This is a genomic window from Flavobacterium sp. UBA7663, from assembly GCF_002483315.1.
GTDB lineage: Bacteria > Bacteroidota > Bacteroidia > Flavobacteriales > Flavobacteriaceae > Flavobacterium.
This window is the reverse complement of sequence record NZ_DLHR01000012.1, coordinates 119,303-160,274: the sequence shown is the minus strand read 5'-3', so window position 1 is coordinate 160,274 and position 40,972 is coordinate 119,303. Positions and strand designations below refer to the sequence as shown.

The 40,972-nt window shown below is 32.1% G+C and carries 42 protein-coding genes and 1 tRNA gene (1 of these 43 only partly in view); 19 read left to right on the top strand and 24 right to left on the bottom strand.

Going from position 1 to position 40,972, the window contains the following annotated elements; genetic code table 11:
- Nucleotides 1–6 precede the first annotated feature (6 nt).
- Nucleotides 7–204, bottom strand: a complete 198-nt coding sequence (locus B2741_RS03395; protein WP_291135461.1) for a hypothetical protein — start codon at nt 202–204, stop codon at nt 7–9.
- Nucleotides 205–262: 58 nt separating this feature from the next.
- Here B2741_RS03395 and B2741_RS03390 point away from each other — a divergent pair, with 58 nt between their 5' ends.
- The 4 genes from B2741_RS03390 to B2741_RS03375 all read left to right on the top strand — a co-directional run bounded on the left by B2741_RS03390 (nt 263) and on the right by B2741_RS03375 (nt 6,131).
- Complete coding sequence (locus tag B2741_RS03390; protein ID WP_291135459.1) at nt 263–1,240, top strand: gliding motility-associated C-terminal domain-containing protein; 978 nt, start codon at nt 263–265, stop codon at nt 1,238–1,240.
- 29 nt (nt 1,241–1,269) lie between these two features.
- Nucleotides 1,270–2,175 (top strand): PorP/SprF family type IX secretion system membrane protein, encoded by a 906-nt coding sequence (locus B2741_RS03385; RefSeq protein WP_291135457.1) that lies wholly within the window; start codon nt 1,270–1,272, stop codon nt 2,173–2,175.
- An 11-nt stretch (nt 2,176–2,186) separates the two neighbouring features.
- Entirely contained in the window at nt 2,187–4,094 is a 1,908-nt protein-coding gene (locus tag B2741_RS03380) for an OmpA family protein (RefSeq protein WP_291135455.1), read from the top strand.
- A gap of 129 nt (nt 4,095–4,223) precedes the next feature.
- Complete coding sequence (locus B2741_RS03375; protein WP_291135453.1) at nt 4,224–6,131, top strand: ATP-binding protein; 1,908 nt, start codon at nt 4,224–4,226, stop codon at nt 6,129–6,131.
- Nucleotides 6,132–6,222: 91 nt separating this feature from the next.
- Here the strand turns inward: B2741_RS03375 and B2741_RS03370 are convergent, their stop codons facing one another.
- The gene (locus tag B2741_RS03370; RefSeq protein WP_291135451.1) at nt 6,223–6,714 is read right to left on the bottom strand and encodes a CAP domain-containing protein; all 492 of its coding nucleotides are present in this window, start codon (nt 6,712–6,714) and stop codon (nt 6,223–6,225) included.
- A gap of 235 nt (nt 6,715–6,949) precedes the next feature.
- Nucleotides 6,950–7,594 carry a pyridoxamine 5'-phosphate oxidase gene (pdxH, locus tag B2741_RS03365; protein ID WP_291135449.1) on the bottom strand — a complete coding sequence of 215 codons (645 nt, stop codon included), beginning with the start codon at nt 7,592–7,594 and terminating at the stop codon, nt 6,950–6,952.
- 115 nt (nt 7,595–7,709) lie between these two features.
- Between pdxH and B2741_RS03360 the strand changes: the two genes are divergently transcribed.
- The 3 genes from B2741_RS03360 to B2741_RS03350 are packed head-to-tail and all read left to right on the top strand — an operon-like array spanning nt 7,710 to nt 9,167.
- Nucleotides 7,710–8,252 carry an RNA polymerase sigma factor gene (locus tag B2741_RS03360; protein ID WP_291135446.1) on the top strand — a complete coding sequence of 181 codons (543 nt, stop codon included), beginning with the start codon at nt 7,710–7,712 and terminating at the stop codon, nt 8,250–8,252.
- A 30-nt stretch (nt 8,253–8,282) separates the two neighbouring features.
- Nucleotides 8,283–8,705: a hypothetical protein gene (locus tag B2741_RS03355; RefSeq protein ID WP_291135444.1), complete on the top strand. Its 423-nt coding sequence runs from the start codon at nt 8,283–8,285 to the stop codon at nt 8,703–8,705.
- A 12-nt stretch (nt 8,706–8,717) separates the two neighbouring features.
- Entirely contained in the window at nt 8,718–9,167 is a 450-nt protein-coding gene (locus B2741_RS03350; protein WP_291135442.1) for a sensor of ECF-type sigma factor, read from the top strand.
- A gap of 43 nt (nt 9,168–9,210) precedes the next feature.
- Here B2741_RS03350 and B2741_RS03345 read toward each other — a convergent pair whose 3' ends face one another.
- On the bottom strand, nt 9,211–10,233 hold the full coding sequence (locus B2741_RS03345) for a WD40/YVTN/BNR-like repeat-containing protein (RefSeq protein ID WP_291135440.1): 1,023 nt from the start codon (nt 10,231–10,233) through the stop codon (nt 9,211–9,213).
- A gap of 156 nt (nt 10,234–10,389) precedes the next feature.
- Here B2741_RS03345 and B2741_RS03340 point away from each other — a divergent pair, with 156 nt between their 5' ends.
- From B2741_RS03340 to B2741_RS03330, 3 genes are all read left to right on the top strand, one after another.
- Nucleotides 10,390–11,541 (top strand): hypothetical protein, encoded by a 1,152-nt coding sequence (locus B2741_RS03340; RefSeq protein ID WP_291135438.1) that lies wholly within the window; start codon nt 10,390–10,392, stop codon nt 11,539–11,541.
- Nucleotides 11,542–11,614: 73 nt separating this feature from the next.
- Complete coding sequence (locus B2741_RS03335; protein WP_291135436.1) at nt 11,615–12,832, top strand: RsmB/NOP family class I SAM-dependent RNA methyltransferase; 1,218 nt, start codon at nt 11,615–11,617, stop codon at nt 12,830–12,832.
- A gap of 3 nt (nt 12,833–12,835) precedes the next feature.
- Nucleotides 12,836–13,987: an endonuclease gene (locus B2741_RS03330; protein ID WP_291135434.1), complete on the top strand. Its 1,152-nt coding sequence runs from the start codon at nt 12,836–12,838 to the stop codon at nt 13,985–13,987.
- A 116-nt stretch (nt 13,988–14,103) separates the two neighbouring features.
- Here the strand turns inward: B2741_RS03330 and B2741_RS03325 are convergent, their stop codons facing one another.
- The 8 genes from B2741_RS03325 to B2741_RS03290 all read right to left on the bottom strand — a co-directional run bounded on the left by B2741_RS03325 (nt 14,104) and on the right by B2741_RS03290 (nt 22,857).
- Nucleotides 14,104–14,805 carry a sulfite exporter TauE/SafE family protein gene (locus tag B2741_RS03325; RefSeq protein ID WP_291135432.1) on the bottom strand — a complete coding sequence of 234 codons (702 nt, stop codon included), beginning with the start codon at nt 14,803–14,805 and terminating at the stop codon, nt 14,104–14,106.
- Between the two features lie 50 nt (nt 14,806–14,855).
- Nucleotides 14,856–15,305, bottom strand: a complete 450-nt coding sequence (locus B2741_RS03320; RefSeq protein WP_291135430.1) for a FixH family protein — start codon at nt 15,303–15,305, stop codon at nt 14,856–14,858.
- Nucleotides 15,306–15,322: 17 nt separating this feature from the next.
- Nucleotides 15,323–16,741, bottom strand: coding sequence for a cytochrome c oxidase accessory protein CcoG (ccoG, locus tag B2741_RS03315; RefSeq protein WP_291135428.1), 1,419 nt, complete (start codon nt 16,739–16,741; stop codon nt 15,323–15,325).
- A 65-nt stretch (nt 16,742–16,806) separates the two neighbouring features.
- A complete protein-coding gene (locus B2741_RS03310; protein WP_291135426.1) occupies nt 16,807–17,751 on the bottom strand; it encodes a cbb3-type cytochrome c oxidase N-terminal domain-containing protein in 945 nt (314 codons plus the stop codon).
- 94 nt (nt 17,752–17,845) lie between these two features.
- Nucleotides 17,846–18,016 (bottom strand): CcoQ/FixQ family Cbb3-type cytochrome c oxidase assembly chaperone, encoded by a 171-nt coding sequence (locus B2741_RS03305; RefSeq protein WP_133607121.1) that lies wholly within the window; start codon nt 18,014–18,016, stop codon nt 17,846–17,848.
- Between the two features lie 5 nt (nt 18,017–18,021).
- Nucleotides 18,022–20,193, bottom strand: coding sequence for a cytochrome-c oxidase, cbb3-type subunit I (ccoN, locus tag B2741_RS03300; protein WP_291135424.1), 2,172 nt, complete (start codon nt 20,191–20,193; stop codon nt 18,022–18,024).
- A gap of 3 nt (nt 20,194–20,196) precedes the next feature.
- Complete coding sequence (gene ccoS / locus B2741_RS03295) at nt 20,197–20,391, bottom strand: cbb3-type cytochrome oxidase assembly protein CcoS (protein ID WP_291135422.1); 195 nt, start codon at nt 20,389–20,391, stop codon at nt 20,197–20,199.
- A 90-nt stretch (nt 20,392–20,481) separates the two neighbouring features.
- A complete protein-coding gene (locus B2741_RS03290) occupies nt 20,482–22,857 on the bottom strand; it encodes a heavy metal translocating P-type ATPase (protein WP_291135420.1) in 2,376 nt (791 codons plus the stop codon).
- 109 nt (nt 22,858–22,966) lie between these two features.
- Here B2741_RS03290 and B2741_RS03285 point away from each other — a divergent pair, with 109 nt between their 5' ends.
- Both B2741_RS03285 and B2741_RS03280 read left to right on the top strand, forming a co-directional pair.
- On the top strand, nt 22,967–23,644 hold the full coding sequence (locus tag B2741_RS03285) for a Crp/Fnr family transcriptional regulator (RefSeq protein WP_290820215.1): 678 nt from the start codon (nt 22,967–22,969) through the stop codon (nt 23,642–23,644).
- Nucleotides 23,645–23,936: 292 nt separating this feature from the next.
- The gene (locus tag B2741_RS03280; RefSeq protein ID WP_291135417.1) at nt 23,937–24,356 is read left to right on the top strand and encodes a hypothetical protein; all 420 of its coding nucleotides are present in this window, start codon (nt 23,937–23,939) and stop codon (nt 24,354–24,356) included.
- A gap of 268 nt (nt 24,357–24,624) precedes the next feature.
- On the opposite strand, the gene B2741_RS03275 is transcribed toward B2741_RS03280, so the two are convergent.
- Nucleotides 24,625–25,464 (bottom strand): alpha/beta fold hydrolase, encoded by an 840-nt coding sequence (locus B2741_RS03275; protein ID WP_291135415.1) that lies wholly within the window; start codon nt 25,462–25,464, stop codon nt 24,625–24,627.
- 302 nt (nt 25,465–25,766) lie between these two features.
- Nucleotides 25,767–26,075, bottom strand: a complete 309-nt coding sequence (locus tag B2741_RS03270) for a rhodanese-like domain-containing protein (protein ID WP_153199205.1) — start codon at nt 26,073–26,075, stop codon at nt 25,767–25,769.
- Nucleotides 26,076–26,201: 126 nt separating this feature from the next.
- Here B2741_RS03270 and B2741_RS03265 point away from each other — a divergent pair, with 126 nt between their 5' ends.
- Genes B2741_RS03265 through B2741_RS03255 form a run of 3 tightly spaced genes read left to right on the top strand, consistent with a single transcriptional unit; the run spans nt 26,202 to nt 27,902 of the window.
- On the top strand, nt 26,202–26,654 hold the full coding sequence (locus B2741_RS03265) for a MarR family winged helix-turn-helix transcriptional regulator (RefSeq protein WP_291135413.1): 453 nt from the start codon (nt 26,202–26,204) through the stop codon (nt 26,652–26,654).
- A 16-nt stretch (nt 26,655–26,670) separates the two neighbouring features.
- A complete protein-coding gene (locus tag B2741_RS03260) occupies nt 26,671–27,303 on the top strand; it encodes an NAD(P)H-dependent oxidoreductase (protein WP_291135411.1) in 633 nt (210 codons plus the stop codon).
- Between the two features lie 32 nt (nt 27,304–27,335).
- Nucleotides 27,336–27,902 carry a YceI family protein gene (locus B2741_RS03255; RefSeq protein ID WP_291135409.1) on the top strand — a complete coding sequence of 189 codons (567 nt, stop codon included), beginning with the start codon at nt 27,336–27,338 and terminating at the stop codon, nt 27,900–27,902.
- 71 nt (nt 27,903–27,973) lie between these two features.
- Here B2741_RS03255 and B2741_RS03250 read toward each other — a convergent pair whose 3' ends face one another.
- Complete coding sequence (locus B2741_RS03250; RefSeq protein ID WP_291135407.1) at nt 27,974–28,516, bottom strand: hypothetical protein; 543 nt, start codon at nt 28,514–28,516, stop codon at nt 27,974–27,976.
- A 1-nt stretch (nt 28,517) separates the two neighbouring features.
- Entirely contained in the window at nt 28,518–29,420 is a 903-nt protein-coding gene (locus B2741_RS03245; protein WP_291135405.1) for a hypothetical protein, read from the bottom strand.
- A 163-nt stretch (nt 29,421–29,583) separates the two neighbouring features.
- On the opposite strand from B2741_RS03245, the gene B2741_RS03240 reads away from it, so the two are divergent.
- Nucleotides 29,584–30,510: an SIMPL domain-containing protein gene (locus B2741_RS03240; protein ID WP_291135403.1), complete on the top strand. Its 927-nt coding sequence runs from the start codon at nt 29,584–29,586 to the stop codon at nt 30,508–30,510.
- 55 nt (nt 30,511–30,565) lie between these two features.
- Here the strand turns inward: B2741_RS03240 and B2741_RS03235 are convergent.
- The 4 genes from B2741_RS03235 to B2741_RS03220 all read right to left on the bottom strand — a co-directional run bounded on the left by B2741_RS03235 (nt 30,566) and on the right by B2741_RS03220 (nt 32,974).
- A tRNA-His gene (locus B2741_RS03235) sits at nt 30,566–30,641 on the bottom strand.
- A gap of 98 nt (nt 30,642–30,739) precedes the next feature.
- Nucleotides 30,740–31,456, bottom strand: a complete 717-nt coding sequence (gene bshB1 / locus B2741_RS03230) for a bacillithiol biosynthesis deacetylase BshB1 (RefSeq protein ID WP_291135401.1) — start codon at nt 31,454–31,456, stop codon at nt 30,740–30,742.
- 58 nt (nt 31,457–31,514) lie between these two features.
- Nucleotides 31,515–32,549 carry an isochorismate synthase gene (locus B2741_RS03225; protein WP_291135399.1) on the bottom strand — a complete coding sequence of 345 codons (1,035 nt, stop codon included), beginning with the start codon at nt 32,547–32,549 and terminating at the stop codon, nt 31,515–31,517.
- Nucleotides 32,549–32,974, bottom strand: coding sequence for a hotdog fold thioesterase (locus tag B2741_RS03220; RefSeq protein ID WP_291135397.1), 426 nt, complete (start codon nt 32,972–32,974; stop codon nt 32,549–32,551). The genes B2741_RS03225 and B2741_RS03220 overlap by 1 nt, the downstream gene beginning before the upstream one ends.
- 304 nt (nt 32,975–33,278) lie before the next feature.
- Between B2741_RS03220 and B2741_RS03215 the strand changes: the two genes are divergently transcribed.
- The 3 genes from B2741_RS03215 (at nt 33,279) to purL (ending at nt 39,321) form a co-directional block, all read left to right on the top strand.
- The gene (locus B2741_RS03215; protein ID WP_291135395.1) at nt 33,279–34,838 is read left to right on the top strand and encodes a hypothetical protein; all 1,560 of its coding nucleotides are present in this window, start codon (nt 33,279–33,281) and stop codon (nt 34,836–34,838) included.
- A gap of 19 nt (nt 34,839–34,857) precedes the next feature.
- A complete protein-coding gene (locus tag B2741_RS03210; protein ID WP_291135393.1) occupies nt 34,858–35,490 on the top strand; it encodes a DUF1579 domain-containing protein in 633 nt (210 codons plus the stop codon).
- A 165-nt stretch (nt 35,491–35,655) separates the two neighbouring features.
- Nucleotides 35,656–39,321: a phosphoribosylformylglycinamidine synthase gene (gene purL, locus B2741_RS03205; RefSeq protein ID WP_291135391.1), complete on the top strand. Its 3,666-nt coding sequence runs from the start codon at nt 35,656–35,658 to the stop codon at nt 39,319–39,321.
- Between the two features lie 87 nt (nt 39,322–39,408).
- Here purL and B2741_RS03200 read toward each other — a convergent pair whose 3' ends face one another.
- From B2741_RS03200 to B2741_RS03185, 4 genes are all read right to left on the bottom strand, one after another.
- The gene (locus B2741_RS03200) at nt 39,409–39,834 is read right to left on the bottom strand and encodes a hypothetical protein (RefSeq protein ID WP_291135389.1); all 426 of its coding nucleotides are present in this window, start codon (nt 39,832–39,834) and stop codon (nt 39,409–39,411) included.
- Nucleotides 39,835–39,839: 5 nt separating this feature from the next.
- A complete protein-coding gene (locus B2741_RS03195) occupies nt 39,840–40,295 on the bottom strand; it encodes a hypothetical protein (protein ID WP_291135387.1) in 456 nt (151 codons plus the stop codon).
- 160 nt (nt 40,296–40,455) lie between these two features.
- Nucleotides 40,456–40,770 carry a YtxH domain-containing protein gene (locus tag B2741_RS03190; RefSeq protein WP_291135385.1) on the bottom strand — a complete coding sequence of 105 codons (315 nt, stop codon included), beginning with the start codon at nt 40,768–40,770 and terminating at the stop codon, nt 40,456–40,458.
- A gap of 19 nt (nt 40,771–40,789) precedes the next feature.
- A protein-coding gene (locus B2741_RS03185; protein WP_291135383.1) for a porin family protein crosses the window boundary here: on the bottom strand, nt 40,790–40,972 show its final stretch. Its footprint extends 459 nt past the window's final position; only the last 183 of its 642 coding nucleotides appear in the window; its start codon lies off the right edge, out of view; it ends in the stop codon at nt 40,790–40,792.

Sequence of the window (40,972 nt, the reverse complement as noted above, 5' to 3'; positions counted from 1 at the left end):
GCTTGGTTAGCTTCCAACGGTGGCGCTGTGGCTTCTGATGTTTGTTCGAATGTAACTTGGAGCAAATAACTTCGCATCTGTTTCTGATACGTGTGGAGCAACGGGTTCAGCTACAGTAACATTTACGGCTACTGATGATTGTGGAAACACTTCTACAACTTCTGCAACATTTACTATCATTGACAATACTGCTCCTACTTTCACTAGTGAATTACCTCAAAACATTTCTGTTTCTTGTGACGCAATTCCAAATCCAGCAAATATGTCGGGTTCTGATAATTGTGGTGAAGTAACTATAACTGTTTTAGATACAATTGACAGAGAAGAATCGCAATGTGAAGGAGAATACATCATCAGCAGAACTTGGACCATAACTGATAGTTGTAATAACAGTTCAAGTTATACCCAAACTATAACTGTTTTTGATAACACTCCTCCAATTTTAACAACTCCAATTGATTCTGAAATAAGTGTTTCTTGTTCTGAAATTCCAGCAGTTCCTGAATTAGGTTTTACTGATAATTGTTCAGGAATTCAAGAAGTTATATTTAACGAAACGTCAACTGTCATTTCAATTTACACCTATGTAATTGTACGTGAATGGGTTGTTTCAGATAATTGTGGAAACGAAGCTAGCTTTACTCAAACAATTAACGTAAGTGTTGAAGAACCGTTTGATGCAATTCCTTTCGCAATTTGTATTGAAGAAAATCCAATAGATTTATTTACTATATTAGACGATTCAATTCCTACAAATGGAACATGGGTGGAAGTTACCAATTCTGGTGGATTAACAGGTAGTATTTTTAATCCTTCAAATGTAGCTTTAGGTTATTACACCATACAATATATAGTGGAATTGGAAGATAATGCTTGTCCAATGATTTATGAAATTTACCTAAACGTAAATGACGATTGTGTGGTGTTAGCCGCTTGTGATATTACAGTTTACAATGCAGTCTCACCAAATGATGATAGCTCGAATGATTTCTTTTTCATCGACGGACTTGAATGTTATCCAGATAATACAGTAGAAATTTATAACAGATGGGGAATTTTAGTTTATGACGAAACAGGCTATGATAATAACCTTAAATCTTTCAAAGGAATATCTGAAGGTAAAAACACCATTAACAAAAATGAACTTTTACCAGATGGAACCTATTTTTATATTCTGAAATATACAGATGAAGAAAATAAAAATCATGACCAATCAGGCTATTTATACCTAAACCGTTAATTGACTAAAGTAACTTAAATACAAACAAGATGAAAACGATTCTAACTATAATTTGTGCATTCATTTTACAAAGTATGTATTCTCAACAGGATTCTCAATATACTCAATATATGTACAATACACCTCTAGTTAACCCTGCTTATGCGGGTTCTAGGGAAACTATAACGGCTTTTTTACTTCACAGAAATCAGTGGGTTGGATTAGACGGTGCACCAGTAACTAACAATTTTTCTATAAATATGCCAATTGGAGATTCAAACTTTGGTGTAGGATTAAATTTTGTTAACGATGAAATTGGTCCAGTATCTGAAAATGAAATTTCAGCCGATTTAGCTTACTTTATTCAAATATCTGAAAATTATAAATTGTCATTAGGTTTAAAAGGGACTGCTAATTTATTTCAATTAGACGTGAATAAATTAAGAATTTTTGATCCAGCCGACCCACAATTTCAAAATGTAGATACTGAATTTTCACCAAATGTTGGAGCTGGATTATACCTGTTTTCAGATAAAACCTATTTTGGATTATCGATACCAAATTTTTTCGAATCGTATCGATACAATGATAACAATGTTGAAATTACAAAAGAAAAAATGCACTTTTATTTTATTGCAGGTCATGTATTTACACTTAGTCCAAGCATCGATTTTAAACCTGCTATTTTAAGTAAAATTGTTGAAGGAGCTCCTCTGCAAGCAGACGTGACTGCAAATTTCTTATTCTTTGATAAGCTAACTTTAGGTGCTGCTTACAGATGGGATGCTTCCGTGAGTGCTTTAGCTGGATTTCAAATTTCAGATTCTTGGTTCATTGGTTATGGTTATGATTTAGAAACTACGAAACTTGCTAATTACAATTCAGGTTCTCATGAGATATTCCTACGTTATGAGTTTTTCAACAGAAGTAGAGTTTCAGCACCTAGATTCTTTTAAATTTTCCGATTATGAAAACATTATATACACTAGTATTCGTCTTAAGTATCACAATTGGTGCTTTTGCACAAGGGTCTAAGCTAAACAAAGCGGACAAAAAATACGACAAATATTCCTATATAGACGCAATCGAAGTTTATGAGAAAGTGGCCGAAAAAGGATACAAATCAGCGGAATTATTCGAAAAATTAGGAAATGCTTACTACTTCAATGGTGAATTAGACAAAGCTTCTAAATGGTATGGCGAACTTTTTGCACTAAATCAAGAAGTAGATTCTGAATATTATTTTAGATATGCGCAAGCCTTAAAAGCAGAAGGAAACTACGAAAAATCAAATCAGTACATGGAATTATTTGCTCAAAAAACAGATGATTCTAGAGGGAAATTATTCGTTCAAAATAAAGACTATCTAACTGATATTAATGCCGTTTCCGGAAAATATACCATGGATAAAACCGATGTGAATTCAGAGTTCTATGACTATGGCCCAACATTTTTTGGAAAGCAAATTGTATTTACTTCTTCAAGAAGCGAAGGCAATCAGTATTCAAAAATTCACGATTGGACAAAACAGAATTTTACTGATTTATTCGTTGCTTCAATTGATAATAATGGAAAATTAGGAAGCGTTGAAAACTTTTCTAAAACCGTGAATACCAAATTCAATGAGTCCTCACCTGTTTTTACTAAAGATGGAAAAACCATGTATTTTACCCGAAACAATTACAACGACGGTAAAAAACGTAAAAGTGATGACAAAGTTATCATGGAAAAAATTTACAAAGCGGAATTAGTCAATGGCGAATGGACAAATATTAAAGAAGTTCCTTTTTCAAACGACAATTACAAAACAGCACATCCAACGTTGAGTCCAGACGAGAAAACCATGTATTTTGCTTCGGATATGCCTGGAAGTTTTGGACTTTCTGATTTGTATAAAGTTTCAATCGATTCTAATGGAAATTTTGGTTCGCCTGAAAATTTAGGTCCAACCATCAATACAGAAGGAAGAGAAACGTTTCCTTTTGTTGATGCTGATAACAATTTGTTTTTCGCATCAGATGGACATCCAGGACTTGGTGGTTTAGATATTTTTGAAGCAAAATCAGCTAACAATTCTTTTGAAAAACCTATTAATGTTGGAAAACCATTAAATAGTCCAATGGATGATTTTGGCTATGTTACCAACAAAGATGGTTTAGGATTTTTCTCATCAAACAGAGATGGCGGAAGCGGTTATGATGACATCTATACGTTCACCGTTTGTACGCATACTTTAACTGGTTTAATTACTGATATTGATACAAAAGAAATCCTACCAAATGCTAAAGTGATGCTGTTTGATGATAAAATGAATCAAATAAGTGAAACTACTGCTTCAGAAAAAGGTGCCTATTCCTTTAAAATTGAATGTGATAAAAAATATTACATAAGAGCATCAAAACAAGAATATGAAACCACTGAAAAATCGTTTGGTCCTGTAAATAAAACTGGTGAATCTAAATTAGACATTGAATTAAAACGAAATATCTTCCCTATTGAAGTAGGAACCGATTTAGGGAAAGTACTTGGTGTGAGCATTATTTATTTCGATTTAGATAAATGGAATATTCGCCCAGATGCTGCAGAAGATTTAGAAAAAATCTTAGCGGTTATGAACCAATATCCAAATATGACAATTGATATTCGTTCACATACCGATAGTAGACAAACACACAAATACAACGAACAATTATCCGACAGAAGAGCAAAATCTACTTTAGAGTTTTTGGTTAAAAATGGTATCAACCGAAACAGATTAACAGCAAAAGGATATGGAGAAACACAATTGGTAAACAATTGTTCAGACGACGTTCCGTGTAGCGAAGCAGAACATCAAAAAAATAGACGAAGCGAATTTATCGTACTAAAAATGTAACCTACACACATATCTATATCATTTTTAATAAAAGCAGCTGTTCTTGTAATAGCTGCTTTTTTATGTAATAAAAGTTTTATATATTTGAGGGTATATACAAGTATTGTATAATGCAAAAAATAACCAAAAATGTATCTAAAAAAAACCAAGCTTACAAACTTTAGAAGCTACGAATCAATCGAAATCGAGTTTGACCAAAACTTAAATGTTATAATTGGAAAAAATGATATTGGAAAATCAACAATTTTAGAAGCACTTGATATTTTTTTTGGTCAAGAAAGAATTAAAATAGACATAGACGATAAAAATGTTTTTAATGGCTCTGAAATGTCAATTAGCTGTTCATTTATTATTGATACAGATAAAGAATACCTAATTGATACAGATGTAAAAACTAATCTTAAAGATGAATTTTTATTAAACTCCGAAGGGTTATTAGAAATTAAAAAGATCTGGGATTGTAGCAAAGACAAACTAACTGCAACAAGTTTAAAAACTTTTATAGTTTGTGATTATCCAAACGAATTTTATTCAAATCCATTACCAACATTAAAAATTGAAGAGCTTAAAAAAATATTAGAAGATAAAAATAATTCAGATATTGCTTTAGCTCTTTTTGATAAATTGAACAATAATGAATTTGAAGGATTGGAAATCGGTCCTTACAGCTCAGATATGGACAAAAAAATTCCTATAAAAATAGACAAAAGAAAAAGAGCTGAAATACGAAATGCAATTTATCAAGTAATTGAAGATAAAGAATTAAAAACTATTGAACTACCTATTGATAAAGAAGACGGAAAAAACATTTGGAATAGTATTAGTAATGATTTACCATTATATTTTTTATTTCAATCTGATAGAGCAAATAAAGATACAGATAAAGAAGTTCAAGACCCATTAAAAGTTATAACGAAAACTGCAATAGATAACGTAATTGACAAACTTGAAGAAGTCAAAGAACTTATTAAAAAAAGTGCCGAATTAATAGGTAATGAAACTATTAAAAAACTTGAGGAAATGAATCCCGAACTTGCAAAAGTTTTAAAACCTGATGTTACAAATAAAGCTTGGGATTCACTTTTTTCTTTTTCTTTTATTGGAGACGATAATATTCCAATGAATAAAAGAGGTAGTGGTGTTAGGCGATTAATTTTATTAAATTATTTTAGAGCAGAAGCTGAAAGAAAAAATAACTCAAATAAAACAGTAATTTATGCAATTGAAGAACCTGAAACTTCTCAACATCCTAATCATCAAATTTTATTAATTAATGCTTTAAATGAAATAGCTCAAAAAGATAGTCATCAAGTAATTCTAACAACTCATTCACCAGAAATTGCTAAACAAACAAAAAAAGAAAATCTAATATTAATTGATAAAATTGATGGTGTAAACAAAGTAATTGAAGATGAGAATAAACTTCTAGCTATTTCAAATACATTAGGAATTTCGTCATATCTAGGTAAACTAGTAATTTGTGTAGAAGGAGAAAATGATATAAATTTTTTAACAAACGTTAATCAAAATATTCAAGAATTTAAAGATATTATAGACTTAAAAAAAGAAAATATAAAGATAATTCCAATGAAAGGTTCTACTTTGATAAATTGGATTGACCGAAATTATCTTGAAGGTTCAAATGTTATTGAATATCATTTATATGACAAAGATGCTGACCAAAAATACAAAACTTCAATAGAAAAAGTTAACAATAGAAATGATCATTCGAAAGGAAAATTGACTCTTAAAAGAGAATTAGAAAATTATATTCCATCTTCATTATATGAAAATGAATTTGAAATTGATTGTTCAAGTATTAAAGATTGGAATAATGAAGATATAATTTCAATAGTTACTGCAAAAACAAAAAAGTTTAATCATATTGAAGACTTTAAACAAAAAGAAAATATTATAAAAGATATTACTAACTCCAGAATTACAAAAATATTAACTAAAGAAAATATTATAGAAATGGGGAATTATGAAGAAATTAAGAGTTGGTTTACTGATATAAAAGAACTTTATGAAAAATAAATCATTACTCAAATCAGTAGTTTATAACTAAAACAAAAAAGCAGCTATTCTTTTCAAAATAGCTGCTTTTTATATAAACAAACATGAAATTTTATTTTTTGATGAACATATTCGTGTAGTATTTTCTACCTTGTTCATCTACTTTTATCGAAGCTCCAAAATGGGTGTAATCACCTTCTAAATTTGCTTTATGACTTGGACTATTAACCCAAGCATTAACTGTTGATTGTGCTGTAGCATAAGCAAAAGCAACGTTTTCACCTACTCTATACGCTCCTAAAACAGATTGTAAATTTGATTTTCTCTGATCAAAACCTTCATGCGTAACCGTTTGTGTAGCTAACATGTAATCATTGTGTTCTGAAGATTTGTAAGAAATATGTTCTATAATTTGCAATGGATTTAATCCTATAGAAACTCTGTATTCATTAACTTTATCTAACAATTCTAACTCACCAGCATTGTGTGTGTAGTTTTTAGCAGTTTCAATTGGTTCGCTTACACTTTCACTGTCAGATGAACATGATGTTAAAGATGATAAACTAATTGTTAGGGCAAAAAGAGTAATCATTAATTTTTTCATAAGTAGAGAGTTTTAAGTTGTTGTGTTAATAAATACTAAAAATCGATTAAGTGATTGATTAACAGGACAAATGTACAAAATCATCGGTAACTTGCAAAAAAAATCGATGAAATGCATCAAAATTTAACGTTTTAAACATTTGAATATCAATTACTTAAAACTTTACTTACAGGAATAAAAAAATCCCAAGTTAAAAAACTCAGGATTTTGTATAAAAAAAGTAAAATATTGATTATCAAGGCGATAATCGTTCTATTTTCCAATCATAATTATCGGTTACTTTATAGCGAATTCTGTCGTGCAAACGATTAGGTCTTCCTTGCCAAAACTCCACTTCTACAGGTCGCACTAAAAAGCCACCCCAATGTGCCGGACGCAAAATTTCTTTTCCCTCCCACTCTTTTTCTAATTGTTTTAAGTTGTCTTCTAAAAACTCACGATTGGGAATTACTTCACTTTGTGGCGAAACAATTGCACCTAGCTTACTTCCATCAGGTCTTGAAGCAAAATAATTATCCGAAATGTTCTCAGCTGTTTTTTCTGCAATTCCTTTTATAATAATCTGGCGTTCCACAGTTGGCCAAAAGAAAGACAAACACACATTCGGATTATTCAAAATAGCTTTTCCTTTTTCCGAATTGTAATTGGTATAAAAAATAAAACCTTCTTCATTGAATTTTTTAAGCAACACCACACGCGCTTTCGGAAAACCATCTAAACCAATTGTTGTAACGGTCATGGCGTTTACTTCCTCTGCTGCGTTTAAATCTTCCGCTTCATAAAACCATTTATGAAATAAGTTAATTGGATCTTCCGGAATTTGAGTTTCCAGTAATTCGCTCTTTTCGTATGATTTTCTATAATTGCTTAAATCTTTCATTGTTGCTTTATTTCGACAAAGCAAAGTTACAAAGTGATTATTGTTTTTTTACTAAAACAAAAATTAAAATTAAACCTTTTTGAATATCTTTAGTCTTATAAACAAATATCGCATTTTGCAAGACGAAAAAGCTTTCATCTCCGAATTATTAAACCCGAAAACGCAAAATGAAGCGTTTCGAAAGCTCTTGCAATTGTATCAAAAACCATTGTATTATCATATTAGAAACATGGTTTTAAATCATGATGATGCCGATGATGTGCTGCAAAACACGTTTATAAAAGTATTTGGTAATCTTAAAAATTTTAAAGGCGATAGTAAATTATATTCTTGGATGTACCGAATTGCTACAAATGAAGCCATAACTTTTATGCAACAAAGAGCAAAAAAGCAAGGCATATCAAACGAAGAAGCCCAACAAAAAGCCATTAATAAATTAGAAAGTGATGTTTTTTTTGATGGAGATGAAATCCAACTAAAATTACAAAAAGCAATTGCAAAATTACCTGATAAACAACAAATAGTATTTAAAATGAGGTATTTTGAAGAAATTAAATACGAAGAAATGTCGGAAATTTTAAACACTTCGGTTGGTGCTTTAAAAGCAAGTTACCATATAGCAGCAAAGAAAATTGAAGAATTTTTACATACAAATTAAACCTTTTAACATTATTTTTGTCCAATAGATATGAAACCTTTTGACTTAGAAAATAAAAACGAAATAAAATCGGGATTTAAAGTTCCAGACAATTACTTTGAGCAATTCGAAGCTAAAATGATGGCACAAATTCCTGTAGAAAAAGAAACGAAAGTAGTTTCCTTATTTTATAGAAAACAAGTTTGGATAAGCGCTATTGCTGCCGTATTTTTACTTGCGATTGCAATTCCTGTTTATTTCAATATGGCAAGTGAAAGTAATTTAGATGCTTCTACTATTGAAAATTATTTAGCACAACAGCAAAATGTTGGGATAACAGAATTATCAAAACACTTAACCGATGACGACATTATAGCGTTAGAGAAAAATTTATCTTTAAACGAATCAAATCCTGATGCTGTTGAAGATTATCTTTCCGAATCGGAAAACTTAGATTATTATATTAACGAATAAAATTTACCCATTATGAAAACGAAAATCATATTTCCTATTATATTTCTTTTAGTTACTTCCTTGTCTTTTTCACAAGGTTTTAAAGAAAAAAGAGAAAAAGTAAAAGCACTAAAAGTTGCTTACATTACTGAGCAATTAGAATTGACTACTGATGAAGCTCAAAAATTTTGGCCTATTTATAATGCATTCGATGAAAATCAGGCAGAGCTACGTCATGAAAAAATGAGAAGTATTTTAGACCGATTCAAACCAGGAAATGTTGAAAAATTAAGTGAAAAAGATGCTTCTAATTCATTAGCTCAAATGGAAAAAATTGAAGAAGATTTATTCAATTTAAAGAAGAAATTCATCAAAGATTTGCAAGGTGTAATTAGTGCTAAGAAAATCATCAAACTTAAAAAAGCCGAAGAAGATTTTAATAGAGAATTATTAAAACAAATGCGAGAAAAAAGAAGAGGTTAGTTATAAATCTTAAAAGCGTTCAACAGTAGTTGAGCGCTTTTTTTTATTCCATTTGAAATCGAACCAATTTATTTCTTCCAGTTGCATAAAACACTTTATCAGATTCAAATCTGAAGGTAAAAAAATCTTTATCATCTGAGAATTTTATCCAACTTTTACCAAAATCAGCCGAATAAAACATTCCTGTTCCACCAACAGAAATTAGCTCCTTTCCTTTGCTATTCTGTACAAATTGCACACACGAAGCGTATCCAAAAGCTTCATTTTCGGCGATTAATTTCCAAGTTTTGCCGCCATTTTTAGTAATGGCTTTGTTTGCCCAATTTTGGTCTTGCTTCATGTAATTTCCACCTGCAATAATTCCGATTCTTTCATTGTAAAAGTCGGCAGTAAAAATTCCGGTCATCTCCTCACCTTGAACAATCGGCGTTTCATATACTTTCCAAGTTGCACCAAAATCCTTAGAAACAAAAACACGCGATTTCTTTCCACCCGAAACCATAAAAATTGATTTTCCTTTTATAGTTAAATTGGTGTTGCTTGTTGCAAAAGCGGCTTCACCTTCTGAAACTTTTGGTAAAACATCACAATTTACTTTTTGCCACGTTTTGCCTCCATCATTAGTTTTTATAAATGCTAAACAATTTTCAATTGGGTCACCCATGGCAAATCCGTTTAGTTCATCCACAAATTGCATACTGTCGTAAAACACTTTTTCGTGTTCTTCTTTGTACACAACAGTTTCTTCCAATGTTTTCTTATCAATACGAATCAACGTAGCTGGATTACCAACCGCTAAAATAAAAATGGCTTCTTTGGTTCCTGCAATGCTTCTAAATTCGGTAGTTCGGGCAACCGATTGAATTTCTTTTAAAATAGTAGTGTCTTTTTTCTTATTGTAAAATCCGTAACGCCCTTTATCCATTCCCATCCACACTCTTTCATTGTCAACATAAATGGCTCTACAACTCAATTTAGTTTCGAAAATAACTTCCGATTTAAATTTTCCGCTTTGAGCTATTGCTGAAATACTCGTAAAAATTAGAAATAAATAAATTTTCTTCATTTGATGGGTTTTATTTTCAAATATAATGGAAATGTTTCAATGCAAAAATATATTTTATAAATAACTAATTATCAATGCATTAAATCCTTATAAAAAACTTTGGCACAGTAATTGAATCATGAAATATAAAAATAAGAACCCTTAAACAAAAATATTATGAAAACTAAATTGATACACCTGAGCTTACTGGCTTCATTGACGATAGGTTCACTTTTTGCACAAGAAAAAACTACGGTTACAGCAAAAAATTCGGATATCAGCGACAACTTAGATTTAAGAGCGGTTGCAACTGTTTTTGGTGATGCAAAAGACTTGGAAGATTTTGAAAGAAGATTGAATGATCCAAAAACACAAATTTCAAACTTAGATTTGAATAATGATAACTATGTCGATTATTTAAGAGTTATTGAAACAGTTGAAGGCAATGTACATTTAGTTGTAGTGCAAGCGGTTTTAGAAAAAGATGTTTTTCAAGATGTAGCTACCATTGAAGTAGAACGCGATAGCAATAACCGTGTTCAAGTTCAGGTTGTTGGTGACGTTTACATGTATGGTACGAATTATATTTACGAACCGGTTTATGTACACACTCCTATAATTTATAATACATTCTGGGTAGGAAACTATCGTCCGTATTATTCTTCATGGTATTGGGGTTATTATCCTAGTTACTATAGCTACTGGAATCCGTTCCCAATTTTTAGATACAGAAATCACATTCATGTTCATATCAATTTTGGTCACAGTTATCATTATGTTTCACACAGAAGATGCGCTTCAGTTTATAACAACTACTATGGAAGAAGAGGAAATGGTTACGAAAGAATGCATCCAAATCGTTCATTCGCACATAGAAATTCAGGATATTCAAACCGACATGAGTTAGATTCAAGAAGAAATATCAATACGCCACGAAATAGAAGTGAAATAACTTCAAACTCACCAAGAGGAAATCGTGAAACAAGAGAATTTAACGGAACTACGCCAAGAACTAGAACCGAAACAAGTACTCCAAGAAGTAACGGAACAAGAGGAAATTCTGATACACGAGTTGTAACTGAAAACAGAGGGAATTCACCAAGAGTTACTACCGAAAATAGAAACAGAAATCAAGGTACAAGATCAAATGGTGGTAGAGAATATTCAGAAAATAGAAGCAATACTCCAAGAGAAAGAGGTACTATTTCAAGTTCGGGAAACAGAGGTAATTCTGAAGTTAGAGGAAACACATCAAGAGGTAGCTCCCAATCTAGAAGTAGCGCTCCACGAGGCAATTCAAACTCAAGAGGTTCCGAAGGAAGAGGATAAATATTAAAGCTGTCAAATTTGGCAGCTTTTTTTATTTTTATTCGTATCTTTGCAGGCTGATTTAAAATAAATAATGAGATTACACAGAAATTTAGTATTCACTACGATAGATTCGCTTATGGCGATTTTTAATGAAGGTGAATATGCCGATAAAGTTGTTGCTAGAGCTTTAAAAAAAGACAAGCGTTGGGGAAGTCATGATAGAAAATTCGTTGCCGAAACAATTTATGAAATTGTAAGATGGAAACGTTTATACGTAGAAATAGCAGAGGTTAAAGAACCTTTTGATAGAGATAATGTTTGGAGAATATTTGCCGTTTGGGCAGTATTAAGAGGATATACCCTACCCGATTGGAAATATTTTGAAGAAACTCCTGTAAGAAGAATTAAAGGAAAATTTGACGAATTAACTAAAACCAGAAAATTCAAAGAATCGATACCAGATTGGATGGATGAATTAGGTGTTAAGGAATTAGGAGAAGAAATTTGGACTAAAGAATTAGCAGCTCAAAACGAGCAAGCAAAAGTAATCTTAAGAGTGAATCGTTTAAAAACGACCAAAGAAAAATTAAGAGCAATCTTAATGGATTTGAATATTGAAACCGAGTTTCACAAAGATTATCCAGATGCTTTAATTTTAACAGAAAGAGCCAACGTATTTTTAACAGACGCTTTTAAAGACGGATTGTTTGAAGTGCAAGATGCTTCTTCTCAATTAGTTGCTTATTTCTTGGATGTAAAACCAGGAATGCGAGTTGTTGATACTTGTGCTGGTGCTGGTGGAAAAACCTTGCATTTGGCTTCTTTAATGGAAAACAAAGGACAATTAATTGCTATGGATTTATACGAAAGTAAATTAAAGCAATTAAAAATTAGAGCGAAACGTAACGGCGCTTTCAACATTGAACCAAGAGTAATTGAAAGCACTAAAACTATAAAAAAACTACACGAAAAAGCGGATAGAGTTTTAATTGATGCTCCTTGTAGTGGATTAGGTGTTTTAAAAAGAAACCCTGATAGCAAATGGAAATTACAACCCGAATTTATTGAGAACATCAAAAAAATTCAGGCGGAAGTATTAGAAAATTACTCAAAAATTGTAAAACCAGGAGGAAAGTTAGTCTATGCTACTTGTTCGGTGTTACCATCTGAAAATCAAGAACAAATTAAGCATTTCTTAAGCACCGAAATTGGAAAAGAATTTAACTTTGTAAAAGACCAAAAAGTATTAGCACATGAAAGTGGCTTCGACGGATTTTACATGGCATTATTAGAAAGAAAAAACAAATAGTTTATGAAAAAGAACTTTACCCTATTAGCATTTTTATTGTGTTCAGTTATAGGATGGGCACAAATTCCTACTGGATATTACAATACTGCAACAGGAACTGGATTAACTTTAAAAACTAATCTAAGAAAAATAATTGATAATGTAAATGATGCAATTCCATCAGAACATTTACATGTAGATCAAGGTTACGGAGCCCTTTGGACTCTTTACACTCATACTGCATTCAGAGATAATTACTATGAAAATGATGGTAGTTTATTAGATATGTATTCTGAAAATCCTGCTGGGGTAGATCCTTACATTTATGCAAATACTTCGCAACAATGTGGTTCATATAGTGGAGAAGGAGATTGTTATAATAGAGAACATTTAATTCCACAATCATATTTTGATGGATTTGCTGTAGATCCAATGAAAAATGATCCCTTTTTTGTAGTTCCATCAGATGGAAAAGTAAATGGTGATCGAAATAATTTACCATTTGGAAAAGTTGGTACTGCTACTTACACCTCACAAAATGGATCAAGAAGAGGAAATGGAATTAATACTGGATATGCATTAGGCTATTCGGGAGTTGTTTTTGAACCTATTGATGAATTTAAAGGTGATATTGCAAGAGCTTTTTTCTACTTTGCTACACGTTATGAAACAGATTTGACAAGTTTTTATGCTTCTGCAAATGCTACTACATGTCAAGCAAAAAATATGTTTGATGGTTCTACAGGAAGAGCATTTACAAATCCATTTTTAGATATTCTTGTTAAATGGCATACAGATGATCCAGTAAGTGCAAAAGAAATTGCTATTAATAATGATATTTATTACAATCACCAAAGTAACAGAAATCCTTACATTGACCATCCAGAGTATGTTGGTATAATTTGGAGTAGTTTCTTATCGAATCCATCGTTTGCATTTGAAAACAATATTTCAATTTATCCTAATCCAGCAGTTAATAACGAAGTTACGATATCATCTGAAACAGAATTAAAATCGATAGTTTTATACAACATCAACGGACAAATCATTCAAGAAATTAAAAACCCTACACGAGTTGATAATTCTTATAAACTAAATAATTTATCAAGTGGGTTTTACTTAGTTCAAATGACTTCTGAAAATGCAATTGCAACTAAGAAAGTTATTGTTAACTAAGAATACAAATCATATAAAATTCAAAAGTCTCATCATCTGATGGGACTTTTTTTATAAAATGAAAAGAGTACTAAAGTAAAAACCTCAACACTCTTTTCCCCTATTAACTAAAATATTTAATGACAATTGGCTTCGGGTTGTACAAATAAACTCATATTACTTGGCGATAAATATGGAATATCTAACCCTAAACCTCTTATTATAAATAACATTCCAATAATAACCGCTACTAACGGTATTGCTTTTTGAATGGTTCCTCTAAATGAAAACGAAATCAATCCAGAAGCATAAACAACTGCTACCATCATCGGAATTGTTCCTAATCCAAAAAGTAACATATATCCTATTCCTAAAGTTACATTTTGCATAGCAATTGCTCCAAACAGTGCTACATATACCATTCCACAAGGTAAAAAACCGTTTAATAATCCAATGATGAATAGCGATTTATAACTTTTGTTTTTAAACTGTTGTCCTAAACTCGATTTTACTTTTGTAATAACTCTATAAACAGGTTTTGAAAAATTATATTTAGCAAATACTTTCTCAGGAATTACCGCTACCAAAATCATCAAAATCCCAACGATTATTGATAACTGTTGTTGCATTCCTGCTAAATAGAAACTTCTTCCTAAAAATCCGAAAACCAAACCTAAAATTCCATAAGCGGTTAATTTCCCAATGTGATATGTGATAATTTGTATTATTTTTTTGGCTTCATTATTTCTATCAACAGGCAACATCATAGCAATTGGACCGCACATTCCAATGCAGTGAAAACTACTAATTAAACCAAATATGAAAGCCGAATATAACATCAATTACAAATTTCAAAGTCAAGAACAAGTTCAAAAATCAACAATGCAATTTAATCAATTCTAAACGAATTTTTATTCAAATATTTTACACCATCGTATTCCCAATCAATAGAAATGTCCCAAAGACCGCCAGCCAAATTACTTTTAGGTATGAGCAAATGTGGACTAGATAATGAAATCGAAATTTCAAAATCTAATTTCTGACTTGACGGTCTATAAAAGGACACTTTTCCATTTATTTTTGAATAATCGAAATCTGCCGGAAACTGAATTTTAATGCCTTCCGCAGTATTTTCGATAGTAACTTTACTTGATAATGCATTCGCATTTTCTTGTTTTTCAATATCGCCTTGAACTAATGCTTCTTTTTTGTAATAATCTTCTACTACTAGTTCATGATCATATTTGTCATTTGATTGTACTTTGTACACATAAGACAAAATAAATGTCATAAAAAGCGCAAAAGCAATAACGATTCCTGTTCCCCAATTAAATTTCATAATAGCAATTTTTATTTTTAATTAAAATTTCTAGGTCCCTGGAAATTAGTTGATGTTTCTTCAATCAATTTATCTCCATTATATAATTCTAATTTTAAGTGTACTTTTTCGTCTTTTAGTAAGTTTTCTGGAATATCAATATATAATGTTCCACTAACCAAACCTTGCTTAGGCACTTTAATAACTGGACTTCCAACTAATTTTACTTCACCTTTGTAATTCACTATCTTGACTGTAACCTTATCAAAAGTTTGTTCTGTTTTATTTACTACTTTATAAGTATAGAAATTTCTAATATTTTCACCATTTTGTTGAAACATTTGTCCAGACATTGGCAAAAAGTTGGCTTCTACATCATTTCGTAGAAACAACATTCCAATTAAAACTCCAATTAACAAAGTTAAAACTCCAATATAACCTTTCATACGAACGGTCAACTTGAATTTTTCTTTCTTTACAATTTCATCTTCACTTGCGTATCGGATTAATCCTTTTGGCAATCCTACTTTTTCCATAATGATATCACATTCATCAATACAAGCCGTGCAATTGATACACTCTAATTGCGTTCCGTTTCTGATATCGATTCCTGTTGGACAAACTACTACACATTGATTACAATCGATACAATCACCATAACCTGCTGCGGTTCTATCTTCACCGTTTCTCCATTTTTTTCTTCCACTTGCACCTTCACCTCTTACATGGTCATACGCAACGTTTATTGATTTATTATCTAGTAAAACACCTTGCATTCGTCCATAAGGACAAGCTATAATACATACTTGCTCTCTAAACCAAGCGAATACAAAATAGAAAACTCCTGTAAAAATTAATAAGGCAATAAGTGTACTTAAATTATTTGCTGGTCCTTCGGTAACCATTTTGATTAGCTCGTCGCTGCCAATTAAATACGCTAAGAAAACATTGGCAATGAAGAATGAAAAAACAAAAAAGATAATCCATTTCGTAACCCTTTTTCTTATTTTTTCAGCATCCCACTTTTGTTTTGCTAATCGTATTTGTGCACCTCTATCGCCATCAATCCAATACTCGATACGTCTGAAAACCATTTCCATAAAAATAGTTTGCGGACAAAACCAACCACAAAAAATACGTCCGAAAGCCACTGTAAATAAGGTTAATCCTACTACTCCAACAATCATTGAAATTACAAACAAATGAAAGTCTTGAGGCCAAAATGCAAATCCGAAAATACTAAATCGTCTTTCTAATACATTGAACATTAAAAATTGATTCCCATTGATTTTTATGAATGGTGAAGCAATTAAAAAAACCAAAAGAAAATAACTTAATAGTTTTCTTTTTTCATAAAATGGTCCAGAAGGTTTTTTAGGATGGATAAAATTTCTTTTACCTTCGGCATTAATGGTAGATATAGTATCTCTAAAACTTTCGTCTGGTAAATTTGACATAATACTTTTATTTTTAGTTTAAAAAAGGTTTTGAGAAATTCCCAAAACCTTTTTTTACTAGCTTATTATTTTTTTGCAGGTTCTGCAACTTTTGTTGAATCTACAACAGCTTCCGTTACTGGTTTAGCTTCTGCAGTTTCTTTCCAAACTTCTCCTTCTGCTGCTTTTGCCCCAGCTGGTTTAGTTCCTTGTAATGTTAAAATATAACTTGATACACTTTGTATATCTGTAGAAGATAAATTTCCTTTCCAAGCTACCATTGAAGGGTTATTTTTACTTCCTTCAGAGATTAGCTTGAAGATATTCTTAATTCCTCCTCCGTTAATCCAATGTTCATCTGTTAAATTTGGTCCTACTAAACCTCCACCATCTGCTTTATGGCAGGCTGCACAAGCGTTTGTAAAAATTTCTTTTCCTTTTGCTAAACTTGTGGCATCTGTTACTGCAACAACAGTTTCGTAATTCACTTCATCTGCAGCGCTTTTTGGTAATTTAGATTTCTCTAATTCTGCTAAAGCCACTTCATTTTTAAATTCTTGTTCTTGATCATATTCGTTCATCACGTGGAAACGAACCATATAAACCAATGCGAAAATAATTGTACCATAGAATAAATATACCCACCATGGTGGTAACACATTGTCTAATTCTTTGATACCATCGTAATCGTGGTCTAACATAATGTCCTCTTCTCTTTCCATTTCTTTAGAACGAGTCAATTTACTTACTATGTTTTGATACCATTTACTTTCTGTAAAAGAAACCGATTGAGCATCTGCTAATTGTTGTTTTTGTTCGTCAGTTAATAAATGATAGGTAACTTTATCAACAGCATCGATTACGATTTCGATAGCTATCAATAAAAACAGGAATACTCCTAAAAACAAAGCTACCATTGGAAACTTTATAAATGCTGGCCTGTCTCCTGAATCGATAAAATATTCCATAGCTGCAAATACAAAAGCAAACAGCAACGGAACTCTTACGTATGATGGAATTAATTTTTTCATTTGTTGAAATTTTTTGATGTTATGAGAACCTGAACAACCACGATACTACCCAAAAAAAATCTTCATGGTTGTATCAGTTTCTCTCTAATTATAATTATTCGTCGTTTAAAGGCATTTCGCTAATTTCCTTGATTTTTTCTTTGCTGTATGTAAATGCCCAAACTGTGAACAATACAAACGCTGTAAAAAAAATGGTCAATGAAATAATTGGATAAATTTCTACTCCCGTTATGGTTTCTAAATTATGTTTAATAAACTTTAGCATAATTATTATTTTTTAACTTGAGTATCTGTACCTAATCTTTGTAAATAAGCTATAAGTGCTACAATCTCTCTATCTTTTAATGGAGATGTTGTTTGAGCTCCAAATGATTTCTTAATATCAGGATTTGCTAATAAATTAGTTTCAATTTTTGTAGCTTGTTCATCCATGTGTTTAAGTGCATTGTTAATCTCTGCTTCTGTATAAGGAACGCCTAACGTAACCATAGCTCTCATTTTATCTTGAGTTGACGATTTGTCTAATTCATCTTTAATTAACCATTGGTATCTTGGCATAATTGATTTCTCATTTAAACCTTGTGGATCGTACATGTGGTTAAAATGCCATACATCATCTCTACCTCCGTTGAATGGTTTTCCTTTAACACCTTCACGAGCTAAATCTGGTCCAGTACGTTTAGAACCCCATAAGAATGGATGATCGTAAACGAATTCACCTGCTTTAGAATACTCACCATAACGCTCCACTTCTGAACGGAATGGACGAATCATTTGAGAGTGACATCCCACACAACCTTCACGGATGTATAAATCTCTACCTTCTAATTCAAGTGGTGTATAAGGTTTAACAGCAGATATTGTTGGAATATTTGATTTTACTAAAATCGTTGGCAAAATTTGGATTAAACCTCCAATTAAAATTGCAACTGTAGTCAATAACATGAATTGAACTGGTTTTCTTTCTAACCAAGAGTGTAATTTTTCACCTTTTAAACGGTTTGGAGAAATTACAGCTAAAGCTGGAGCTTCTACTAATTCGTTTTCAACTGGAGAACCTTGTCTAACCGTTCTAATAATGTTGTACACTAATACGATAACTCCTGTAAGATATAAAGTACCTCCAATAGCACGCATCCAATACATTGGCATTAATTCGGTAACTGTTTCAAGGAAGTTTCCGTATTGTAAAGCACCACCATCTGGTTTAAATTGTTTCCACATAGAAGCTTGCGTAAAACCAGCTACATACATTGGAAGCGAATATAAAATAATACCCAAAGTACCAATCCAGAAATGGAAGTTAGCTAATTTTTCAGAGAATAATTTTGTTTTCATCATTCTTGGGATTAACCAATAGATCATACCAAATGATAAGAAACCATTCCAAGCTAAAGCACCAACGTGTACGTGAGCAATAATCCAGTCTGTAAAGTGAGCAATAGCGTTAACATTTTTTAAAGATAACATTGGACCTTCAAAAGTTGCCATACCATAACCTGTAATAGCTACTACGAAGAATTTCAATACAGCATCAGTACGTACTTTATCCCAAACACCTCTTAATGTTAATAATCCATTAATCATACCTCCCCAAGATGGTGCAATCAACATTACAGAGAAAACAACTCCTAAGTTTTGAGCCCAATCTGGTAAAGCAGTGTATAATAAGTGGTGAGGTCCAGCCCAAATATAAATGAAGATTAACGACCAAAAGTGAATAATTGATAATCTATATGAGTACACAGGACGATTTGCTACTTTAGGAACAAAGTAATACATCATACCTAAGAAAGGCGTAGTTAAGAAAAATGCTACTGCATTGTGACCATACCACCATTGTACTAAAGCATCTTGAACACCTGCATATACCGAATATGATTTCATTGCTGAAACTGGCAATTCTAAACTATTAAAAATATGTAATACAGCAACCGTTACAAACGTAGCAATGTAAAACCAAATGGCTACATAAATATGACGTTCTCTTCTTTTAATAATGGTTCCAATCATGTTGATACCAAAAACTACCCAAATAAGAGCAATTGCAATATCAATTGGCCATTCTAATTCTGCATACTCTTTTGAAGTAGAATACCCTAATGGTAACGATATTGCTGCAGCAACAATAATTAATTGCCATCCCCAAAAGTGAATTTTACTTAAAAGGTCGCTAAACATTCTTGCCTTTAATAAACGTTGCATCGAGTAATAAATACCAGCAAACATTGCATTACCAACGAAGGCAAAAATGACCGCATTGGTGTGTAAAGGTCTTAAGCGTCCAAAACTTAAAAACGAAACGCCGCTCGTTAAGTTTGGAAACAAAAATAGGAAAGCCAAAATAAGCCCTACTAACATCCCCACTACTCCGAAAACGATACTAGCGTAGATGAAATTCCTTACAATTTTGTTGTCGTAATAAAATTGTTGCTTCTCCATAAATTAGATTGATTTTTGTTTTTCTGTTTGTATTAATTTGTTAGGATTTTCTTTTACAATTTCATCGTCAAATAACATTCTGACAGATGGTGTGTAGTCATCATCATATTGGCCACTTTTAACTGCTTTTATAAAAGCAATTAAAAAAGCTATAGCAACTACTATACTGATCGTGATTAATAAATAAATGACACTCATACCTTAAATTGTGTTAACAAAGTTACTTGTACTCCTTTTGAAAAAACATGACTTTTATCATGTATTAAAATTTTCTTAAATTTAATCAATTTATTCTTTCCTTGCATACAAATTTGTAAGAATTGTCACAAAGCTTACAATAGTTATTGTACTGAGCGGCATGATGATAGCGGCTACAATTGGGTCTAATTTACCTGTAATTGCATAACTCAAACCAACTACATTATAAAGTAACGACAAGCCAAAACTCATATAAATCGTTTTCATAGCGTTTTTAGAATAGCGCATATAAAAAGCAATCTTATCAAATTGCGATGCATCTAAAATTCCATCGCAAGCTGGAGAGAACACATTTACGTTTTCTGAAATAGATAATCCTAAATTACTTTGTGCTAAAGCTCCAGCATCGTTTAAGCCATCGCCTACCATCATTACGTTTTTACCTTCTTTTTGTAATTGTTCAATATATTGTAGCTTTTGCTCTGGTTTTTGATTGAAAACTAATGTTGTTTTTGCTGGCAACATTTTCTCTAATATACTACGTTCGCCATCATTATCACCCGATAAAACCACTAAATTGTATTGCTTCGATAAATCATCAAATAATTGCTCTAATCCTTTTCTGTATTGGTTATTGAACACGTAACTTCCTTTATAAACTCCATTGATTTCCACATGCACTTTGGTTTTCTTATGCGTGTTTTCGGTCATGGTTTTTAGAAATTGTGAGGAACCTAACTTTACGGTATTTCCATCGATTTCGGCGAAAATTCCTTTTCCGATGATTTCCTCGAAGCTTGAAGTTTCTAATTTTTCTTGATTCGGAATGAACTCGTACAATCTTCTACTTAAAGGATGATTCGAACCTCGTAAAACGTTCTTTAATAGTTTTAATTCAGAAGTATTTAATTCTGTTCCTTCGTAAGTAATGGCTGTTTTCTTATTGGTTGTAATTGTTCCGGTTTTGTCGAAAACGATGGTATCTACTTTGGCTAATTGTTCTACAACCAAAGCGTTCTTTAAATATAACTTTCGATTGCCCAATATTCGCAACACATTTCCTAACGTAAACGGAGCCGTTAATGCCAACGCACACGGACAAGCCACAATTAAAATAGCAGTGAAAACATTAAAAGCTGTGGTAACATCAATAAAAACCCAATAAATAAAGGAAACAACTGATAAAGCCAATAATGCTGGCGTAAAATAACGACTGATTCTATCCGTAATGTTTTTGTGTTGTTGTTCTACTCGTTTTTGGAAGACATCGTTGCTCCATAATTGCGTCAAGTAACTATTTGAAACTGAAAATAAAACTTCCATTTCAATAACTTTTCCCATTTGTTTTCCTCCTGCGAAGACTTTATCGCCTGATTTTTTCTCAATCGGAACAGCCTCACCCGTTACAAAACTGTAATCAATAGAAGCTTTTTCGGAAATTAAAATCCCATCAACTGGAATTAACTCTTGATTACGAATCAATAATCTATCCCCTTTTTCAATATCATACACTTGAACCGATTCTTCTTCTCCATTTGGTAATATTTTTGTGATGGCAATTGGAAAATACGATTTATAATCGCGCTCAAACGAAAGGAAATCGTATGTTTTCTTTTGGAATAACTTTCCTAATAACATAAAGAAAATCAATCCTGCCATACTATCGAAAAAACCTTGTCCGTAATCAAATATAATATCGACTGTACTTCTTACGAACATCACTACAATTCCTAAAGCAATTGGAATATCAATGTTCAACAAACCTGATTTCATGCTTTTCCAAGCGGAAACATAATAACCAGAAGCCGAATAAATAAAAGTAGGAAGCGATAATCCGAAAATCAACCAACGGAAAAATCCTCTGTATTGATCAATCCAATATTCTTCTACTTCAAAATATTCGGGAAACGATAGCAGCATGATATTTCCAAAACAGAAAAATGCTACTCCTATTTTATAGATTAAACTTCTATCAACTTGTTTTTTACCTTCGTCAAAGTTTTCTAAAGAAATATAAGGTTCGTAACCAATTGAACTCAATAAGTAAACGATATCTTTTAAAGAAGTTTGTTCTGGATTAAACGTAACTCGGACTTTCTTTTCGCCAAAGTTAACTTGAGAAGTACTTATTCCTGGTTGAAGTCTTTGTAAATTTTCCAGAATCCAAATACACGAACTACAGTGTATATGAGGAATGTAGAGTGAAACAATATGTGTTGTACGCTCTTGGAATTCCAATAATTTTGAAACAATTTCTTCATTGTCTAAAAAGTCATATTTGCCCTGAATATCTTGTGGTGTGGCGCCGGGTGCTGCCTGAAAATCGTAATAACACGTTAAATCATTTTGACTGAATATTTCGTACACGGTTTTACAACCATTGCAACAAAACTTCTTTTCGTCAAATAGAATTTCGTCTTTTTTTACTATTTCATTACCACAATGGAAACAATTTTCTGTGTCCATATATTTGCTCATTTTACCTTTGACAAATGTCTTATATAAAAGTAACTCAAAATATGATATTTGTCATACAATTTTGTAAATTTGTAAACACATTAAACAAAATCTTTCAATGAGTAAATGCGAACAATGTATTGTAAGGCAATTTAGTTCTTTAAAAGCTTTAAATAAAGAAGAATTGCTACGCATGGCCGAATGCAAAACTTCTTATACTATAAAAAAAGGCGAGCCTATTTTTGAAGAAGGCGAAGTAACCAATGGTATTTACTGTGTAAAAGAAGGGATTTGTAAATTATCTAAGTTAAGCGACAACGGAAAAGACCAAATTGTAAAATTGGTTAAACCAGGCGAATTATTAGGACAACGTTCTATGATTAGTGACGAACCTGCCAATTTGAGTGCGGTGGCGCTTGAAGATATGGAAGTTTGTTTTATTCCAAGAAGCGAAGTCATGCAGTTTTTTACACAGAACAATCAGTTTTCGATGAATGTGATGCGTACCATTTGCGACGATTTAAAAGGAGCCGATGATCACATGGTAAACATGGCACAAAAAACCGTTCGCCAACGTTTAGCTGAAACCTTAATATATTTAGAAGAAACCTTTGGTAAAAACGAAGATGGCTCATTACACATTCAACTATCCAGAGAAGAATTAGCTGGAATGATTGGAACCGCAACTGAAAGTTGTATTCGATTGTTATCTGAGTTAAATAAATCAGGTTATATTGAGTTAACGGGTAAGAAGATTACACTGTTAGATAAAAATAAATTAAAACGATTAACATAAGAGAATCCGCTGAAGAGCGGATTTTTTGTTGGGTGAAATTGTAAGATTTTTTTAGTATTTTTGAATAAGATAAGACTGAGGTTTATCAGATATTTATAAAAATAAATTGAATAGATTAAAATAATTGATAGTATAAAAAATTGTAACGTTATAAAAAACTCTCTCAAATTATATAATATCAGCTATTAAATACAATAATAATAAAATTTTATTCTAAATGAAGAATGAAAAAACGATAAAAGAATTTACAGCAATATTCGGGCTACTTATGATAATATCAATAATAGTATTCATGAGGAGATCTGAATGGTGCGATAAATTAACAAAGCAAGGTTCAATAACAGTTGCTCATTATTATAGAATTGACAAGGGAAAAACAAATTACTTTTGCTATATATATAAAGTAGGAGACAACTATTTCACATGTTCAACTTCAAATGGAGATGATTTTGTTGAAAATCTTAGTAAAGAACCTATACAATCCTTTCCTGTAGTTTACGATGCAATTGACAATAAGTTACACACTGTAATTTGGAATTATAAATTTAATAACCATTTTCAATTAGGCAAAAGAATTGAAAAATTACCAAATCAAATACAACTTATTAAAGATAATACTAATTTTTGGTCAGGAGTAAGTCCTAAAGCAGAAAAGAATAACAAAAAAGAAATTGAAGAGTATCATAAAATTAAAAATTATTATGGAAACTAATTCCCGATAGCATGAATTGCATTCCGCACCCACAAAAAAAAATCCGCTCTTCAGCGGATTTCTTTATTCTGTTGGTCCTTCCCAATTAGAAAAGCCACCTAGTAAATTAAAAGTATTTTCAAAACCTAATTGTTCCATGGCGTTAAAAGCGTTGGCACTCATGACAAATAAACAGCGAAAACTATCTTACTTCAACGTTATAAACTACCTGGTTTAGAAAGAGCCATAATCTTAAGCATAGAGATATATTTAATCTTTGTTTAGGCATCTAGGAAGTCTTATCAATCCCACTTAAAGTAGCTAAGAAGCTAGCGAGATGTATGTTAAATTCATGAGGTTGTTCAAGATTTGATACATGTCCAGCATTTTCAACAACTTGAAGTGTTGATCCTTTAATTTTTTCATGCATGAATTCAGATTGAGCAAGAGGTGTTACTTCGTCTTTTCTACCACAAATAATTAATGTTGGTATACTTATCTCATTTAAAATAGAGCAAGTTTGGGTACGTTCAGCAAGCGCAACTAATCCTTTCATAATAATATTTTCCGAATTAGAAAAGACAACGTTTCTAAGGTGCTCCACCAAATCCTTTTTATCTGTTAGTGAGTCTTCATGAAAAACACTTTTAATAAATCCTTCATTAAAATTGGTCGCCCCATGGCTTTTTATTTCATCAATAATTTCATATCGTTTTGCTTTTACTTCGGCCGTATCTGCAATGCACTGGGTATCACATAAAATCAAAGATTGAAAACGCTCAGGAAATCTTTTGAGAGCGTTTAGTGCGATAAATCCGCCCATCGATAATCCACAAATAATAGCTTTATCAATATTTAATTTGTCCATAAAAGTTATCAAATCTTCAGTAAATAAATCAATGCTTAAATCATTTTTTTCATCTGTAGATTTTCCAAAACCTCTAATATCACAAGCAATTAATCGATAAGAAGAGGCTAAGAAATCGAGTTGTCCTTGCCACATTTTTTTATCAAATGGATAACCATGTAAAAAGATTATCGGAATTTTTCCTTCTCCAACATCATCGTAAGATAAATGAAAATTATTAACTGGAATAGTTAAGTCGAATCCTTTAATTTCTGTTTTCATAGCATTTTTTTTAAATATTTTTTTGTGCGTAGTTAGACTTTTTGCAACATTCTGATTTAAATTGAACAACCAGTTTGCAAAATTGTCGTACATGAAATTTATTTTCGATTAAAATCTTTAAAAAACATTTAATCAATTTCCTATACACTTGTAAAATTACTAATCTAACAATTGTAATGCATTACATAATTTATGACAAAAACTACATAATTCACACTTATACAGAACGATACATAAAAAACCGATAGCGCGGAATTGCATTCCATCCCCACAAAAAAAAATCCGCTCTTCAGCGGATTTCTTTATTCTGTCGGTCCTTCCCAATTAGAAAAACCACCTAGTAAGTTAAAAGTGTTTTCAAAACCTAATTGTTCCATGGCGTTACAAGCATTGGCACTACGTACACCAGCCGCACAATACACATAATAGTTTTTCGATTTATCTAACTCCTCTACTCTATAGATAAAACCTTGTCCTTTATAAATATCAATATTAATCGCTCCTGGAATAAAACCATCGTTAAATTCATCTTCGGTACGAACATCTACTATTACGCCATTTGCATCTTGCAAAAACTGGCTCCACCACGTATTTTGATCTAAGTTTGTCATCTTTATTTTTTTTCAAAAGTACTATCAAAAAATGCATTTTTAAAATTTTAACAAAAATTTATTAAACATTTGTACATACAAATAAAATATTTACTACATTTGTACATACAAATTTTACAACATCAAATGAGAATAGAAGAAATCATAAAACCGAATACTCCAATGGCAATGGAAAAGAAAACATTACTTAACGTGATGTATACTCAAAATGTCATTTCGGAAAAGTTTAATGAGATATTAAAGCCATTTGACCTTTCCCCAGAACAATTTAATGTGTTGCGCATTTTACGTGGTCAGAAAGGAAAGCCTGCTAATATGTGTATGATACAAGAACGCATGATTGCGAAAACCAGTAATACCACACGTTTAGTAGACAAATTGTTATTAAAAGAATTAGTGCTTAGAGAAATTTGCCCAATCAATCGCCGTAAAATGGAAATTACCATTACCGAGAAAGGTTTGCAACTTTTACTACAATTGGATCCTTTAGTAGAAGCTCACGAGCAATCTTTTTCTAAAAATTTGAGTGTTGCAGAATTAGAATTGTTAAACGAATTGCTAGAAAAATTTAGAAATTAAAAACCCAAAATTTACTATGAGTCATTTTATAGAAAATCAAAAATGGCGTTATGCCACCAAAAAATTTGACGCTGCTAAAAAAGTATCAGCAGCTGATTTAGAAACTTTAAAAGAAGCTATCCAATTAAGTACTTCTTCTTACGGTTTACAGTTATACAAAGTATTTATTATTGAAAATCCTGAAGTTAGAGCCAAGTTACAACCGGTTTCTTGGGGACAATCGCAAATTGTAGATGCTTCTCACCTATTAGTATTTGCTAACATTGTAGACGTTCAAGAAAGTCACATTGATGAGTATGTTCAAAACATCGCAACTACAAGAGGATTGTCAGTTGACGATTTAAAAGGATATTCTGACTTTATGAAATCTAAAATTGTTCCATTACCAGTAGATCAAAAGGCTGTTTGGACATCAAAACAAACGTATTTAGCTTTAGCTAACTTAATGAATGCTGCTGCTGAATTAAAAATCGATGTTACGCCAATGGAAGGCTTTGAACCAGAAAAATACAATGAAATTTTAGGTTTCAATGCATTAGGATTAAACGCTTCATTAGTAGCAGCTGTTGGATATCGTCATGAAGAAGATGCTACACAACACTATGCAAAAGTGAGAAAACCAAAACAAGAATTATTTACTACTATTTAATTATAACCATTAACATTAAAACAATTTTAAACATGAAAAATTTCAAATCAATCGCTTTAGCTCTTGTAGCATTAGTAACTTTTACAGCTACAGCTCAAAAATCAAGTAAAGTAGATGTTTCAAAAAGTACTATCAACTGGGTTGGTAAAAAAGTAACAGGTGCTCATGAAGGAACAATTTCTTTAAAAGAAGGTGCTTTAATTTTCAAAGGAAAAAAATTAGTAGGTGGAAACTTTACAGTTGACATGACTACAATTAATACAACTGATTTATCAGGAAAAGGAAAAACAAACTTAGATGGTCACTTAAAATCAGATGATTTCTTTGGTGTTGAAAAATTCCCAACTGCTACTTTAGTTATCAAATCTATTGGTGATAAAGGAAACGGAGTATATTCAGCTACAGCTGATTTAACTATCAAAGGAAAAACAGAATCTATTAAATTTGACTTAACTGTTGCTGGAAATTCAGCTACAACTACTTTAAAAGTAGACAGAACTAAATACGATATCAAATATGGTTCAGGAAGTTTCTTCTCTGACTTAGGAGACAAAACTATCTATGACGATTTCGATTTAACTGTTAAGTTAGCGTTCTAATTACATGGGAAACATTTGCTATGAAAACCCAAAAGCCTTGAATTACTTCAAGGCTTTTTTGTGCTTATTATTTACGGCAATGTCACTTCGCCTAAAAACAAAGTCCAAACTTCTTTTTTAGCTGAACCAAAAATCTTAATTATTGGCTTAAAACTTACTTTTTGAAAAAGTTGCAATTTCGTTGTTTTTTCGTTTTGCGAAATTGTTAATTGGTATTGTGTGGTCCAAAAATCATTAGCTACAATAGAATTCTCAAAATTGGAAACAGAAAACAAATAGTTCTTATTTTCAATTTTAGTTAACAACTCCTTAATTGAAATTGTTGGTTTTTCTTCTGCGGTATAATCAACAACAGTGCTGTTTTCGTTCTCAAACAAATTGCAAATACTCGATTTGATTTCGCTTTTTAAACTCTCTGAGGTGCTTTCGGCAGAAAATAGTGTTAAATAATGGTAATAATCTTCCACTTTTAATGTTGCGCTTTCTTGATAAGCTTTTACCGAAGCCATCGTAAAATTTGCTTTTATTGCCGTTGAAGCAGACGGATTCGCATTTTGACCAAAAACGGAAAATGTGCCAACTAAAAACAGAAAAATACAACTTCGTAAAAACATATTATTCTTGTAAAATTCGTATAAAATTTATCTCATTTTTTTCATTACTTCGAATGTCAATCACTTTCATTCTTTTTAATGAAACGCTTGGAACAATCAACTTTTCAGAAAATTCTTGCTTGTTAAAATATTCTATTCCCAAATCGTTTTTTAGCATGACCAAAACTTCTAAATCATCGGCTAAAATCTTTTGCAATTGTTCTTTTCGGGTTTGCCAATCTTTAATATCCGATTTCATAAAACCTTTCAATATCATGGCATGATCATCAGGCTGTAAAGTAATTGGCGTTGTATTTTCTTTATTAATAACAATCGTTTTTTCTTTATAATACGGACTTTTCAAAACAATTTTCGTACTATCTTTTGCTGTAATTTGAATTTTTGAATCGATAATTTCAACTGGCGATTCAATATTATTTTCAATCATTACCGCTTTTACTTCATCGCTATTAATTTGTTCTTCTGTAAATGCATTCTTTACTTCAATAGTTTGAATTTCTTCTTTCTTCATTATTTGATACGAAATAAATCCGACCAAAAACAAAGCTAAAATTACGATGCCAATCAGAAATACATTTCGCTTCTTTTTAGGTTGTGCTGCAACTACAATTTCATTTTGTTTGGCTTTAAACACATACTCATCCCAACCCGAATAACCCACCAATTGCGATAAAATGTCCAACATATCTTTTCGAGGCAATTTATCATTGGTTTCCGATTTTAGATGGGTGTAAATCCATTTTTCGCTCACCGTTTGTTTTACTTGAACGGCAATCAAATCGATTAAATTTTGAATGTCTTGCGAACTAAACGTTTTCCAAGTTCCTTCAAAATAAGGATATTGCTTCTGATAAGTCAAAAGCACATCGTTTTTAAGTTGGAAGAATACGTTTAATGGATTCATGAATTTTATGCGTCAAAAGTAGGCAATTACTCAATTTTATTTACTGCAAAACCACTGTAAAAGTAGCGAAAAATCTTTACAGTGAAAGGAAAGTTGATTTGCCAACTAAAATTTGTTTTGCGAATGTACTATTGCACCATAATAATTTAAAAAACAAGAAAATATGAAAACGCAAGTACAACAACTAAACGGAAAACGGAGACTAATTATTGCTTTACTTTTACTAAATGTTTTAAGTGTTTCGGCACAAATTAGTGGCAATCAAGTCTATGGAAAAAACAATTACAACGGCAACAATTACAACCAGGAATCGTTACCAAATAACAGTAAAGTGTCTATCAATGATAATGTTTTATCGGTTTCTGTAAAAATTTTACTCAACAAAAAAGCAGATGGCTTTGTAATGACGTTTGGTTTAAACGAAGAAGATGAAACGGTTGCTGGTTGTAGCAAAAAAATTACGGCAAGAATTACGGGTTTTATCGAAAAAATGAAATCGTTGGGTGTGAAAAAAGAAAATGTGTACATCGATTTTATTTCGCAAACCAAAATTTATGATTTTGAAGTAAATGGTATGAATTCTGAGCAAATTGAAAAAGGATTTGAAATCAAAAAGAACATTATCGTTTCAACTTCAAACGTAAATAGTTTGGAAAAAATAATTGCTTTGGCTTCCGATTTTGAAATTCATGATGTGATAAAAGTGGAATATTACAACAATGAAACGGATGCCATTCATAATTCACTTTTTGATGAAGCCTTAGTTTTAGCTGAAGCGAAAAAAATTAGATACATGAAGGCGTTTGGAAAGCGAATCATTGGAACACCAACAGCTACAGAAGAATTTGCAACGGTTTTCCCAAAAACACAATACAATACCTACCAAGCTTTTGAAACAGCAGAAATTCAAACCAATTACAACAACAGAAGTCCATATTTAAAGAAAATTGCCAGAAAAAATAAGACTTTTTATTACGACGGAATTTCAAGCGCAGGTTTTGACAAAGTCATCAATCCCAACCAAACTGAAGTGGGAATTCAATATGTAATGACCATTACAATGCATTATAAAATTGATACTTCGATTTAAAAGAAAGTTTATTCCATAAAAAAAGCCCTGAAAATTCAGGGCTTTCTAATTTAAAGGGTGAAAGACGGGTCTCGAACCCGCGACCTTCGGAACCACAATCCGACGCTCTAACCAACTGAGCTACAATCACCATTTGTTTTGAACAAGAGAATCTTAATTCTTTTGCGAGTGCAAATATAGGTGTTTCCTACAATCTTGCAAAGATTTTTTTTACTTTTTTACTACTATTTTATTTCAAATCGTCTAAACTATTGACTGCCAAATATCTTTCAGTTGTAAAACCTTCGGCATAGGCCACTCCTACTAGCCTTCCAAGGTCTTCAGCACGGTATTTTACACTGTCTAAAAATGTTTTTGAAGTAATTGGCGTAACGGGTTCTTTAGAATTAGGATCATAAAATTGCGAACCATACGCTAACACCGATTCCATTTTTTTATCTAGAAATCCAGAAATATCTACTACAAAATCAGGTGTAATGTTTTGCCATTGAATGTAATGGTAGACTACTTTTGGTCGCCAAGCTTGTTGTTTTTCTCCGTTTAATTCAGTTTCAATTTTAACCAAACCTGATAAAAAACAAGCATCACTAACCAATTTACTTCCTTTTCCGTGATCGATGTGTCTATCGGTAATTGCATTGCATAACACGATTTCGGGACGGTATTTGCGTAACATTTGAATGACTTTTAACTGATGAGCTTCATCATTGATAAAAAAACCATCACGCATATCTAAATTCTCACGTACAGAAACACCTAAAATCTCAGAAGCTTTAGCCGATTCCGAATTCCGAATTTCAACCGAACCGCGTGTACCAAGTTCGCCACGAGTTAAATCGATAATCCCGACTTTCTTTCCAAGGCTAACTTCTTTGGCAATAGTGCCACTACAACCTAATTCTACATCATCTGGATGCGCTCCAAAAGCTAATATGTCTAATTTCATATATTTTAATTTTGCCACGAAGGCACTAAGTCACTAAGATTTTTTTACTGAACACCGATTACTGAACACTGTCCACTAGAACATTTCGCATAGTCATCGATTTATTCTCAGTTTCTATGAATTCCTTTTCAGGATTACTGTCTTTTGTGATACCGCAACCAACGTAAATATTCACGACATCATTTTCCACTTCTAAACAGCGTAAATTTACGAATAAATCGGTTTGATTGTCTTTATTGTATTCGCCTAAAAATCCAGCATAATATTTTCGATTATAACCTTCATTTTTTAGAATGAAATCAATTGTATTCTCTTTGGGTAAACCACAAACTGCTGGCGTAGGATGTAACGTTTTTATTAAATTATTCGCCTGAAAATCAGCTGTCAATTCTCCTGAAATAAATGATTTTAAATGTGCTAAATTTCCAGCTTTAATTGTTTTAGCATCAGTAACCATAAGTTGAGTTACTTTATCTTTTACTTTAGTAACAATGTAATCGGTTACAAATTGTTGTTCTTCTATTTCTTTGGTTGCCCAAATTACATTTTCGGAATACAATTGCGTTCCCGCCAAAGCCACCGTTTCAAACTGATTTTGATTGATTTTTACTAATTGCTCAGGTGTTGCTCCCATCCATAAACCAATTTTTGGATGAAAAAACAAATAGCAAAAAGCCGTTGGATAAGCAGAAATCAAGTTCTGAAAGGTTTCTACAATTGAGATTTGTTCCTTCAGAATGATTTTACGAGACAAAACCACTTTATCAAATTCGCCATTTTGAATAGCGGAAACTCCTTTGGAAACTAAATTCTCAAAAGCTTCTTTTTGATTTGTTTGAGTAGTGAAATTTTCAGATGATTTTTGCTCTAATTTTTCAAGATTTCCTTGAGAAAACGAATTGCTTTCAAACGGAATTACTACATGCGTTCCTTCATGAAAAGGCATAAATACAAATCCGGCTTGACCTGAAAATTCAATGATTCCATCATTTTCTTGTGCAAGCAAATTCCAAACCGTTTCATTTGGTTTTACATAACACACAAACGGTTTTTGTTGCGATAATAAAGCTTGTATTTCTTCGAAAACTTGCATTATTGTCTTCTTGAAAGTACCATATTAGTCAATTTACAAAGCGAAATCAATTTTCCTTCTTCGTCTACAATTCTAATTTCCCACAAATGAATACTTGCTCCTTTATGAATGATTTTTGCTGTTGCCGTAACCATTCCTTCTCGTTTACTTTTTAAATGATTTGCCGAAATTTCGATACCACGAACTTCTTGTTTTTCTGGATTTACAAACATTAGTGAAGCGGCACTTCCGACACTTTCTGCCAAAGCAACAGAAGCTCCACCATGTAATAATCCCATGGGTTGATGCACTCTAGGATTTACTGGCATTGTAGCCGTTAAGAAATCTTCACCTGCATCGGTGTAAACTATTTCTAAGGTATTCATTAAAGTATTTTTGCTCCAATCGTTACACAATTGCAACATTTTTTCTCTATCAAACATCATAACTTTATTTTTTGTAAAATTAAACATTCCGAATAGAATATTTCATGTTATTTAACGTTTTATAAATATTTGTCACGCAACTGAAATTGAATAAAACAAAATAATTACCACATAGAAACATAGTCCTATAATTGAATTTAAAGGCGTTCAAACTTTACATTAGGAAACATAGCCCTATATAATTCAATATTTGAACTAAAATGAACTCAGTCAAAAAGGTTATCTATGTTTCTATGTGGTTAAAACGAAAAGTTTATTTTCAAAAATTTAAATTAATAATTACATTTACAAAAATTAACTCTACATGCGTCGTTTATTACTTTTATTACTAATAGGATTTGCCGTTTCATTAACTTCATGCCGAAACGATTTTGATTTTGAATCAAGAACTGGTGGTTTGGAATTTTCTAAAGACACCGTTTATTTAGATACTGTTTTTACTGATATTGGTTCAAGTACTTATACATTAAAAGTGTACAACCGAAGTGATAAAAACATTTCGATTCCTTCTGTACGATTAGGCAAAGGAACTACTTCAAAATATCGATTAATGGTAGATGGAATAGCAGGTCAAGTATTTGAAAATGTAGAAATCTTGGCAAAAGATAGTATGTACATTTTTGTTTCCGTTACTGCCGAAGTTGCCGATGCAAATCCTACCGATTTTCTTTATACTGATAAAATTTTGTTTGGTGATGAATTGAATCCAAATCACCAAAAAGTGGAATTGGTTACTCTAATTCAAGATGCTTATTTTATTTATCCTGGAAGAGTTCAAAATCCAGATGAATCCTATACTTATGATGAACTAAACTTAGGAGTTGATGGTGACGGAAATCCTATTACGATTCGTGGTCGATTTTTGGAAGAAACAAATCCAATGAATGGAAACGAATTACATTGGACCAATACCAAACCTTATGTCATCTATGGTTATGCGGCTGTTCCTTCAAACAAAACACTTGTTGTAGATGCTGGAGCAAGAATTCATTTTCATGCTGAATCAGGATTAATTGTTGCTAACAACGCTTCAATTCATGTGAATGGAACAAATTCAACAACCGCAGCCTTAGAAAACGAAGTCATCTTTGAAGGTGATCGTTTAGAACCCGATTTTGCTGAAGTTCCAGGTCAATGGGGAACCATTTGGCTAACACAAGGTAGTACAAACAATCAAATTTCTAATTTAACGATAAAAAATGCAACTGTTGGAATTTTAGTTTCTGGAAATGATGGCAGTCCTACACCAACTTTAGATATCGAAAATACTCAAATTTATAATTGTGCAAATGTTGGGCTTTTAGCTCGAACTGGAAACATTGAAGGAAGAAACATGGTTATCAATAATTGTGGTCAAGCTTCTTTTGCAGGAAGTTTTGGCGGAAGTTATGAATTTACACATTGTACGTTTGCAAATTATTGGCCGAGTCCAACGCAAACCGCAGTTTTATTAGATGATTATGATGGAAATGCGATTTATGCACTTACCAAAGCTAATTTCAAAAATTGTATTATTCATTCTTCTAGTAATTTAGCCATTAACCTGAAAAAAGAAGGAACAACTTTTGTTTACAATTTTGACCATTGCTTAATCAAATTTGCCGATTTTAGTAATCAATTTACGAATAATCCGTTGTATGATTTTACTAATGCTACTCTTTATGATACTTGCTTAATTGCTACCAATTCAACTGTTAATAATCCCGATTTTAAAGATGCAAGAAACAATGAATTAATTATTGGAGAAGATTCTGCAGCAAGAGGAACTGCTGACAATACCTACTCTAGTTTTAATGATATTTTGAATAATCCAAGAGCTAATCCATCTGACATGGGTGCCTTCAATTGGACTACTTTTGACTAATCAATTAAACTATACAATTATGAAAAAAATCTCTTTATCTCTTTTAATTATTGGTTTAACATTCGTTTCTTGCAAAAAAGAAGAAGCGCAAAAACCAGAAGAAACAACAACTAAAGAAGAAGTTGCTGTCGAAACAAAACCAGATTCTGCTACAGTCGCTAAAGCTTGGACTGATTATGCTACACCATCAAAAGCGCATGAAATGTTGGCTAAAGATAGTGGAACTTGGGATGCTGAATTAACGTTTTGGTCACCAGATAATCCACAAGAAATGAAATCTACTGCTACCGTAACCTATAAAATGATTATGGGTGGTAAATATCAAGAAGGAACTTATTCTGGAGATATGTTTGGAATGCCATTTGAAGGAAAAGGAACAGTTGCTTTTGATAATGCAACGGAAGAATTTGTATCAACTTGGATTGACAATATGGGAACTGGAATGATGGTTACTCGTGGAAAATATGATGAAGCCACAAAAACATCTACTTTTCATGGCGAAATGGTTGATCCTGTGACAAAAAAAGCTAAAAAAGTAAAAGAAGTTATAACATACATTGACGACAATAATCAAAAAATGGAAATGTTTGATGTTTCAGAAGATGGCAAAGAATTCAAGTCGATGCAAGTAGTTTCGAAACGTAAAATTTAGTTTTCAACAAATAAATATTAAGCTGTTCAAAAAAGAACAGCTTTTTTTGTTTTTATGCGGTCTTAAAACTTTGAACTTCTAACTTTTTAGAATAAATTTGCACTTTCAAACAACAACACAAAACATACAGATAGGTCTTGACTTATCTCTAAAAACACAACTACAATGATTCATTTCTTCGGAAACCAATCCAACACGGTTTTTGCGGTTCAAACGCAAAACGAGATTTCATCAGAAGACATCAACAAATTAAATTGGCTTTTTGGCAACGCACATAAAATAGAAAAATCCGTATTGTCGGATTTTTTTGTTGGACCACGTGCCGCAATGGTTACGCCTTGGAGTACAAATGCTGTAGAAATTACTCAAAACATGGGAATTTCGGGTATCATTCGCATTGAGGAATTTGAAAAAGTAGCTGCCGATTTTAATGATTTCGATCCAATGCTTTCTCAAAAGTATTCGGAATTAAATCAAGAAATTTATACAATTAATATCCAACCAGAACCTATTTTGGATATTGAAGATATTGACGCTTACAATAAATCAGAAGGTTTAGCATTGAGTCCAGAAGAAGTTGAATATCTAGATAATCTTTCTACAAAATTAGGTAGAAAATTAACCGATTCTGAAATTTTTGCTTTCTCACAAGCCAATTCAGAACACTGTCGTCATAAAATTTTTAATGGAACTTTTGTGATTGATGACGAAGAAAAACCAACTTCATTATTCAAATTAATTAAGAAAACATCTGAAACAAATCCAAATGATATTGTTTCGGCTTATAAAGATAACGTAGCTTTTGTTAAAGGTCCGAAAGTAACGCAATTCGCACCAAAAAGCGCTGACAAACCTGATTTCTATCAAGAAAAGGAATTTGATTCGGTTCTTTCTTTAAAAGCAGAAACACACAACTTCCCAACAACAGTTGAGCCTTTCAACGGAGCTGCAACCGGTTCAGGAGGAGAAATTCGTGACCGTTTAGCAGGTGGACAAGGTTCGTTACCTTTAGCAGGAACAGCAGTTTATATGACTTCTTATTCTCGTTTGGCAGAAGAACGTCCTTGGGAAAATGGAATGAACGAAAGACCTTGGTTGTACCAAACACCAATGGATATTTTAATTAAAGCTTCGAACGGAGCTTCAGATTTTGGAAATAAATTTGGACAACCTTTAATTACGGGTTCTATTTTAACTTTCGAGCATGAAGAAAACAATCGTAAAATTGGTTACGATAAAGTTATCATGCAAGCAGGTGGAATTGGTTACGGAAAATTAGATCAAGCGATTAAAAAGAAACCTACTGCTGGGGATAAAATCGTTATTTTAGGTGGAGAAAATTATAGAATTGGAATGGGTGGTGCTGCAGTTTCTTCAGCAGATACAGGTGCTTTTGGTTCAGGAATTGAATTAAATGCTATCCAACGTTCGAATCCAGAAATGCAAAAACGTGCTGCCAACGCCATTCGTGGTTTGGTAGAAAGCGATAGCAATCCAATTGTTTCCATTCACGATCATGGTGCAGGTGGACATTTGAATTGTTTATCTGAATTAGTGGAAGAAACTGGTGGATTAATTGATTTAGATAAATTACCTGTTGGCGACCCTACTCTTTCAGCAAAAGAAATCATCGGAAACGAATCGCAAGAAAGAATGGGATTGGTTATTGGTGAAAAAGACATCGAAACCTTACAAAGAATTGCCGACAGAGAGCGTTCTCCTATGTATCAAGTGGGAGATGTAACTAATGATCATAGATTTACATTCGAATCAAAATCAACTGGTTTAAAACCAATGGATTATGCTTTGGAAGATTTCTTCGGAAGTTCGCCAAAAACCATTATGACGGATAAAACCGTTGCTACAAACTATTCAGATTTAGAATATTCAAAAGAAAATATAGGAAGCTACTTAAGTCAAGTTTTACAATTAGAAGCAGTAGCTTGCAAAGATTGGTTAACAAATAAAGTTGACCGTTGTGTGGGCGGACGTGTTGCCAAACAACAATGTGTGGGTCCATTACAATTACCTTTAAACAATGTTGGTGTAATGGCATTGGACTTCAAAGGAAAAGAAGGAATTGCTACTTCAATTGGGCACTCACCTATTTCAGCTTTAGTAAATCCGGTAGCGGGTTCAAGAACTGCGATTGGGGAAGCTTTATCAAATATTGTTTGGGCTCCTTTAAAAGAAGGAATGAAATCTGTTTCGTTATCAGCTAACTGGATGTGGGCTTGTAAAAATGAAGGTGAAGATGCTCGTTTATATGAAGCCGTAAAAGGTTGTTCGGATTTTGCTATCGAATTGGGAATTAATATTCCAACAGGAAAAGATTCGCTTTCAATGAAGCAAAAATATCCAAATGATGAAGTAATTGCTCCAGGAACCGTTATTATTTCGGCAGCTGGAAATTGTTCAAATATCACTAAAGTAGTAGAACCAGTTTTGCAACGAAATGGCGGTAATATTTACTACATCAACTTATCGCAAGATTCGTTTAAATTAGGTGGAAGTTCATTTGCTCAGGTATTGAATAAAATTGGAAATGATGTTCCAACGATTCAAAACTCGGAATTCTTTAAAAAAGCATTCAACGTTTTACAAGATTTAATTAAAGACAGAAAAATTAAAGCAGGACACGATATTGGAAGCGGTGGTTTAATCACAACTTTATTAGAAATGTGTTTTGCAGATGATAAATTAGGCGCATTAATCGACTTGACTTCTTTAGGTGAAAAAGATACAGTTAAAGCCTTATTTAATGAAAATATTGGAGTTGTTTTCCAAGCGAATGCTGAAGTCGAATCAACTTTCGCACAACATAATATAGAGATTTTCAAAATTGGTTCAGCTATCGATGGCGATGCGTTTACGATTATCAATGGTGATGATAGTTTGACATTTAGTATTTCAACGTTAAGAGATACTTGGTTTAAAACATCGTTCCTTTTAGATTCGAAACAAGCTAAAAACGGAATGGCTGCAGCACGTTTTGATAATTACAAAAATCAAAAATTACAATTCACTTTCCCATCGCATTTTAATGGAAAACTACCTGTAATTGATGGGTCAAAACCTAGACCAAAAGCAGCTATTATTCGCGAAAAAGGAAGTAATTCAGAACGAGAAATGGCAAATGCTATGTATTTAGCTGGATTTGATGTTAAAGATGTACACATGACCGATTTAATTTCGGGAAGAGAAACATTGGAAGATATTCAATTCATCGGAGCAGTTGGAGGATTTTCGAATTCAGATGTTTTAGGTTCGGCTAAAGGTTGGGCTGGAGCGTTTTTATACAACGAAAAAGCAAATACTGCATTGAAAAACTTCTACAAACGCGAAGACACGCTATCTGTGGGAATTTGTAATGGTTGTCAATTATTAATGGAATTAGAATTGATTAATCCAGAACACGAAGTTCACGGAAAAATGCACCACAATACTTCGAACAAACACGAAAGTGGTTTTACTTCGGTAACGGTTCAGAAAAATAATTCGGTGATGTTATCAACGTTAGAAGGAACTACATTAGGCGTTTGGATTTCACACGGAGAAGGAAAATTCAAGTTACCTTATTCAGAAGAGAAATATAACATTGTAGCTAAATATGCTTACGAAGGTTATCCAGCCAATCCAAATGGTTCTGATTTCAACACCGCTATGATGTGTGATACTACTGGAAGACATTTAGTAATGATGCCACACATTGAGCGTTCAACTTTCCCTTGGAACTGGGCACATTATCCAGAAAGAGGCCAAAAAGACGAAGTTTCACCTTGGTTAGAAGCTTTTGTAAATGCCAGAAAATGGATTGAAAATAAGAAATAGTAAAAGAAAAGCTCTCATACACTGAGAGCTTTTTTTATACAAAAAAAACTGCCCGAAGACAGTTTTCCCAAAATTAACCCCCAAAAACTAAAACTTATCTGTTTCTAAAACCACAAAATTACTAGGATATTGTGTACTAACATCATCTTCTGCAGTTACAAAAATTCGTTTTGGTTTTGACGAAGAAACACTTTCAAACTTAACATGAAGTTTTGAAGTTCCTACAATTTGACCAATATTTAACGGGATTTGATTTTGTTCAGATGACAACCAAACCACATAATACTTTTTTGGTGGTTGCAAACGTTCAGGTTCTGCCAAATATGAAATTTCTAATTTGATGTTGTAATTGTTATTTTTGTCCTTTTTAACTGATATATCTCCTCTTGCGGCAGGAACAACATTTGAATTTTCAAATTCAATATTTTTTGAACAAGATGAAAATATTTGAGATAACGCAAAAGAGGATACAAAAAAAAATACTATTTTAATTGTTGTATAATTTGTTTTCATACTCATTATTTTTTCTTGTTGCGGTCTGCCATTTCAGAAATAGATTTCCCTAAATTATCCATTTCATTATTAAAGTCTACTTTAAACAATTCCCATTTTTGTGCTGGACCTTGCTCGTAGTTTTCAATTTTAAGTTTTAACTCGGTATTTCTTTTTTCTAATTTATTGATTTCAACTTCATCAATATCTCTTTCTACTTTTCCCTTCGAAGTGATTTTTAGTTTTAAATCATCGATTACGTTCTGATTTTCAACTAATTTCAATTGAATACTCTCTTTAAAAGTATTGAAATCGCTAATCGAATCGTATTCTGCTTTATTTAAATCGGCTTCCGCATCAATTAAATCTTGAGTTGCCTCTTTTACATCTTCTTCTTTTGCTGTTGGCGAATTGTTGCAACTCGTCATAAAAAGTCCGATTATACTCGTAGTAAGAATCATTTTTATAATATATGTTTTCATTTTATTTGTTTGTTAGTTTTGTAAAACCATGATTTCTTTTTTCATCTATGTTAAAATTTTCATTTTAGTAGTCATACATGTTATCTCCTTTTTAGTTAAGCTCGCTTCTGCAAACCTTTTTATTGGTGATTTAAAAAAGAAACCATGGTCTTTATTATTATTATTTCTTATTCATTTGATGATCTGAACCACTATGAAGCAATTCATTTGCTTTGTCTTTAAAAGAAGTTCCAGCTTTACTAATTTTGTCTTCTAAAAGATGTTCAAAACTCATTGCTTTATCTTTTAAATACTGACCATCTTCACTCACTTCTTGTTTAAACTTACTAGCAGAGTTTTTTACACTATTGGCAATATTTTTTCTTGTTTTTTTTCCTTTATGAGGTGCAAACAATACGCCAACTGATGCTCCAATAAGCGCTCCAACAAGCAAACTACCAATAACTAATTTTCCTTTATTATTTAAATTTTCCATTTGTATTATATTTTAAAAATTAAAATCTGTAACCTACTGTAGCTTGGTACCACATGTTTTTGTAACGCGGTGTTGTTGAAGTTCCGTCACCGTTGTTGTTTTTTAAATCCCAACCACCTCTAACTCCAAATACTAGATTTTTAACATTAAAATCTACACCACCAATAAGCGAAAAAGTATTTTTACGAATATCATCGTTTTC

Excerpts from the sequence above, each read along its gene's own strand:
- B2741_RS03390 (WP_291135459.1), top strand. The coding sequence starts at position 263 with ATGTCGGGTTCTGATAATTGTGGTGAAGTAACTATAACTGTTTTAGAT.
- B2741_RS03385 (WP_291135457.1), top strand. The coding sequence starts at position 1,270 with ATGAAAACGATTCTAACTATAATTTGTGCATTCATTTTACAAAGTATG.
- B2741_RS03380 (WP_291135455.1), top strand. The coding sequence starts at position 2,187 with ATGAAAACATTATATACACTAGTATTCGTCTTAAGTATCACAATTGGT.
- B2741_RS03375 (WP_291135453.1), top strand. The coding sequence starts at position 4,224 with ATGTATCTAAAAAAAACCAAGCTTACAAACTTTAGAAGCTACGAATCA.
- B2741_RS03370 (WP_291135451.1), bottom strand. The coding sequence starts at position 6,714 with ATGAAAAAATTAATGATTACTCTTTTTGCCCTAACAATTAGTTTATCA.
- pdxH (WP_291135449.1), bottom strand. The coding sequence starts at position 7,594 with ATGAAAGATTTAAGCAATTATAGAAAATCATACGAAAAGAGCGAATTA.
- B2741_RS03355 (WP_291135444.1), top strand. The coding sequence starts at position 8,283 with ATGAAACCTTTTGACTTAGAAAATAAAAACGAAATAAAATCGGGATTT.
- B2741_RS03350 (WP_291135442.1), top strand. The coding sequence starts at position 8,718 with ATGAAAACGAAAATCATATTTCCTATTATATTTCTTTTAGTTACTTCC.
- B2741_RS03345 (WP_291135440.1), bottom strand. The coding sequence starts at position 10,233 with ATGAAGAAAATTTATTTATTTCTAATTTTTACGAGTATTTCAGCAATA.
- B2741_RS03340 (WP_291135438.1), top strand. The coding sequence starts at position 10,390 with ATGAAAACTAAATTGATACACCTGAGCTTACTGGCTTCATTGACGATA.
- B2741_RS03335 (WP_291135436.1), top strand. The coding sequence starts at position 11,615 with ATGAGATTACACAGAAATTTAGTATTCACTACGATAGATTCGCTTATG.
- B2741_RS03330 (WP_291135434.1), top strand. The coding sequence starts at position 12,836 with ATGAAAAAGAACTTTACCCTATTAGCATTTTTATTGTGTTCAGTTATA.
- B2741_RS03325 (WP_291135432.1), bottom strand. The coding sequence starts at position 14,805 with ATGTTATATTCGGCTTTCATATTTGGTTTAATTAGTAGTTTTCACTGC.
- B2741_RS03320 (WP_291135430.1), bottom strand. The coding sequence starts at position 15,305 with ATGAAATTTAATTGGGGAACAGGAATCGTTATTGCTTTTGCGCTTTTT.
- ccoG (WP_291135428.1), bottom strand. The coding sequence starts at position 16,741 with ATGTCAAATTTACCAGACGAAAGTTTTAGAGATACTATATCTACCATT.
- B2741_RS03310 (WP_291135426.1), bottom strand. The coding sequence starts at position 17,751 with ATGAAAAAATTAATTCCATCATACGTAAGAGTTCCGTTGCTGTTTGCT.
- B2741_RS03305 (WP_133607121.1), bottom strand. The coding sequence starts at position 18,016 with ATGCTAAAGTTTATTAAACATAATTTAGAAACCATAACGGGAGTAGAA.
- ccoN (WP_291135424.1), bottom strand. The coding sequence starts at position 20,193 with ATGGAGAAGCAACAATTTTATTACGACAACAAAATTGTAAGGAATTTC.
- ccoS (WP_291135422.1), bottom strand. The coding sequence starts at position 20,391 with ATGAGTGTCATTTATTTATTAATCACGATCAGTATAGTAGTTGCTATA.
- B2741_RS03290 (WP_291135420.1), bottom strand. The coding sequence starts at position 22,857 with ATGGACACAGAAAATTGTTTCCATTGTGGTAATGAAATAGTAAAAAAA.
- B2741_RS03285 (WP_290820215.1), top strand. The coding sequence starts at position 22,967 with ATGAGTAAATGCGAACAATGTATTGTAAGGCAATTTAGTTCTTTAAAA.
- B2741_RS03280 (WP_291135417.1), top strand. The coding sequence starts at position 23,937 with ATGAGGAGATCTGAATGGTGCGATAAATTAACAAAGCAAGGTTCAATA.
- B2741_RS03275 (WP_291135415.1), bottom strand. The coding sequence starts at position 25,464 with ATGAAAACAGAAATTAAAGGATTCGACTTAACTATTCCAGTTAATAAT.
- B2741_RS03270 (WP_153199205.1), bottom strand. The coding sequence starts at position 26,075 with ATGACAAACTTAGATCAAAATACGTGGTGGAGCCAGTTTTTGCAAGAT.
- B2741_RS03265 (WP_291135413.1), top strand. The coding sequence starts at position 26,202 with ATGAGAATAGAAGAAATCATAAAACCGAATACTCCAATGGCAATGGAA.
- B2741_RS03260 (WP_291135411.1), top strand. The coding sequence starts at position 26,671 with ATGAGTCATTTTATAGAAAATCAAAAATGGCGTTATGCCACCAAAAAA.
- B2741_RS03255 (WP_291135409.1), top strand. The coding sequence starts at position 27,336 with ATGAAAAATTTCAAATCAATCGCTTTAGCTCTTGTAGCATTAGTAACT.
- B2741_RS03250 (WP_291135407.1), bottom strand. The coding sequence starts at position 28,516 with ATGTTTTTACGAAGTTGTATTTTTCTGTTTTTAGTTGGCACATTTTCC.
- B2741_RS03245 (WP_291135405.1), bottom strand. The coding sequence starts at position 29,420 with ATGAATCCATTAAACGTATTCTTCCAACTTAAAAACGATGTGCTTTTG.
- B2741_RS03240 (WP_291135403.1), top strand. The coding sequence starts at position 29,584 with ATGAAAACGCAAGTACAACAACTAAACGGAAAACGGAGACTAATTATT.
- bshB1 (WP_291135401.1), bottom strand. The coding sequence starts at position 31,456 with ATGAAATTAGACATATTAGCTTTTGGAGCGCATCCAGATGATGTAGAA.
- B2741_RS03225 (WP_291135399.1), bottom strand. The coding sequence starts at position 32,549 with ATGCAAGTTTTCGAAGAAATACAAGCTTTATTATCGCAACAAAAACCG.
- B2741_RS03220 (WP_291135397.1), bottom strand. The coding sequence starts at position 32,974 with ATGATGTTTGATAGAGAAAAAATGTTGCAATTGTGTAACGATTGGAGC.
- B2741_RS03215 (WP_291135395.1), top strand. The coding sequence starts at position 33,279 with ATGCGTCGTTTATTACTTTTATTACTAATAGGATTTGCCGTTTCATTA.
- B2741_RS03210 (WP_291135393.1), top strand. The coding sequence starts at position 34,858 with ATGAAAAAAATCTCTTTATCTCTTTTAATTATTGGTTTAACATTCGTT.
- purL (WP_291135391.1), top strand. The coding sequence starts at position 35,656 with ATGATTCATTTCTTCGGAAACCAATCCAACACGGTTTTTGCGGTTCAA.
- B2741_RS03200 (WP_291135389.1), bottom strand. The coding sequence starts at position 39,834 with ATGAAAACAAATTATACAACAATTAAAATAGTATTTTTTTTTGTATCC.
- B2741_RS03195 (WP_291135387.1), bottom strand. The coding sequence starts at position 40,295 with ATGAAAACATATATTATAAAAATGATTCTTACTACGAGTATAATCGGA.
- B2741_RS03190 (WP_291135385.1), bottom strand. The coding sequence starts at position 40,770 with ATGGAAAATTTAAATAATAAAGGAAAATTAGTTATTGGTAGTTTGCTT.